Here is a 49,217-nt window from a genome sequence, read left to right as displayed (position 1 = left end):
AGCTGCGATTGTATCAACACCGGAAGCAGTGATTTCACCGGCACAATTATCAGTAGCTGTTAAAGAAACAGCTGCAGGAACTTCAGAAGCACAAGCAAGCGTTAGAGCAGCAGGAGCTTCAGGAGTAACAGGAGCAGTTATGTCTTGAACAGTGATGGTCTGACTTACCGGATTAGAAACATTGCCACAAGCATCAGTTGCAATCCAAGTTCTAGTTACTATTGAAGTACCTAAACAATCGCCAGCAGTAGTCGCATCAGTAAAACTAATTACCGGAGCAGAGTCACATGTGTCAGAAGCTGTAGGAGCTGTAAAAGCTGGAGTTAAAGGGCAACTAATAGTTGTATCGGTACCCTGATTTACTAAAACAGGAATAGTATTATCTTCAACATTTATTGTTTGAGTTGCTGTAGATGAATTTCCACAAGTGTCTGTAGCCGTCCAAGTTCTAGTGATAGAATATGAACCGGCACATGATCCTGAAGTAGTAATGTCATTAAAACTAAGCGAAAATTCTGAGCCACATTCGTCAGAAGCTGTTGCTTGTGCGAATTCAGGAACTGCAGGACATTGAATGGTTGATTCAGCAGGAAGAGCATTAATAATAGGAGCAACTATGTCTTCTACATTTATTGTTTGTGAAGCAGTAGAAGAATTTCCACAAGTATCCGTAGCTGTCCATGTTCTAGTTACAGAATATGAACCTGCACAATCACCATCTGTTCTTACATCATTAAAAGTTAAAGTAAACTCAGAATTACATTCGTCTGTAGCCGTTGCCTCAACAAAATTCAAACTAAATCTTGTTACAATAGATGGTAAACAACTGATTGTTGTTTCACCCGGTAAATCTGCAATAACTGGAGCCGTAATATCTTGTACGTTTATAGTTTGAGTTGCTGTAGATGAATTTCCACAAGTATCCGTAGCCGTCCAAGTTCTTGTAATAGAATATGAACCGGCACAAGCACCGTTAGTAGTAACATCTGTGAAACTTAATGTAAATTCAGATCCACATTCGTCTGTAGCAGTTGCCTGTGTAAATTGAGGAACCGCAGGACAATTTATGGTAGATTCAATTGGTAAATCTGCAATAACTGGACCTGAAACATCTTGAACATTTATAGTTTGAGATGCAGTTGAAGTATTTCCTGAAGCATCAGTGGCTGTCCATGTTCTGGTAATAGAATAAGAACCGGCACAATCACCATCTGTTCGAACATCTACAAAGGATAATGTTACTGTTCCACAACTATCATTTGCTATAGCTTGAGCAAAATCAGGCGTGGCAGGACAATTAATTGTAGATTCTGCAGGTAACGCTGCAATTGTTGGTTCAGTGGTGTCAACTATATTTATTGTTATCGTTGCTGAAATACAATTTGTTGGATTCATTATTTCACAAATAGTATATCCAAAAATGTATTGACCAGCTGCTATTCCAGCGGTAACTGAAATATTTCCTTGGGCATCAAATGTGATATTTGGATTGCTTCCAGAATCTACAGTAAATGTAACATTAGAAGCTGAAGCTTGAACACCGTTTACAGAATCATTTACTAAAGCATTACCTATCAATCCGTTTGTTATACATTCTACGGAGTTAATAGTATCGTTGATAGCAATAATTTCTCCACAAAACGACATGGTAAATTCAAAATGACATCCGTTACTATTAGGAATTACACCATAATAGGTAGTTGTAATACCAGGAGTTACAGGAAATGATGTGATTTCCGGTGTTGTAACAGGATATGTAGCATAGAATTTAGTTCCCGGAGGGAATTGTGCGGCTAATTGTGAAGCAGGAATAGGTTCTGTTACATTACAATAGGAAAAATTTCTAATTAACGGTATATCTTGACAATTTTGAGCAACAAAAGCACCAGCATTTATGCCTACTCCAAGAGGTTGAGGAATTGGTTGACCTTGACAACTTCCATTTGAATTATCATATCCTAAGATTAATCCTCTGTCTTTAAAAGGGGTTCCTGTAATGTTTCCAGTACCAGAAGTACTACCTAAAACAATAATACTGTTAACACAGTCAGGATTAGACAGTATGGCACAATTTTCAGTTGCTTTTAATTTAAAGCGTAAAGAAGCTAATAATGTTTGAGGATTAGCGGGTAATGGTAACGTTCCAAAATCCCATACTAATGAACCAGTAGCTCCAAGATTTGCATCATAATATAAATTATTAGGAATTGGATCTGGTGAGAAAAATATAGATGTGTTTAAACTTCCAGGAACATATGTTGAAGTAAATGGAATTGGAATAACTAATTTATAATTGTTTACCGCTTCAGTCCCAAGGTTTTTAATATCTATACCAAACTCAACTTCTTGACCCGGTTGTGCACTACTTAAGTCTCCGGGATTAAAGGGAACTCCGCCAATACTAATGATTGACAACATACCTTCTGTTTCAGGAACATAAGCATCAACAGACATTGTTAAGTTAAAAATAACATAGGTGTCTTGTGTTGTGCCATATCTAAAGCGGGTAGAAGATTGATTGTTAGTTATTACAGAGTTTCCTGTATTAGGTATATTGAACATACTAATATCTAAACCTGTATTATTTAAAATGTTAGGATTTCTAGTATTTCCTCCGGTAAAGATGGATGAATTAAAGAAGTTGTTTGTGCTATTTCCTCCATGGTTTAGCGTTACCCAACTTGTATCAAGATAATTTCTAATTTGAAAATAATCACCGGAAATTCCGCGATCACCTTCACCAGCCATCATTCCTAATTTCATGTTGATAGCTCCAGATTGAGCTGTGTTAAAACCAGATACTGGAATTTCAAAATCAGCAGTAACACTACCTGCAACATAAGAGTGACCGTCAAAAACAGTTACATCTCTCCATTTCATTTTATCATTTTCATAAACGACTATTAATCCCCATCCACCGTAGTATCCGGTTCCGCCACCATTACCTTCAATTAAAGCAACATCTGCTACTGTATAAGCACCAATTCCGTTTGTTCTAACATAATCGGTTACTTCTACATAGCCGGAATACATAAATCCATCACCATTGACAGGATAATATATATCGTCATCGTCAGCTGTTAAAAGGGTATAACTTGCTGAGTTAGGGCCTTTTATTGATACTTTTCTTTTGTCAAATGTTTTTGTAACTGTTGTGGTGCCAATAATAGTTCCGGCAACATTTACATTTGCAAATGAAGTTGTTTCTGTATTTGTTGTTGATAAATTGGTTGCTGTATCACGAACTAAACTATTAATTCTAAGATTAACGGTGCCATTTGCAATTACATAAGGTGTAGTTAGAGTTGCTGTTCCTGTTGATCCTGATGTTGTATAACTAACAGGAACATTTACAGCAGTTCCGCCATTTACAGATAGAGTAACACGGTTTGCACCCGTATTATTTGTAAATCTAAACACATAGGTAGTTGATCCACTTGTAAAAGTATAAATTGGACTACGATTTGTGTTTGTTGGATTATCTCTGGTTACTGTCATTGTATAGCTTGTATTTGCTATAGCTTGATTATGTCCAACCGTATAATTTTGATTAATGGTTTGTGTGCCACCCGGTATTTGTTTTTCAATAGTAAAAATGTTAGGACTACTTGAACCATCAGATGCTCTACCGGTCCAATACAAACCTGCATAAACAATATTCGAACAGGCAGGATCTGCACCATTTTCAGTTGAAAAAGTTAAATTAGAGGACGAAGAATTCCAAGTATTGGAATCACCATCAATATCAACATATTGCATGTTGTTATTGTTAGAGGTTTCGTCTCCATAATTGACTAGTGTAAGGTTGGTATTACCAATCATGGTAAAATCACCTTTTACATTGTAAATGGTTTTGCCAGGGGTATAAATTGACGTTCGCTGTGTAAAGGGAACCTTTATCTGAGCATTAACCACATACAAATTACCAATAAATACTAATAAAATTAGTAGTAGGTAATTAGAGTTTAGGTTTAGTTTTGAGTAAATATTCTTCATGATATAATCTTTATCGGATTAATTTCCTTTAAATGAATGTTAGGAAGGTTTTTCAACACTATATAAAATAGTGTAGTTTGATTTTACATATTTTATCATTGGATACAACATATCCGCAGTACAATCAAAATGTACATTCAAATGAATCACTTTGATTGATGGATAACTTAAAAATGTATCTAAATCAATTATGGCAGTTAAATCTTTTTGACTTTTTATATTGATTGTTACAATTTCTATTGAACTTAAGTCTGTTCTTAAGTCTTTTAGAAGTGAAATAGATTCTACATCTGTAAACAAACATTTTGGAGATTCGCCATAAGTATTCACTCTGCCTTTTTCCAAATAAACCGAAGTGTGTAAATCTTTAATCAAAGATTTGATTTGATTTATCTCGTTACTTCTCGACACATTTGATAATTGTGCTGATTTAAAAAAAACATCAGCATTTTCAATTTTAACATTTTGTGCGAAGCTAATAAGAGGTAGTACTAATAATATAAGTACTTTGACATTCATTGAGTTACGAAAACTCAAAAAGAATTGGGACAGATTTTCCCTCATCTTGCTTTTAGTTTCTTGTTGGGCAACAGAAACAATTAGGTTTCTTTTCATAATTAAATAATTAGGTTGAATTGGGTTTGTTAATTTTTTTCACCTTCTACAGGCTATTCAATTAACGGGAGCTAAGCTATATACTAATTTACGTTATTGCTCATTTTTCCCGTGACTAACCAAAATACTCGATAAATTACACAACAGATGCAGTTCATAGATTAATTTGGCATTAAATAACTACTGTTTTTTTAATTCTTAAATTGATTTTTGACGAATTTTAGAGTTAATTAATTCTTAAATTCTAGACGAATGTAAAATGAAAGTTTGAATAAAAAAAATATTTTATCGATAAAATGCATTTTTTTGACGATAAAGTGAGTTAAAATAATTATTCTGTAAGAAAAAACAGTTTTTAAATATGTTTTTTTGATTGTTGATAATATGTTTATAACTTATCTATGAAAGAAAACTAGATTAAAAAAATAGGAATATTGTTAAAATTCAACTTTTAATAGACAATATTTAATTTCAATTTGAAAATTGTTTCAATTATTGAAATAAATGCTTAAATTGTAAAATAATTTTATGTTTAAATTTAAATTTTTTCGGGATGAAAAACTTAATTTTAATTCGACATGCAAAATCCAGTTGGGAAGCACCGGTTCACGATAAAGAAAGATTTTTGGCTCCAAGAGGTATTCAGGATGCTCATTTGGTATCGCAAAATATAGGTGCATTTTTGCCTAAGGCAAATATTATCTGGAGTAGTACAGCAAAACGTGCAGCTGAAACAGCTGTTATTTTTGCTCAAAATTTGCAATGGCCTTTAGAAAGTATTGTTTTTAAAGATGAGCTTTACACCTTTGATGGTTCAAAACTTGAAAAAACAATAAAATCTTGTCAGGATAGTTATGAAAATGTTATTCTTTTCGGTCATAATGAGGCAATCACAGAATTTGTTAATAAATTTGGAGATATTTTTATTGACAATGTTCCTACTGCCGGATTTGTGTCGATTTCCTTCCCACAAGAAAGTTGGTCTCAAATCAAAGCAGGAAAAACAACAAAAATACTTTTTCCAAGAGATTTAAAATATGATTAAAGCAATTGAATACCGTTATATTGATAGAGAAAAAAGTTGGTTATGTTTTAACGCTAGAGTTCTTCAGGAAGCTGCAGATCCGACAGTTCCTTTATTAGACCGACTAAGATTTTTAGGAATTTTTTCCAATAATTTAGATGAATTTTTCAGGGTTCGTTTTGCTGCAATCCGACGTTTATCGTTAGCCGGTGAAACGGGTGAAAAAATTTTAGGCGGAATTACTGCTCAACAACTTTTAAAGGATATAACAGAAATTGTTATTAAACAACAATCTGAAAGTTTGCGTATTTTGAATATAATTGAAAAAGAACTTGAAAAAGAAGGTGTTTTTATTATTAATGAAAAAGAAATTACAAAAGACCAAGAGAATTATATTCACGATTTTTTTATTCAAAAAGTTAGTCCTGCATTAGTGACAATAATATTAAATGATTTAGCGGAATTTCCATTATTGAAGGATACATCGGGTTATTTGGCTGTCAAATTAGTGATGAAGCCTGATTCTGAAACGGAAACATCATCCTTTTTAAGGTTTAAAAAAACGATAAAAGATATTCGTTATGCCGTCATAGAAATTCCAAAAACAGTGAATCGATTCGTGGTTTTACCTTCTAATGGTGAAAAACAATATATCATTTTATTAGATGATGTGATTCGGTATAACCTAAGTAGTATTTTCAATATTTTTGATTATGAAAGTATTTCGGCTCATATGATAAAAATTACACGTGATGCTCAGTTGGAAATAGATAGCGACATTAGTAAATCTTTTGCCGAGAAAATATCTGAAAGTGTACGAGATCGAAGAATAGGAGAGCCGGTTAGGTTTATTTATGATCAATCGATTGACAAAGATACGCTGAAGTTTTTCTTGGAAAAAATGAATATTGATGCCACCGATAGTATTATTCCCGGGGGAAGATACCACAATCGTCGCGATTATATGGATTTTCCAAATTTAGGACGGTACGATTTATTATATCAACCAAAAACACCATTACCGGTAGATGGACTTGGGCTGGAAGGCAGCATTTTGCAAAAAATAAATGAAAAGGATTATTTAGTAAATGCACCTTATCAATCGTTTGCTTATTTAATTAAGTTTTTACGTGAAGCCGCTCTTGACCCTAAAGTAGTCAGTATAAAAATCACACTTTATCGGTTAGCAAAAAATTCTCAAATCATTAGTTCACTCATTAATGCTGCCAAGAACGGTAAAAAAGTGACCGTGCAAATTGAATTACAAGCCCGTTTTGATGAAGCTAGCAATATTTCCTATGCAGAACAAATGCAAACCGAAGGCATTAATTTGATTTTTGGTGTAAAAGGGTTAAAAGTCCACAGTAAAATATGTGTCATCGAACGAGTGGAAGACAAAAAAGTGAAGCGTTATGGTTTTATATCTACCGGAAATTTCAATGAATCAACGGCTAAAGTATACACAGATGTTACTTTATTTACCAGTCACCAACAAATTTTAAAAGATGCTGATAAAGTATTTGATTTTTTTGAAGTTAACTATAGAGTACATCGCTATAAACATTTGATTATTTCTCCGCATTATACCAGAAATAAGTTTTATAAATTAATTGATCGTGAAATAATGTATGCTCTTTCCGGAAAAGAAACATACATTAAACTAAAAATGAATAGTTTATCTGATTCAAGAATGATTGATAAATTATATGATGCTAGTAGAGCAGGTGTGAAAATTCAACTCATCATCAGAGGAATTTGTTGTTTAATTCCTGGTATAAAAGGAATGAGCGAAAACATTGAAGCTATTAGTATTGTTGATAATTTTTTAGAACATTCCCGCGTGTTTATTTTTGGTAATCATGGTAAGCCGGAAGTTTATATTTCCTCAGCCGATTTCATGACACGTAATATTGACGCCCGTGTTGAAGTTACTTGTCCTATATATGATGAAAATATTAAACTTGAACTGATTGAAAGTTTTGATGTGGGTTGGAAAGGGAATGTGAAAGCCCGATTTCATTCTGAAAAACTAGATAATAAATACCGAGTTCGAGATGAAAATGAACGGGTTTTCAGAGCTCAAATTGAAACTTATAATTATTATAGAAATCAATTAGAAGTAACAGCAGAACATTTATAACCCCAAATTAAGTACGTTTCATGATTACAATTAAAAGATATGCAGCAATCGATATTGGATCAAATGCCATGCGTTTGTTGATTTCTAATATCGTAGAACAAGATGGAAAAGAACCCCAATTTAACAAAAGCTCACTTGTTCGTGTGCCAATTCGTTTAGGGCAGGATGTGTTTACAATCGGTGAAATTTCAGATGAAAATATAAACCGAATGATTGATGCTATGAAAGCCTTTAAATTATTGATGAATATTCATAAAGTAGAAAGGTATAAAGCGTGTGCCACCTCTGCCATGCGTGAAGCTGACAATAATACTGAAATTGTTGAAATTATTCAACAACAAGCCGATGTGAAAATTGATATAATTGACGGAAAAAAGGAAGCTGCCATTATTGCTTCTTCTGATTTGAAGGAATATATTTCAACCGACAAAACATATTTATATGTCGATGTTGGTGGTGGTAGCACTGAGTTTTCAATATTTGATAATGGAAAAATAATTGCTTCAAAATCATTTAAAAACGGAACGGTTCGGATGTTGCACAATATGGTGAACGAAGTGGTTTGGACAGAAATTGAAAAATGGATTAAAATTCAAGTTGAACCTTTTGATAGTATTACCATGATTGGTTCCGGTGGAAACATTAATAAATTGTTTAAAATGACCGGTAAACAGCAGGATAAACCATTGTCTTATTTGAATTTGAATGCACTTTATACGATGTTGAATAATATGACCTATGAACAACGTATTTCAGAACTGGCCTTAAATCCTGACCGAGCCGACGTAATTATACCGGCCACAAAAATCTACTTAAATGCGATGAAGTGGAGTGGAGCCCGCCATTTATATGTTCCTAAAATTGGACTTTCGGATGGAATTGTAAAGGCGATGTATTATGGAAAGATTTAAATATCCAAATCAAACGTCTTTCTTAACAACTCTAAATTCGGATTAATTTCATTCAATCGATTGAATTTGTCTTGTGGTGTAAAAGCCCTGCGATTTTCCATTTTTTCGTTTACAACTAATTCAATATCAATATCGTGATTGTGTAACATGCCACGTAAGTAACCTAGCACTTCATTTTTGGTTCGCTCAAATTCAAGTTTTGTGCCTTCATTGGGTAGTTCGTGAATGATTTTTGTTCCTTCTAATTTTGGATCATTTATCAACATTAACGAATGCATAATCATTTGCCCTTTTTCCTCTAATTTTAAGGCAAATTTATTCCATTGCAACAACATATCTGTTTCGTTGAAGGCTTCTGTTGGGTACTGAACAGTTTCTTTGATAACCAATTTTTGGGCTTCCGCTAATTCTTTTTTCAGCTTGATACCAGCTAATGAAAATGCAGAAACTTTTGGTTCTGAAGATGAAATTACCGGGATATCAATTTTAGGTTTGATAATTTCTGAATCAATTGTTTCTTCTTTTGTTTCGGTATTTTGCGTGGAATTAACGTCTAGGACAGTTGGGACAATCTCTACTGAAGTAATAGGAACTTCTATTGCTCCTAATTTGCCTAAAAAATGAAAAGGAGGAATTATATAGTCATTAACTTTTTTTTTTCTCCATCAAAAGTGATAGAGCCCAATTGCATCAAACAAAGTTCAACTAATAAACGTTGGTTTTGACTGACCTTATATTTTAAATCAGTATCGTTTGCTAATTCAATAGCCTTTAACAAAAAATCCTGACTGCATTTCTGAGCCTGAATGCCATATAATTTTTGAGCTTGTTCACCGGCTTCTAACAAAACTAATGTAGACGGATTTTTACAAACTAATAAATCCCTGAAATGAGAAGCTAGTCCTTGAATAAAATGATGAGCATCAAAGCCACGTGCCAAAATATCATTGAAAGTAATCAACAGTTCCGGAATTTTATTCTCTAAAATAAAATCAGTTACATTAATATATGACTCATAATCAAGTACATTTAAATTTTCGGTAACAGCTTGACGGGTTAAGTTGTTCCCACAATAGGAAACTACCCTATCAAAAATTGATAAAGCATCCCGCATGGCACCATCTGCTTTTTGAGCAATAATATGTAAAGCATCATCTTCATAGGTCACCCCTTGATTTTCGGCTACATAAGCCAAATGTTCTTTAGCATCTTTTATGGTTATCCTTTTAAAATCAAAAATCTGACAACGGGATAAAATCGTAGGGATGATTTTGTGCTTTTCGGTTGTAGCCAAAATAAAAATAGCATGTCGTGGCGGTTCTTCCAATGTTTTCAAAAAAGCATTAAAAGCAGAAGAGGATAACATATGCACCTCGTCAATGATATACACTTTATATTGTCCTGTTTGAGGAGGTATGCGAACTTGGTCAATCAGGTTGCGGATATCATCTACGGAATTGTTAGAGGCAGCATCTAATTCAAATACATTGAAGGCAAAATCTTCATTTGGATCATCATAACCGGGTTGGTTAATTTTACGAGCCAAAATTCGGGCACACGTTGTTTTTCCCACACCCCGAGGACCGGTAAAAAGCAAAGCCTGTGCTAAGTGATTGCTTTCAATCGCATTAAGCAAAGTGTTAGTAATGGCTTGTTGTCCCACCACGTCAATAAACGTTTGAGGTCTGTATTTTCGTGCCGATACAACAAATTGTTCCATGAAAAAGGTTTGGATGACAAATATAAAATTTAATCTTCGATTGGCAAGGGGAGAGGGAAATTTAGTTTATAGTGACTGTTTTAGTTATTGATTAACAAAAAACTATTGCGGATCACTTTATTACCTTAACGTTAAATCTCCCAATGTTTTAACTAAAAATTTTTTATGTAGAAATAAAGTGTACCTTTGCACCCTGAAAAAAACACAGATGGAATCAATTAGAAACATTGCAATTATTGCCCACGTTGACCACGGTAAGACTACGTTGGTTGACAAAATCATGTATCACTGTCATTTGTTTCGTGAAAACGAAAACGCCGGTGATTTAATTTTAGACAACAACGATTTAGAGCGAGAACGTGGTATTACCATTACTTCTAAGAATGTTTCTGTAGTTTATAAAGGCACAAAAATTAATATTATTGACACTCCCGGTCACGCCGATTTTGGTGGTGAAGTAGAGCGTGTATTAAATATGGCTGATGGTGTTTGTTTGTTAGTTGATGCTTTTGAAGGGCCAATGCCACAAACACGATTTGTTTTACAAAAAGCAATTGATTTAGGATTAAAACCATGTGTGGTTATTAATAAAGTAGATAAAGAAAACTGTACACCCGAAGAAGTGCACGAAAAAGTATTCGACTTAATGTTTGAATTAGGTGCAACTGAAGAGCAGTTAGATTTCCCTACTGTTTATGGTTCTGCTAAAAACAATTGGATGTCTGATGATTTCAGAAATCAAACTGAAAATATAGAACCATTATTAGATATGGTTATCGCTAATGTTCCTGCTCCTAAAGTTTCTGAAGGAACACCACAAATGCTTATTACTTCACTTGACTTCTCTTCATTCACCGGTCGTATTGCAATTGGACGTTTAGAAAGAGGTGTTTTAAAAGAAGGAATGCCAATTTCTTTGGTAAAAAGAGATGGTAAAGTAATGAAATCAAGAATTAAAGAATTACACACTTTTGAAGGATTAGGTCGTAAAAAAGTAACAGAAGTTATCGCCGGAGATATTTGTGCGATTGTGGGTATTGAAGGATTTGAAATTGGAGACACTATTGCTGATTTCGAAAACCCTGAAGCGTTGCAAACTATCGCAATCGATGAGCCTACAATGAGTATGTTATTTACAATTAATGACTCTCCTTTCTTTGGTAAAGAAGGTAAATTTGTAACTTCTCGTCATATTAGAGATCGTTTAACAAAAGAATTAGAGAAAAACTTAGCGATGAAGTTAGGTGAAACTGATTCAGCTGATAAGTTTATGGTTTTTGGTCGAGGCGTACTTCACTTATCTGTTCTTATTGAAACAATGAGAAGAGAAGGGTATGAGTTGCAAATTGGTCAGCCACAAGTTATCATCAAAGAAATTGATGGTCAAAAATGTGAACCAATTGAGGAATTAACAATTGATTTACCGGAAACTCTTTCAGGTAGAGCGGTTGAGTTCGTTTCTATGCGTAAAGGTGAAATGCTGAGTATGGAGACTAAAGGTGAACGCATGATTGTAAAATTCAATATTCCATCACGTGGAATTATTGGATTGCGTAATCAATTGTTAACCGCTACAGCTGGAGAGGCAATTATGGCTCACCGTTTCATTGGCTACGAACCTTACAAAGGAGAAATTGCCGGACGTAACAAAGGGTCATTAATTTCCATGGAAAAAGGAAAAGCTATTCCTTACTCTATTGATAAATTGCAAGATCGTGGTAAGTTTTTTGTTGAACCAAATACCGAGATTTATGAAGGTCAGGTAATTGGAGAAAACTCTCGTGGTGATGATATGAGTGTAAACGTAACGAAAGAGAAAAAACAATCTAACGTTCGTTCATCAGGTAATGACGAAAAAGCAAGAATTATTCCACCGATTATCTTCTCATTAGAAGAAGCGTTAGAATACATTCAAAAAGATGAATATGTTGAGGTAACTCCAAAATCTATTCGTTTGAGAAAAATTTATTTGACAGAAAACGATAGAAAACGATTTAAAATCTAGATAAGTTAGATTTTAAAATAAACAAAAAACCATCAGCGAAAGTTGATGGTTTTTGTTTTTAGTTAAGGTTCTAAAATTGTCCCGGTTGATGTGTTGACCAACATAATCCACAAATCATCAAAATATTTTCCATCTGCATTTGAATAGTAGAATGATAAGGCATCTTCCCAATTATTGAATCTGGCTAAATATACACTTTGTAAATTAGTTGCTGGATTATATAAAATTTCCGGTTCTAATCCTTTATTTTTTAGCAACGAAACAAATCGGTTTGTATTAGAAGGTTTTGCAAAAACATTGGCAATAACATAATATCCTTTTTGCTGTCTTGGAATCAAAACATCAGCTCCTGGTAAAACAGTGATTCTCTTTTTGCCATTAGCAGTAACTGTTTCAGAATTCATTTTTTCACTTTCCCGAATCATATCCATAATGCTGTAATATGTTCTTACCGGTCTGTCTGTTGCTTTTGTTTCTTCTACAATTGGAGTAGCAATAGTTGTTGGTTCAGTTTTAGGATTAATTTCTGTATTATTCGTTAATTCAATCTGTTTTTTTTCTATTGAAACTAACTCGGCCGAATCAATTTTTTTAAGTGGATCACTAACTTCAACATTAAAAGCACTAAAAAACATGGAATAGCGGTCGCCGGATGATTTTAATTTTAACGATACTTTTGTACTGTTGTTTTGAATAATCGCGTTGTTTTGATTGTCAATTTGTAATAAACAAGTATCATAACCCAATGTATTCAAACTATTCGGGTTTCTTAATTCAAAATAATCCTCATTAATTACGATAGTGCTGTTAAAAAAATTATCGGCGGGTTTTAAAGGATGACTAAGCAAACTGAATTTTAAATTATCACCGGATTTTATTTCTAATTGGTCACCGGTTAAGTTACGGTCGCCTTCTAAAGCGGCACAGGCTAGTTTGGCATTTACTTTTCCTTCGGGCAAAGTGCTGAATCCGGTAAATGAAATTTCAATAGGTCGGGTTGTAATTCCAACAAATCCATCAAAAGAAGTGATGAATTTTTCAGTTTCACTGTCGTCTTTGAAAACAATAAATAATGACCAACCACCGGCAACACCACCGCTGATAATACCTTGAGTAGCTTTAATATTTGCAACGGTATAATCGCCATTAGGATTTTCTAATGTTTGAATATAACGTGTTACATCAGCATAAGCTGCATAAGGAGCACTTTCTTTGAAGTTTTTTACGTCTAATCCGTCAAATAAAACTTCCCCCACAATGTCAATGTAGTCTGATTTTCCGGGTAATTTAAATTTGATTTCATTAACAGATGTTCTTTTGTTATCAACAGCAATGTAGTTCCATTTTTTGTCTCTCATGCCGGATTCATATTTATATAATGCTGACCAATATAAACCGGCATAAATAACTTTTTTGGGAGTGGAAGTAGTTAGGTTTAATTGGGCTGAACTGGAACTAAAAGTAGTTTCATCGTTATCTATATCAATATAAGCCATTTCGAATTCATCATTCAATTTTGCTTTTTCTGAAATATCATTATAAGGTTCGGATGTAGCATTTTTTGAATCTGTTCTATTTACAATTGTATTTGCAATGATTGTCATGTCACCTTTTACATGAGATTGATACCTCACTTTAAAAGGAACCGCTAACTGAGCAAATCCTGATTCACTGATTAAAATGAGCAAAAGAGTAGAAAATAGAAATGAGAATTTAAAAGAAAAATATTTTTTCATGGATAAAAGGGTTGTTCATTTTTAGCTAGAACTAAAGTAAAGATTTTACATTTTACTTTTTAGAAACGAAACATTATTTTTCAACATAAATAATTAATAACTTTCTCCTTAAAATAATAAAAGGACGCTAAAAAGCGTCCTAAAATGGGTTTGTCTATTATAAAAAACTATTTTTTAAGTAAAAATTCAAAAGGAATGTGCAAACGTACTCTCCATGCATTTTCGGAATGTTCTGCTCCTTCAAATTTTTGTGTTATCCAGTTATTATTTGTATATCCTTTTTTTTGCATTACTTCATCTACCTTTGCTTGCAAGGGAGGATACATTGCATCAAGTGTGCCAGTGCCAAAATCAAAATAAAATTTATGTGATTTACTATCGGGTAAATTGGTTTTCAGGTAGTTGATAAAAGCATTTGGAATGGGATTATTACTTGTTTCAAAAGTTCCAGGCCAGTGGGTTGAAATACAGGCAGCTCCGCCAAAAACTTCTGGATATTCACACATTGCATACATTGATATGAGTCCGCCCATACTAGATCCGGCAATGAACGTGTTTTCTTTTTCTTTTCGGGTAGAATAGGTTTTATCAATAAAAGGTTTAAGTTCTTCGACTATGAATTTCAAGTAATTATCTGAAAATGGTTTAAAAGGCACACTAATTCCACTTTTTTGTAGTGAGTTTGAAACAGTTTCCTTTTCTTTTGCGGATAAACTTTCATATGGTTTTTGAGGAAAATATTCAGGATGCCTTGTGTTATCTGTATTCCAAATTCCTACTACAATGACATTTTTAATTTTTCCTTGCCGGAAAAGTTTAGTTATACATTCATCCACTCCCCATTCCTGTTTATTCCAAGTTTTAGTCGAATCAAAAAGCATTTGGCCATCATGCATATACAAAACAGCATATTTTTTTTTGGGGTAATAGTTTTCCGGGAGCCAAACACTAACGTTTCTGGGAGCTACAAAGGTTGAAGCAAAGTTTTGATATATTTCTATATTACCGGCACACACTTGCGTAACTTGAGCAAAACTTAGGGTTGAACTAAACAGTAATAAATACAGAACAATTGTTTTTTTCATAACTATCTTTTTAATGCAAAATGACCTTTGACCATTCTTCCATCTTCGAATTTTATAGAATACCAATAATCGTTAGAGGGTAAATTTTGACCATTAAAAGTGCCATCCCAACCTTCTCCTTTTGGGTCAACTTGTGTGATTAGTTTTCCAAATCGATCGAAAACATAAATAATGGTATTAGCATAATATTTTGCACTCACCCCTCTTACATTCCATGTATCATTATAACCATCGCCGTTAGGTGTGAAAAATTTCGGTGCTCCTAAAACCGGAATTTCTTGTGAAACTACTCCACATCCCAATAAATCTTTCACATAAACGTTGTAAATTCCGGCTATTACGTTTTCAAAAACGTTTGATGTTTGGAATAATCCATTTGCTGAGTCTAAACTGTAAACATAACTTCCGGAACCACTTACAAGAATTGTAACTGAATTACTTTCTACCAAATCGACCACAATAATATCATCTATAGTTGCCGGTTGTGAGTAAACTATTTCGATTGTTCTTGTTTGTTCGCAGCCAAATGCAGAAGTAACAATAACTTTATATATTCCATTTTGATCTACCGTAAGTTGATAGTTATTTTCGCCAACCATAAGAGCATCATCTTTGAACCATTGATAAGTGAAATCAGTACTGTCTCCAACTAATAAACCGGCATCAAACGTTATTGCATCTACCCCAAAACAGATAATTTCTTTGAATCCATCTGCTAATTGAGGGAGCGGATATACAATAAAATTAAAAGTTGTAGTGGCAGGACAACTTGTATTTATTGGATTTGTAACTACAGCAGTAATGGTTTGCGTTTTTGTCACAAAGGGATTTGGTAACGGACTGGATAATGGATTATTATTTTCATCAAAGTAAGTAACAATCATTCCGGTTTGACCATTTAATAGTGTACTTTCAATTATTGATGTGTCAAAACTAAACAAGCCGTCTTCTATACCATCAATATCACAAGTTGTAAAATCAGAAACCGGATTGGCAATAGGAAGAATATCAACTTTAAAAGTTAATGTAGTTTCATCATAACAAGGCCCATTTGGGTCAAATGTGGTGTTATTCGTTACTCTAATTCGGATTGTTTGAGAATTTGTTAAAAACGGATTAGGCAACGGACTTGGAAGTGGAATGTTATTTTCATCAAAATAAGTGATTGTTACATTACTAGGATTTTGCGTTCCTAATAAAGTTGTTTCAATCGAACTTATATCGAAAGGGAATTTACCATCTTGGTTATCATCACAAGAAATAAAATCAGGAATTGGATTAGCAACCGGCAGTTCTTCAACTGTTAATTCCACAAAAGGTCCCAAACCATAACAGGCATTGTCTAATGAGCTTTCTACTCGAACCCAAATTTGTTGAAATCCAGGAAATCCTATGTTTTGATAATTAGAAGGATTTATTTCCAGTGAATTACCATTAATATCTGTTTCAGCCAAAGCATCGGCTTCTGTTCTGTAATACTTAATTGTGAATGGAGTTGTTGTTGGTAATAGATTACTGATGTCAGCTGTCACGCTACTGAAATCAAACTGAGAGACACCATCTCTGTCATCATTAACGACATCAAAATACTCGTCACATTTTGAAAATTTCCTAATAAATGAATTTGGAATTTGGGTAGCTGAAACAAATACATCGATTTGTCCTACTTCAAAACAACCATCACTGTTTTCTACCCGAACCCAAACAGTTGTATTGCCTGTATTGTAGGTTAAAGGATTTGAAATTTGAAAGGCCGGATTATTGTTTTGAGCAGCAAGTTGTGTTGTAAAATAAGTGAAAATTTCATTAGCCGCATTAGAAGAAATTATATCATTTTTCTGAATTAAACTCACTTCAGAAATTCCATCATTTGTAGCATCATTATCACATTGCACAATAGAAACCGGCGATGTTAGAACGGGTAGTGGATATACTGTTAATGTTGCTCCATCAGATAATAATCCACAACTATTTCCAACTCTGTTTAACAAAACCCGATAGCGATAATTGTTCATTGAAGTAGTTGCTCCGGTTATTTGTAAGGTTGTAGTTGTAGCTCCTGAGTAAACCGCAGAATTAAATATAACAGACCATGTTGCACCGCCATTTGTACTCAATTGCCATTGATAGCTATCAGAAACAGTTCCGGTAAAAGTAAACGAAGAATTTTGTGTATTACAAGTGAATTGATTTTGCGGTTGTGCAGTAATTGCAATTGGTGCACCAATAATGTAATTCGAATTTGGAGGCGTATAACCGTTTGGAGCATTAGTGACAACGCCAAAACTATTCACCACAATAGTCCCGTTCCCTAATAGTCCGTCTGAATTTCCGTCTATAAAACCGGCTTCAATAACATCATTGCATAGATCTCCATCACTATCCAATGAAATATAATTTCCGATGCCATCTCCGTTTGTGTCGATTGCTGTTTCTACGGAGTCATATATTCCATCATTGTCACTGTCTAAATCTAAATAATTTAGCACTCCATCTGCATCTGTATCTATTGGAAAAAGACCATTTCCGTAAACATCACTAATTCCATTTCCGTCAGCATCTATGGGGTTGAAAGCAATGAAGTTCTGCCCTTGTGCTTCAATGTTGTCTGATATTCCATCCTCATCACTATCCAGATCAAATTGATCAGGAATACCATCACTATCAGAATCTCTGGGGACACAAGTGGCTAAAATTTTGAAAGTAGCTTTTGAAGAACCTTCAGAAATGTTGATATGCTTAATGGACAAAAAATCTGTTAAATAGGAATTGAGTTTAAAAGTTCCACTTCCGGCAGCTAAAGGAATCGTACTGTTTAAACGAAATCGAATTTGAAAAGACGAATATTCAGTCACACCACTTTCATAAATACCATCATAATTAGTATCAATTAAAAGTTGTCCGGTTGGGTTTAGAATGGTTATTGTTTTATTGATAGCACATTGTATAATAAACTCGCCAGTGGAGGATAATAGATCAGTTGAATTTGCGGTACTTACATATTCCATAGATAAACTTACCGGTTGAGTAAAATTCATTTCATAAGAAACAGAGTTTCCAATACCGATAGCGGGGTTAGTTATAAAGCTACCATCAACAGCTCCAATAAATGGTGTTGTTGTTGGTAAAGCTGTACCGGCTGTAGTAATTATTCCTGTAAAAGAATTTGAATAATTACCACTAGTAATAGTTCCGGTGGTTGTATTCAAAAGATTTAAATCTAAATTACCATACGATTCAGTACAATTAGCGATCCCATCATTGTCGTAATCTAAGTCAATATTATCATATGTTCCATCTCCATCAGTATCTTCAGGACAAGAACTAACCGGTATTTCATCTGATATCAACGTGATATTACAGGTAGTAACTGTTGCCGATAAATAGTATAATCCGGGAACGGTTGGCGTATAATTTGGATTAGTTGCACCTACTATTGGAACACCATTAAAATACCATTGATATGTATCGAAAGGAGAAAGAGAATTGATGGATAAATTTACATTTGGAATACAATTATCACTCGTTACATCCAATCGATTAAACGAAATTTCAGGTTTAAAGGTAAATCCGGAATAGTAACCACCATAAGTAGCAGCATCATTAGACCCAAAATAAGAAATATACAATTGTTTATCGGCAAAAACAGAGATGTTTCCTGTAAAACCAGTTAGTTTATAAGTAATATAATTTGTGTTTCCCTGAACATTAAATGGACCTTGTACATTAATGAAAGCCGGTAATGAAGCTAGTGAATAATTTGTGCCATTCAGGATGAAATCAATATTCGCCCCTGTTTCTGTAACAATATTTACCCCACTATTAGTCGTATAAGAGATATTTCCAATTAAGTTTATTAACGGAATATTATCAATAACTTTTGGGGTTTGACAACTTAAAGGAGGAACAAAATACATTTCTTGATTGGCCTGTGTACTACCTCCAACTCCTTGATAGGCAAAAATATTTTTAGAGGTATTTACATATAAATTTCCGTCTGAACTGTAGTTTGAACCATCTAAGGCAATATATTGTCCGGCATTAATTGTATAATCAGGCGTTCCAGTATTTCCATTTAAAAAGATTTCCGTATTATTTTCATGAGCAATAAGTAATGGTCTTTCCGTTATGTCAATACCAAAACCTCGTACAAAAATGTACTCATTTCCGGTTCTTTCGGCAGAAACAATTTGGTCAAAACCCAAATCTAAATTATTATCTACATTTCCATTTGTTCCTGCAAATGATCCACAATTCACAGTAATAGGTTTATCTGATGAAACTAATGCTCCAATCAGTCCGTCTGTATTAGGAATACTAGGTCCGGTGGTAGCCATTACAAAACTTTGCCCTCTATTTAAAGTTATTGCTGCAGGGTTATTTCCGGCTCCACCATTATTAATTAAAGTAACACCGGGTTTTATATCGCTAAAAGAAACTAATGTATTATTTTCTGTAGCAAGTATGGAAACAAACGTTAAGTGATTATTTGTAATTCCGGAAATTCCGGTATTCACGAATGCTCCAATTCTAAATTCTGTACCTAATGCGGCTAATCCTTTTGAAACTAATCCACCTGCCTGAAAATTTTGTGGTGAAGCAGTTAATCTTACGGCAACATAAACTTGATCTTCTGCTTCTACAATAAATCCTTTGTTATTCAAAACGGCACTCATCGAACTACTACTCACCATTAATTGTGAATCGGTGCCAAAACCGATGGTATATACATAGGGGCTATTTCGTGAAACTGTCCCGCTTACAGTTCCTCCTCCCAAGGAATTGATAGTGAAATTCACCGGAGTTAAACTTGGAGAAGAAATATACATATATTGGTTTTGTGCCGGTTGTCCGGTTGAACCTCCAATAGGTGGGATGTAATGTGTTTTACTAAACTGAGCAAAACAGTTTAGAGTAACTAATAGAAAAAACAGAGCGATTTTTTTCATTTTTCTTTTTCAAAGGGTAACAAAGATAGCAAATTATCTTTTTAATGCGAAGTGACCTTTTATGATTCTTCCATTCTCTAAAAAAAGAGAAAACCAATAATCTGAAGAAGGCAAGAGCGAACCGGAAAAAGTCCCATCCCAACCTTTTTGATTTGGTAGTATTTCTTTAATCAATTTTCCGTATCGATTGAAAATGTAAATTTTAGAATTAGGTTGATTAAAGTTTTTAATTTCCCAAAAGTCATTAAATCCATCCCCATTTGGAGTAAAAAAACGGGGGTAGTCTAGTACAAAAATTTGTTGGGTCACAATTCCGCAACCGTTTGTGTCTTTAACAATAACAAGGTATTCTCCGGGTTCCACATTAGTAAAAATCGGACTGTTTTGAAAATAATTTCCATCCAAAGAAAAGAGATAATCGCCTAAGCCGGTGTAGTTAATTTGAACAGTATTTTGGTTTCCCGAAAAATCTTGTACGTCAATAGAAGTTATTGTTGCCCCCCCGGAAGGTGAAATGATAAATATTTTAGTTGCTTCACATCCATCTGTATTCGTAACTGTAACAGTATAAGTATCAGGTACTGAAATATCAATTCGTGGAGTTATTTCTCCTGTATTCCAAAGATAACTTTCGTAAATATCCTCCACTTCTAAAAAATAAGTTTCATTTTCACAGAGAGAAAGTTCTTCTGTTTCAAAATTATTTGGAGTAAAAGTGTTGATTTTTAGGGTAATTGGTAAAATTCCAAAACAGTTTACTCCATCAGTTATCCTAGCAAAAATTAATTCTTCAAAAGGAATTATATTCGTATAATTGTTTGGTAATGCATTTGTTTGTGTTTGTGCATTTTCAGTTGAACTGTAATAAACCGCTTGTAATCCGGATGGGAAATAACCTAATACCGTTGGTGAAATATCCATGGATAAATCCATCACTGTTATTCCATCTTGATTAGTATCTCCATCACATATAGAAATTGGAGGAACAATAACTGAACTAATTGAAGTTGACAAAGTAATTTCAGAAATTCCAAAACAACCAAACGTATTTTCTAATCGGGCATAAATGATTTGATTGGGAGTTGTATTTTGAAATGAATCTATACTCGACAAAGTGTTTTGAACGGTAAAAGCGTCATTAAAACTCAAAAAATACTTCGGTGGGCCAACATTTATATTACTTCCAATAACGCTGTTATTTGCATCATTTAAATTAAAAATAGCTAAACCATCCGTGTCTGAATCACATTGTGTCAAGTTAACATCATTAGGAATTGGATTTGAACTATATTCAATTACTATTTCACCAAAAGAAGAGCAAGTAGTATTAAAAACAACTTCAACTTTATAAACACCAAAAGAATTTACAGTATAAGTTTGATTGGTTTCATTGTTTATAAGAACGTTATTTCGATACCATTTATAGCCAACAGCATTGGGCGTCGTAGCATCTAATGTAAGGGTTTCATTTTCACACAACGGGTTTCCGTTTGCAATCAATTGATCGTCTCCTAACTCGGTTTCCACCGTAAAACTTCCACCACCTAAAAAAATAGCGGAATCATATAAATTATTGCCTTGATCTGCAATAACTAATTTAATATGATATAAAACGCCAGGTGTTACAAGGCTTTCTGCTTTTAAGATTTTTGTTTGGCCATTATAATTTGTAGGGTGTTCAATGCCATTAAAAGCATCAAAATAAGCTTCGTTTGCAGGGGGGCAAATTGTACCTGCTCCTCTAACTGTTGGAACTTTAACAGGAATTGCCGTTCCGGGTACAACAGCTAAATTTGTATATTGGTCTTGGCTACCAACTTCTTTTAATAAAAAGGCAAATCCATCGGAATAAGAACATTGATTAGAATTCGGATTCGACAAATATTGTTCGGAAGAAAAGATATAGTCAAAACTTACTTTATTGGCAAAAGGCAAAAAGTCAAATTCTATAACAGTAGCATTGATAGTATTTGTTTCATTGATAGCTTCTTGTAAATCGATGTCACCAGGCCAGTTTGTGGGTCCTTCACTTAATAAGCTACTGTTTGGTCCAATAGCGGAAAGGGCTCTGCCGGTTGCAATTATAACGCCATCCTGAAAAGGAAAAGTGCTCGTGCCTCGATTGAAATAACCATAACTATTGCCATTAGTAAATGCCCATCCCGAAACGGTGATATTGGAAACATTCGCACACGAACTGTTTATCAGTACATTTTCAATTAATTCTTGAGCAGTTTGATTGTCATCAATTTGAATATATTGTGCTTTTCCGGATTGGAAAGCAATAATGAGCAGTATAAAAATTAAGATGTTTTTGGCAAACCTCATAGCGTTTGCAAAGATACTACAAATCTCTTTTCTTGAGAATTTTATAGGACATTAACACAAAAATAACAATCCAACAAAGTACAATTAAAAGTGAGTACCAATGTACACCATAATCTTTTATATTAGCAGTACCTCCAATGGTTTCTTCAATGTTTTTAATGACGGAAAGTCTGCTGAATGGTTCTTTGATTAGGTTTGACATTGATTCCAAAGGAAGGAATTGTGTAATTTTTTGGTAATCATCCGAATCTTTAAAAACTTTCCATCGTAAAACACCAATTATAATTCCTTCTATAATATTCCAAATGAATAAAAATCCTATGGCAAAAGCCGAACGTTTGACTAAGATTCCTAAAAATAAACAAAACGAGAAAAAAGCAGTAAGTTTTAAAAAATAGGCAAACAAATAATCTAAATCGGAGAAAATAATACCAATTTCATTGTAGGAAGAAAAACTAAGACCCAATAAAAGCGACATGATAAAAATGAAAAGGGTTGACCCTAATGCAAAAACGACAACCGTTAAAAACTTCGATTGTATAAATTCTTTTTTACTCAATCCATCGATGAGGTTTTGTTTTAATGTTCCATATGAATATTCATTTGCCATCATGGAAACAATGACTATAGCCAAAAAGAACTTTAAAATAGCAGCAATGTATGTGTTAAAATGCCAGATATATGGAAAATTAAATATTCCCTGATCAGCAATGTGCAATTCAAATGTGCCAATTTTAAATTTAATTGAAGCAATTAAAGCGATAAAGGAAAGAATAACGAAATAGGCAATCGTTAAAATCCGACTGGCTCTGTTTTTCCAAATTTTTTGAAATTCTATTTGAAGAAGTCTTGTCATAATGGTAATTAATGAAAGGTAATGGTAATTGGTTTAGTTCTTACTTGTTAATTCTAAAAACTGTTCTTCCAAACTATGTTTGCGTTTTACTAAATGAGTAAGGTAAATTCCTTTTTCAAAAAGATACTTGTTTAAATCTTTCGCTTCAAAAGCATGTTTGAGATAAACAACTAATTTACCTTCTTCTAAAACCATTTTTTCTATGGCGGAATGAGCAATTAAAGCAGCTTTTAATTCTTCCAAATTATCAGCTTGTAGTTCGAAAAATCCTTCATTAGCAATCATACCATCGACTTTTCCGGAATAAAGAATTTGTCCTTTTCTTAAAACCAATACATGACTACATACTTTTTCAACTTCGTCTAATAAGTGAGAAGCTAATAAAATTGTCGTTCCCTGAGAAGCAATATGTTTGATAATATCTCTGATTTGACGAATTCCTTGCGGATCTAAACCATTAGTTGGTTCGTCCAATATTAAAATTTCAGGGTCGTTAAGAAGGGCAGAAGCAATAGCTAAACGCTGTTTCATGCCTAATGAAAAAGTTCTGAATTTACTGTCTTTTCTATCGATAAGGCCAACAAGTTCTAATTTTTCTGTCACTTTAGAATACGGTGTTCCTTTGATTTTACAAACCAATTCTAAATTTTCCTGAGCTGTCATATAAGGATAAAAATTTGGTCTTTCAATGATGGCTCCCACCTTTTTTAAAGCTTCGTGGGTTTCCATTGCACCGCCAAACCATCGGTATTCTCCTGAAGTTTTGTTGACAACATTTAATACGATTCCTAACGTTGTCGATTTTCCGCTCCCGTTTGGACCTAAAATGCCGTAAACATTTCCTTTGTTTATTTCAAGAGAGACATTTTTAACAGCATGAACGGGTCCGAATCGTTTATTCAGTTTTTCAATAGTGAGAATAGTTTCCAAAATAGTAGCATTTAATCGTTAGGAGTATGACGACTAAGTTAGGAATTTGTTACTGATTATTTCAGGAAATTAAAGATCGATTAAAATTTAGTGTTGACAAAACAAATAAATCATTTTCAATTATACAATCGTTTTGTCAACACTAATTTTTATGCACTCTGAAGATGTTGACGTTTTTTATGAAATATCATTTTCAATGTTTCATTGATTTCATGTAATTCCGGAGTGAGCAATGTAAGTCGACCTCTGGAATCGTCTGTCATTTGCTTACCGCAACATTTACATTCGTATTCACTAAAATGATTAGTGATTTTTCTGGTAGTTTGGTATTTGTGGCCAATGAGGGTACAAATAAAAGCGATGCCCGAAGTCGCCGCAGGGGTGTTGTAGGTTTTCATAAATGTAGGTATTTTTGTGGTGAGTTAAACCTACACTATTATAGATAAACTGCCAAATAAAATCGATAAACTGTTGAAAATTAATATTTTATAAGGTTAATGACTACAAAAAATAAAAATCCTTAATCGTATAATTGATTAAGGATTCCTATTTAATAAAAAAACGATTTAATTCATTTTACAAAGATTATGATTTCTGTTCTTTGTTGAAATAAACTAAATAATAATACATTTGTTTTTCTTCATCCCAGCCTTTTTCTACATATTTTTCGGCACTTTCGGGGTTGATAAAATCGAGTTTAATTTGAATATTGGTATCCAAATTAATTACATTTTTAATTTTTTTACGAGCATCAGAAACAGCGGCATTGGCAATCGGGAAATTGGTTACATCTTCGATGCTGTATTTTTCACCTTTATCTACTTTATAACTTTTGAATTCCGGAATCAAATCAGGGTTTTCCATGACTTCATTCAAGAAATTGGTTTCTTCAAACTCATCGTTTTTAGCAAAATAATTCACCGAGCGGTTCATAAACATAACTTCTTGTTTTTTGTCCTCAGCAGGAAAAACAACATCTTTGGCAAAATCCTGACAGAATTTTAAATACTTTTTAGTGATGAAATTTTCATCTTGAAAAGCATCCACATTTAAGAAATGTTCCAACCAATAGCGAGCATCGTAACGGTTGCTGTCGACTGTTAAAATTTTATATCCTTCTTCTTTTTTGTAATTAAAAATCAAACAACCTTTATCCAATTTATTCAAATTGATGCCGTGTTGCAAATGCATTTCTAAGTTACTGGCTTTTTCTTCAAATTGTAAAAAGTCAGCTTGCACTTCACTTTTAAATACCCCAATCGCATCTACTTGGTTGTTGTCAATGGTTAAATGCGTAAAATGTGCTACATAAACCTCCCCATTTTTAATATGCGGATGATTGGATTGCTCAAACAAATGCTTGGTAATTTTTTTAGACACTTCGTGGATGGTTGAAGGATTATCAAAAACCTCCGTTGCGAATTTAAACATATCGTGGTATTCCAAATCTACTTCGTGAGCAAACTGATAATAGTTTTCCTCTTTTTCACGAAATGATTTTAAGAAAAATTCTTTCAAAAGTGGTACAATCTCATCATTGGTCTGATACGGTTGTTCCGACAAAAAAATGGCTTCGTTACGGCTTTTGTTTCCAACTCGGTGGATGGAAAGTGATTCGATATGGGCGTTGAATAAGTTAATCATATTTTTAAGTTGCTGAGTTGCTGAGACACTGAATTTTTAAATGATTCGTTTATTTTATATAAATGAAATTATCATATCCTTCAGTTCTCCACTGAACTCGTTTAATTTGTTAAATGGATTCTCGGTTAAAGAATTTGTATTTTTCTCTATTTTTATTTTCGGCTGTTTAATTCCAGTTTTCCTCAAAGCCGAAATCCTCAAAAGAATCGTCTCCTTCAAACATATCTAAATCATCCTCATCTAGCTCGTCTTCAAATTCAGTGAAAAGGGTATCATCGTCGGCTTCAAAAGTTGGGTCGTTTGCTACAAGTGGCATTAAACCTAATGAATATAATAATTCAGGATAGGTAGCTCCGGCTTGTTTTTCTTCAATAGCAGCTAATTCCACTAAGAATGTCCACATGTTTAAGAAATCATATACATAAATGATTTTGGTTTGCTTTTCATACAGCATATCTTCCAAAGTCAAATCACTCATGATTCGCATTTCACCGGGCACATCACCAGTGTCAAAAAGCGGGATTTCATCTTCCTGATTCCAATTGTCGTCACACGTATAAAAAGAGGCCATTTCGCTTCCGTCAAAGCCAAAAGCATTCACAATAGCATTGTGTAAATCTTCTAAAGTGTCAGTGTTTTCAATGGCTAAATCTCTAAAAATATCTTCTTCGGTGTCGAGTATCACTCGTAATTTATAAATCATAATCCTTGCATTTTACGGAAGGCAAAAGTAAACAATAATTACGATTTATGATTTGAGAATTGTTATTTGTTGAAAAGATTTTGGTTTTAAAGTAACTGAAGATTTTTCGCATGTAACAATAACATAATTGTCTTTGCATCTTTGATTTCTCCATTATAAACCATTGCCATTGCTTGATTGAAATCCAGTTCTAAGACTTCTATATATTCATGTTCAGAGGCTAATCCGCCACCATCACTGACTTTCATTTCGGGTTGGTATTCGGCAGTAAAAAAGTATAAAATTTCAGTTACAGCTCCAGGTGACATGTAGGCTTCAAAAACTTTTTTCACGTCTTGAATGCGGTAACCGGTTTCCTCTTCGGTTTCGCGTTTGATACAGTCTTCCGGATTTCTTTCGTCTAAAAGTCCGGCACAAACTTCTATCATCATACCGTTTTCGTTACCGTTTAAAAAGGTTGGTAATCGAAATTGTCTGGTTAAAATGACGGTCTGTTTTTCTTTATTGTATAATAAAATTGCAGCTCCGTTACCACGATCATATACTTCTCGTCGTTGTGTTTCAGGCTCACCATTTTCCGGTGTGAATTCATAAGTAACTTTATTCAGAAGGTACCAATTGTTGGAAAGTAATTCGGTTTTGGTAATTTGGATTTTTGGGTTCATTTAACTTTTTTCTTATTTACAAATATCATAAACTTCAACGTAGAAATGAAGATTTTATTCAATTTGATGAAACAAAAAATTATAACATTAAGCGATTAAGGTTCATTAAGTTGGAATTAAAATAAATGTTAGGATAGAATCCTTAATTTTCTTCAATTCTTAATGGTAAAAGAAAATGGAATTAACTGTATCTACAACTCATCCTTCAAAATTAACAACTCAGTAACTTTCAATTTCATAAGGTTAATGTTTGTGGCAACTTTGTCTCATCAAAAATCATAGAACATGAAAACGTATATTACTTTTCTCTTATTATTAGCAACTTTAGCTTCTTTCGGCCAAAGCATCATTTCAGGAAAAGTTGTCGATGAAAAGAGTGAACCCATACCAGGATCCAATGTTTATTTAGAAGGAACTTATGATGGAGGTTCAACTGATGAAAATGGAAACTTCACCTTTACAACCAAAGAAGTGGGTACAAAAGTCTTGATCATTAGTTTTCTGTCTTTTGAAACTTTTACAAAAGCAATAGATGTGAGTCAATTTCAAAATCAAACCATCAAACTAAAAGAGAGTGTCAATGTTTTAGATGCCGTCATTTTAACTGCCGGTACTTTTGAAGCCGGTGATAAAGCGAGAGTTTCTGTTTTAAAACCTTTGGATATTGTTACAACTGCCGGTGCTGTGGGAGATATTATTGGAGCGTTGGCAACATTACCCGGAGCTCAAACGGTTGGCGAAAGTAACCGACTTTTTGTTCGTGGTGGAGAAGCCGATGAAACCCAAACTTTTGTGGATGGTTTACGAGTGGCCCAACCCTACGGAGCAACAGCCAATGATTTGCCAACCCGAGGCCGATTTTCACCTTTTTTATTCAGTGGGATTTCATTTTCTACCGGAGGTTACAGTGCCGAATATGGTGAAGCACTTTCAAGCATTTTGTCACTAAACACGAACTACGATGTACTTCAGGAACAAACAGAAATTTCATTAATGACAGTAGGTTTAGGTTTAGGAAACACGCAACGTTGGGATAAAAGCTCGCTAACCTTCAATATGTCTTACATAAATTTGGCACCTTATCAATTGTTGGTTCCGCAGGAAGTTGATTGGAATAAACCGTATCAATCTTTAACAGGTGAGACAGTTTTTCGTCGCCAATTTAAAAATGGGTTATTGAAAATTTATGCTTCTTTAGATGTAGCCGATTTTGATTTGAATCAGGAAGATATCAACCAACCCGAAAAAGTGCGTTTCGATTTAAATAACAATAATTTTTATGGAAATGCTTCGTATAAAGGGACATTTGGCAACAATTGGTCGTTGCAAACAGGGATGAGTTATGGAATCAGTTTAAATGAAATTGGAATCAATACCGATAAAGTTCAAAATTCGGAATATGCGACACATTTGAAAGCCAAAGTTTCTAAAAAAATAACGGAACGAATTAAATTATCCGGAGGAGCCGATTATTTTGTGACCCAATTTGATGAAGATTTTATTCCTTTTGAGCAAACTACTTTTTCTTCAGGTTATGACAACACTATTGCAGCAGTTTATGCAGAATCGGATATTTTCTTCAGTAAAAAACTTGCTTTAAAAGTAGGTGTTAGAGCTTCTGATAATCAACTTTTGGATGAATTTCAGGTTTCACCAAGAGCTTCTTTTGCGTATAAAGTTTCAAAAAACGGTCAGTTTTCGTTTGCTTATGGCGATTTTGTTCAAACACCCCGACAGGAGTACCTCAAGTATGAAGCTGATTTCAAATCGGAAAAAGCATCCCACTTCATTTTGAATTATCAATACAATAAAGAGGGGCGAACTTTCCGTGCAGAGACTTATTATAAATCGTATGATGATTTAGTAACTTTTGATTCTCAACAACCACAATTTGATTCGGAATACCATTCAAATGGGAATGGATTTGCTCAAGGACTTGACATTTTTTGGAGAGATAATAAAACGGTTAAAAATACCGAATATTGGGTTTCTTATTCGTTTATTGATTCGGAGCGACTTTACAGAAATTATCTAACCGCAGTGCAACCCAGTTTTGTTGCCGACCATACGTTGTCAATTGTGACAAAACATTGGATAAATGATTGGAAATCGCAAATAGGATTTTCGTATACCGTCAATTCCGGTCGACCTTACAATAATCCGAACGAAGCTGATTTTATGAACGGACTGACAAAACCTTATCAAAATTTAAGTTTCAATTGGGCTTATTTAATTTCTCAACAAAAGATATTGTATTTCTCCGTATCGAATGTTTTGGGAACTGAAAATGTGTTTGGCTATCAATATGGGAATACTCCCGATTTGAATGGCGATTTTCAACGTCGTGCCATAGGTCAACCTGCCGATCGATTTTTCTTTATCGGTTTCTTTTGGACCATTAGCGAAGATAAGAAATCGAATCAGTTGGATAATTTATAGGTTCTAAGATACTTAGGCTCTGAGGCACTAAGGTCTTTTATGTTTTAAATTAGGACTTATTAACTAAGCACCTTAGAGCCTAAAAAAACAATTCATCCCTAAAATTCAACAACTCAGTCACACTCTTTTTCAAAAGCTCTTTTTTAAACTGAAATTTGTTTCATCAAAAGAATAATAAGAATTAAACCTTTTAACCCTTTAAACAATTTTAAACTTTTAAACTTTTTTATCATGACAAAAATTATCGTTACCATCGTTTTATTTGTGACAGCACAATTATTCTCTCAAGGTCAGTACGAACAAGGAATGGGGAAAGCATTTGCACTTTGGGGAGAAGGAAAAAACACGGAAGCTTCGGCCATGTTTGAACGAATTGCTTCGGCTGAAAAAGACAATTGGTTACCCAATTATTATGTAGCATTGGTTAACACAACAACAGCTTTTGCAACGAAAGACAAAGACCAAATCAATGCGTTGTTGACAAAAGCACAAACTGCTTTGGATGTAGAAATAACCAAACAACCCAACAATGCTGAATTAATTGTTATGCAAGCGATGATTCACACAGCATGGATTGCTTTTGACCCAATGACCAATGGTATGAAATTATCCGGAAAAGTTATGGAATTGTATGGAAAGGCCGAAGCAATTGCTCCAACTAATCCACGTGTTGTTTTTGGAAAAGCCGAATTTGAAATGGGTTCAGCGAAATTCTTTGGAACGGATACGCAACCAATCTGTGCACAAATTGCAAAATCAATCGAACTTTTTGCTACTTTTAAACCTGAGTCTGTTTTTCACCCAAATTGGGGATTAGAAAGAGCAAAAGAAGCATTAGTCGCTTGTAAATAATAAAAATAATGGATAAATTAATCAAAGAATTTCCTCGAGCTACTTATATCATTTTAGGAGTATTTATTGTACTGACACTTTTAAATGTGCTAACAGGAGGATCTCTTGCTTGGGATGTGAAACTTGCGATGAGTTTCGGGTTTACAATGCTGTACGGGTATTCTTTGTATTATGCAAACGCGATTCTTTTTATGCAATTGGACACTTTTTTCAAAGAGGAACGCTTTACAAGAAAACGCCTTTTTATTGGAGCTTTTGCCTCCTTTATCATATCCATTTTTGTGATTTTCTTGCTGCGAATTTTGGAAGATGTTTTGATAGAAGGAAAATCAATGCAAACGTTTTTAGCAACAGAAAAACCGGCAAATTATTTGGTTGCTATTGTTATAACGTTCTTTGTGACACTAGGAATTCACGCTTTTTATTTTTACAAAGCCTATCAGGAAAACAAAGTAAAAGAACAAAAAGTGATTGCCGGAACAGCATCGGCACAATTTGAAAGTTTAAAAAATCAAATTGATCCTCATTTTTTGTTCAACAGTTTAAACGTTCTGAGTTCTTTAATTGAAGAAAACCCTGAGAATGCTCAAAAGTTTACTACTTCCTTGTCTAAAATATACCGCTATGTTTTGGAACAAAAAGATAAGGAGTTGGTTCCCGTTGCTGAAGAATTAGCTTTTGCTAAAACGTATATGAATTTGTTGAAAATGCGTTTTGAAAACAGTATCACCTTCGAATTACCGGATGGATTTAACAATGAAGAAGCAAAAGTAGTTCCGTTATCCTTACAATTATTATTAGAAAATTGTATCAAGCACAATGTGGTAAGTGAGAGTAAACCCTTGCACATAAAAATTTACATAGAGAATAACCAGTTGGTTGTTGAAAATAATTTGCAAAAGAAAGAAGTGCTATCAGACAGAAAAGGCGTTGGTTTACAAAATATCGTTAACCGCTATGCTATTTTAACCCAACGAAAAGTGTTGGTAGAAGAAACAGAAAAATCATTTAAAATACTAGTACCTATTTTAACAAAACAAATTTCAATTATGGAAACACAAATGAAATACAATGAAAATACGGCTTATTTAAGAGCGAAAGATCGAGTAGAAAAACTGAAAGGTTTTTATGGGAATTTAATTTCCTACTGTGTCGTAATTCCGGTTTTAATTATTGTGAATCTGAATACGTCAAAGTTTCAATGGTTTTGGTTCCCAATGTTAGGTTGGGGTATGGGTTTAACCTTTCATGCTTTGGAGACTTTTGGTTATGGAAAATCTTGGGAAGAACGTAAAATTCAAGAAATTTTAGAAAAGGAAGACAAACAAAAAAATAAATGGAATTAAACCTTGTAATTATGGAAATGAAAGAAGAGTACGAAAGATATCAGAAAGCAAGTAAAAAAGTACAGGAAATGAAAGGCTTTTATAGTCACTTGATTGCCTACGTATTTGTGATTCCGGTTATTGCATTTATAAACATAAAATACACACCTGAGCATTATTGGTTTTTTTATCCAATGATAGGATGGGGAATAGGACTGTTGTTTCACGGAATAGGTGTTTTTGGCACCGATAATATGTTTGGCAGTGATTGGGAAAATCGGAAGATCAAACAATTTATGGAAGAAGAAAAAAACAAAGAAAAATATCAATAAAAACAGAATCAATTATGAATACTCACGACGAAATAAAATACCAAGAAGCTCTTAAACGAGTAAAAAAAATAAAAGGATTTTACACACATGCCCTAGTTTATATAATCATTAATTTGATGATAGTCATTGTGAATTATCAAGATTTAGAACCAGGAGAATCTTATTTTCAGTATAAAAATTTCACGACACTTTTCTTTTGGGGAATTGGATTAGCCGCTCATGGATTCTCCGTTTTTGTACCCCAATGGTTTTTAGGGAACAATTGGGAAGAACGTAAAATTAAAGAGTTAATGGATAAAGAGAAGAATAGCAAATGGGAATAGTGTTCAGCTTTTACCCATTACCAATAATCATTATAATAGTATGAGAATAATCATCATAGAAGACGAAAAACCGGCTGCACGTTTACTGCAACGTAAATTAGAAAAGTTGGGACTGCAAGTAGACACACTTTTACATTCTGTTGAAGAATCACTGCAATGGTTTCAAGATAATAGGCATCCGGATTTGATTTTTTTAGATATTCAATTGTCCGACGGGTTGTCTTTTGAAATTTTTGAACAAATCGATATTAAAAGTGCGGTGATATTTACCACTGCATTTGATGAATATGCTTTACGGGCATTCAAATTAAACAGTATTGATTATTTGTTAAAACCAATTGACGAAGATGATTTGGAAATAGCTGTAAACAAATACAAATCAAGAAATCAAGCTTTACCAAATTTATCTCTGGATTTTGATATGATTAAACGAATGTTAGTAAATCCGGTTGAAAAAACATATAAACAACGATTTACCATTAAAATTGGGGAACGTCTGAAAATGATTCCGATAGAAGAAGTGGAATGTATTTACAGTGAAAACAAAGGGACTTATTTACACACCCTCGACAATCGTGATTATTTAATCGACGGTACATTAGACCATGTCGAAACAGAACTGAATCCGAATCAATTTTTCAGAGTTAGCAGAAAATTTATTATTCCGCTGAAATCGATAAAAGATATTTTAGTTTACAGCAATTCACGTTTAAAAGTAATTTTACCAACTTATAAAGAAGATGAGGTAATTGTCAGTCGCGAACGCGTAAACGATTTTAAGGAATGGTTGGGGTAAAAAAAGACTGTCAAATTTTTTGACAGTCTTTTTTAAAACATTTGATGTTATAATTTAGAATTCCTCAAATTCTTGATTTTCGTTACGATTGGCTTTTCGAACATTAATAGCTTTGTTATCAGCACCTGTTACAAAAGCAACAAATTCAATGTTATTACTATTTGCTATATTCGAAGGAATTGCAATTGAAAACGACTTGGTGTAAGTGTTACCGACTTTAGTTTCTTCTGAAGCAATTGGCTCCCCAAAAATAGGAGTCAAACATGATTTTAATACATGCTCATGTTCAAAATCATGAATATAAGGTAAACCACCGTAAAAAGTTGTGTAATTTACTTGATCGTAAATTAACCCATTTTCTAAAACATAAACCACTAATTTCAGATTTTCAAAATCTTGACTAAACTTTATATTTACGTCAAGGGTAATATTTGTCGAAGTAACTTGGTTTGACATTGATAAACCTAATTTTGGATTATCACCTTGTGTTAAATTAATTACTTGAGTAATGTTGTTTTGTTCCAAAGGTTGCCAACGGGTCATTCTATTCAATAAAGCTTTTGGATATCCCGACATGTTTAAAACAGCTTCTAAGGCACTTGAATCAAAATTATAAGGATCATATGCCGCATCTGCAGGATTTGAACTGGAACGATGAATACCAACGGGTACAATAAATTCTGATTGAGCACGAGCTAGTTCAATTGCATGTGACACTCTCGGGCAATTTCCACACCATGTTCCGGTGTAATCTTCAATTAAAACTCTTTTTACAAAATTAATTTCAGAACCATCATGAAATCTTACTGAAATTGGCTCAGAAAGTACGCTGTAATATTTAGCTTGAACTGTATAGGTGCCAATTTCCGTAGTGGTAAATGTGTTTCCATCAATTGGAATATTATTCACAAGAATAGTAGCATCTTCAGTAATAATTTCCCCTGAATTGGTTGTAACAGTAAATGTAATAGTCTCTCCAATTACCTTAATTGAATTATCTGCAGTTAAACCAATAGATTCAACCGATTCCAGAATTTTGTAATCGGTACTACAAGAAAAAAAACTAAAAATTATAAGTAATATCCCTAAGACACCAAATTTATTCATGCTATTATTGTTTGAATATTTTTACATTTGAAGAAACTCCTTCTAAGTTTGTAAAACGTGCAATATAAATAGAAGTATTTAAATTGCTTAGATTGATATTTTGAGATCCTTCAGAAAAATTTAATTCTTTAATTAATTGACCGTTTAAATTGAATAATGTTACGTTTCCTTTATTTGCTGCTGTAAACGAAAATTCATCAAAAACAACCGTGTTTTTAACATTAATACCTAAACTTGATAAGTCTTCAAGGTTTATTAAGCTTAAGGCTGGATCATATCGGTAAGTAAAAGTAATTGCACTTGATTCAAAACCTAAGGCATATACTGAAAATACGAAGTCCATTATACCACCTGAACCTGGATTAAAATTCACAAAATGATCTCCTTGCGAAGGATTACTTTGACCGGGAGCCAAGATATTTTCGTAATCAGGATAAATACCGTTTAAAGTAACACTGTCAAAGCAAGATCCGCCATAGCATAATTCAAAATTTGACCCGGTTGTATTAACCAAACCAATACATTTAATTTTGATGTCTAGTGGAGTAGTTGAAACGTTTTTAACTCTGAAGTTAAGGTAAGCAGAAGTCCCGGTGGTTCCAAAAGGAATAACCATTCCGTCAGTGATAATGGTTCCATCAGATTTTTTAAACTCAACTTGGGCAAATGAAGTCAAGAAAAGAAAACTAAAGAATATTGAGTAGGTAATTTTTTTCATAACGTATTTATTATTGTTTATTTAAAATTTTAAAAGGGTGTTTAAAAGAATCTCGATTAAACACCCCAATTAAATTATTTTAAAATGATTTTGTCTGTTTTAGCAAAATTGTCACCTATAAAATTGATGAGGTATATACCTGAAGATAAATCGCTTAAATTTAAAGTAGAATCACCAGCTTCAAGTGTTGAAGTCGAAATTAATTTACCACTTAAATCAGTAATTGAAACTTTAGCCATTTCAGGTAAAGAAATAGTTATCATTCCATTAGTTGGATTTGGGTAAAATTTAATTGAATTTGCATCGAAAGCAGAAACACTCAAATTGGTATTAACACCATATTTTTTGCTTTCTCCGCTTCCAAAATTACCTCCAGTCATACCTGGGATTAATACACCATTTGCTAAAACCTGGTAACTTCCATTTCCATATGAACAACACATTCCATCTCCATAAGAGTCAATAATTGAAAAAGTATAACAGTCATTTGCTAAAGTTAAATTTACATCCGGTTTTGGAAAAACTCCGGCAGCTCCTGCATCAGTATAAGGACCACCTTGAGCTACAGTTGTTCCGGCAGAATTTTTTAAATTCCATGTTGTTTCGCTACCGTATTGATCAGTTGAAATTTTTACAGTGATATTTGTAAATTGTGTTTCAACTGCTTTGTTGAAATTAATTGCACCACTATTATTTGAAACATTGTCATCATTTGGAATTGTTATAGTTACTGTGTTAGTTGGCAAAAGAGTATAGCTAACGGCAGGTAATTGAACTATTGCACTAGTCAATGGAGCAAGGTTTCCAGTCCAAACATAGTTTTGAGTAGCCCCTGAATTAATTGCATAATCAATAGATAAACTGGTTAAAGGTGTTTGTCCATTATTTTGAATAGTCACTTTTGGACCAATAGAATTAGTACACTGTTCCCCAATGGTTTCAATACTTTTTACTTTTGCATCGTTATTAGCTAATCCGGTGTAGGTTGGTTTTGCACCATTTCCACTGATAATTTTTTGTTGCGTTTCTGTTACAAATGCAACTAATTCCATTTCACCGATTTCTGCAGGGATGTTGTTGTATGCTGCCGGAATAGTGTAATTGAATGTTTGTGTGTAAAAGGATCCGTTTGTAGTTGTAGTGATATCAGTTCCCCATTGACCGGTTAATAAATGAACTAAACGGTGTTGATGGTTATAATTATTTCCCATGTTACCACCTGTTTGTGGTCCTAATGTGTTATTTTGTAAAAGTGCAATATTTAGTTTGTTCGTACTTATAGGGCTGTTGCCTGTATAGTAAACTTCAACAGTTACAGTTAATTGTCTTGTTTGTGCATCAATAACACCCTGAACACCTACGTTAACATAGGAACTTTGAGCTAAAGTTTGGTTAGAAGCATTTGACCAATTTCCTCTATTCATAGCAGTGGTTCCTAATGCTCCTTGGTTTAATCCCGGAAAAGCAGTACGATTTACTGTTCCAGCTGGATAACCAACTAAGCCAGTTTGACCTGCAATGGCAGTTCCAAAAGAAGTTCTGAAATCCGGTTCTCCTGAAGTAGGTTCCGCATAACCTCCAACATGTACATTAATTAAAAATACATTGTTTGGATTGGCATTTTTAATTGAGTTGGCAATGGCATGCCCTTGAGGACAATAAACACAATGAATTCCGGTGAATTCTTCTAAAATGACTTTTTTGTTTTCAGGGTTGGTGTTTACAAAAGTTTGAGAGTTTGTATAACCAAAGGTCAGCAAAACAGCTGTGAGTAATGTTTTTTTCATTCTTTAGTGGTTTGTTAATTAATTGTTTAGCGGTAATTATAGTTTTGCCAAAAATATACTTTTTTTAAAATAAAAATAACTTCTTAGTAACTTTTTTTTTAAAATAATTTTCAGTATTACGTATTTGGAGGGTATTTTTTTTTATTATTGCCTAATTATTAAAAATCAGTATTCAAATTAAGAATAGCTGAAATTGTATAAAAGACTAAAATTCAAATTTAATTTCTTCATGAAAAAAATTATCTTGTTTACGTTTTTATTTTTTAATGTTATCAATGCATTTTCCCAAAAACAAATGCCTAACGTTACTTTAACATCGGATAACAACAAATCTTTTAATGTTAAAAATGATTTTAATGAAAAAGATAAATTATATGTATTCGCATTTTGGGCCACTTGGTGTGCACCCTGTTTGAATGAATTAGACGCAATCAATGAATATTATGCAACATGGACAACAGAATTAAACATGGAATTAATTGCCGTTTCCATTGATGATACGCGTACACAAAAAAGGGTAAAGCCATTATTAAATGGCAAGAATTGGACCTATACTATTCTTTTGGATACCAATCAGGATTTAAAAAGAGCTTTAGCTATAGCCAATGTTCCTTATACAATTGTGGTAAAAAACCAAAAAATTGTTTATGTACACAATGGTTACAGTCAAGGTGCAGAAATGGAATTGTATAATAAACTTAAGGAACTTAAATAATGCAGTTTAAAAAGATTATTGTAACAAGTTTTTTGTTGAGTTTTTCAATTTTGTTTTCTCAAGAAAAAGATAGTATTACTAAGAAAGATTACGGAAGAGTTTACGGCGGATTTGAATCGAATGCTCAATGGTATATGAACGATAAAGAAATGGGAACCATTCAACCCGAAGACCCGGTTCGATCCAATAGTTATCTTTTTGCCAATTATCAATATAAAAATTGGACTGCTGGTGTTCAAGTAGAAGGTTATTTAAAGGAAGCTCTACTAAATTATAATCCGGAATTCAGCGGAATAGGACTTGGAACTTATTTTATAAATTACAAAACTGAAAAAATTGATGTCACCGCAGGTTATTTCTACGAGCAGTTTGGTAGTGGAATGTTACTTCGTGCCTGGGAAGACAGAGCATTAGGTATCAATACGGCTTTACGAGGTGGAAGATTTATTTTTAGACCTTCTTCTAATGTAAAATTAACCGCTTTGTTTGGTCAGCAACGTTCCGGATTTGATGTGTCTGATGGTAAAATATATGGTTTTGATTCTGATTTTCAGTTGAGTGAAGCCTTAAAATTAGAAAAATCTGATCTTTCATTTGGTTTAAGTTATGTGGGTCGATATGAATCAATAGAAGATATACCTGAACCAAATTTTGAAGCTTTAACCAATGCTTTTTCGGGTAGAGTAAATTATTCTATTAATTCATTTTACTCGTCAGTTGAATACAACTACAAATCGGAAGATGCCGTTTTGAATCGCGTTAGTAATACAATAGATAACGATTTTATCAAACCCGGTAATGCAATTCTTCTTAATTTAGGCTATTCCAAACAGGGCTTAGGTATAGATGCAACTTTGAGAAGATCCGAAAACATGTTGTTTTTATCCGAAAGAGTTCCAACCGTTTCCGGAGAAAATACAAGTTTAAATTTTAACGATAAAGTTTTAAATTTTACACCGGCTTTAACCAAACAACAACATTCAAATTTGGCCAATATTTATGTTTATCAAGCTCAAGTTGGAGTTGATTTCAAGTCGCCAACCATTTTAAAAGCGGGTGAAACAGGCGGACAAATAGATATTTTTTATGAGTTTGCAAAAGATACTAAATTAGGCGGGAAATATGGAACTAAGATTGCTTTCAACATGTCGCAATGGTATAATTTACCCGGAGAATATCAATTAACGCCCAGCAATTATGAAACTAATTTTTTTGGAGTAGGGACCAAGTATTTTTCTGATTATAACTTAGAAGTTAAAAAGAAACTTTCCGAAAAATGGCACACAGGATTTAATTATGTAAACCAGTATTATAACAAACCTTGGATTGAAGATGCCAGTTCGGATGTAAATACAAATATTATTACCGGAGAAGCTATTTATAATTTTGCCGAAACTAAATCGATTCGTTTTGAGGCAGAACATATGTGGGCTGATGCTGATTTTAAAAATTGGGCTGGAGGTACATTAGAGTTAGACATCAATGATACGTATTCCTTCTATATTTGGGATATTATCAATTATGGAAATGATAATCCCGACAAACGTAATCATTATTTTAATTTGGGTGGTGCTTATCGAATTAATTCAACTCGAATAGGTTTGAATTATGGAAGACAACGTGGCGGATTGGTTTGTGTAGGCGGTGTTTGTCGTTTTGTTCCCGAAAGTACCGGTTTAACACTTACTTTGAGTACCGCTTTTTAAATTTTTAAACTATAGAAATTATCCCTGAATTCAAAGAGTTTAGGGATTTTTTTATGCAATATATTGTTTTCGGATACCAATTAATACAAAAGTAAAAACCGTGTAAATAACAAAAAAGGTACAATGTATTCTATCCAACCTAAGGGTAACATTATTGCAATGATTAATAATTGAAAACCTAATCCGTAAGCAGAAAGAAGTGTCATAAACCAGTTGGGAAAGGTTTTTACTTTGTAGGCTTCTTTGTCTAAAAAATGAATGATTTTATCAAATCCACATATACAATGCTATAAATTTTAAATAAAAAGTTGACTACTTCCTGCTTTTCACCAGGTAACGCTTTGGGGGATTTGTATTCAAAAATTTTACTAGTTGCATCGCCACCTATAGATTTTGTTCTTAAAATTACATAGTAATAATTATACAATGTACCTTGTAATTGAATAGACAAAAAAGCTAAAAAGGATAACCAAACGGTCGTATTTGAAACATAACAAATGGCAGTCAAAAAACCAAAATTCAAAAGAATATCAAAAATACTGTCCAAATATCTACCTGAATAGGAAGGTGTTTTTTTTAATCGGGCTAACTCTCCATCGGCAGCATCAATTCCTGATTTCAGTAGGATAAAAAATGCGGCCCAATAATAATAACCTTCTAAAATACTGTAAATAGCTACTATTCCGGTGAATCCGAATAGGAGTGTTACATGAATAGGCGTGAAGGAGGTATTTTTTAATTGTAAAGCAAAAAATTTTCCAAAAAATCTTCCATAATCTGATAAATCTAAAAATTTATCCTGAACGGCAAGTTTAGACATTTAAATAATTCTAACGAAACTGTGACAATATAGTCAATTATAAATTTTATTTACTGAAACGATGCAATGTAAATGTCATCGCACTCAATAAAAAGAAAGCCATTACTTGATGCACCAACCCTAACCATAAAGGAACATGAAGCAACAAGGTAAAAATACCCAATAGAAATTGGATAAAAACAAATACTACCAACGTATTTAATCCTTTGATTTGAGTGGTAGAAAGTGAATATTTTTTACTTCTGAAATACAATAAAACCATTAATCCAACAACAACATATGCTAAAGTTCTGTGAATAAATTGAACACCGCTTTTACCTTCAGTTAAGTTTTGAAAAAGTGTAGGTTGTTCAATCCATACGGTTTCGTGAATTAATTTGCCTTCACTCATCAGTGGCCAATGGTTGTGAATTAATCCGGCATTTAATCCGGCCACAAATCCACCATAAATGATTTGGATGATTAAAACAACCATCGCAATTCGGGCCAATTTTCTCAGAGGCAGAATTACTTTATTTTTGGCAGGATAAATTAAATCTAAGGCAACCCATAGCGTGTAGGCAAAAGTGATAAATGCAAAAGTCAGGTGTAAAGCTAATCGGAAATGACTCACATCCGGGTTGTCAATTAAACCACTTTTTACCATAAACCAACCCAAAAAACCTTGAAAAGCACCCATTCCCAAAAGGACTATACATTTTTTCAATGTTTCAGAATCTAATTTTTTCTTAATCAAAAAATACCCAAACGGAATGATAAAAACCAAACCAATTATTCGACCAATAAAACGGTGAAACCATTCCCAGAAGTAAATAAATTTATAATCTTCTAAAGTAAAATCATTGTGAATGTTGATTTTTTGATATTCTGGAAATTTCTTGTATTCTTCGAAGGCATTGCCCCATTTTTCTTCTGATAAAGGAGGAAAAGTATCGGTAACCAAATGCCAATCGGTCATTGATAATCCGGAATTAGTTAATCGGGTAATTCCTCCAACGACAACCATTATAAACAATAAAGCACATCCGGAAAGTAACCAAATAATAACAGGTTTGTTAGTTTTCATTGCATTTATAATTAGTGCAAAAATACGTTGCTTTTAAAAAATCATACGATTGAACAAAAGTTAATCTTATGCTTATTTTTCGATAGGTTGTAAGCCTAATTTCATAGCTCTTTTAATCATAAAATTAAAGGCAGCTTCATAATCATTCGAAATTTCGCCTTCCAAAATAGCCTCTTTAATAGCTTCTTTTAAAACACCAATTTCTCTGGATGGTTTTAAATTGAAAATTTTCATAATTTCTTCTCCGGATATTGGAGGTTGAAAATTCCGCACATGATCACGTTCTTCCACTTCCACTATTTTTTGACGAACGATTTTAAAATTGTTATGGTATTTTTTAAATTTAGTGGGGTTTTTAGTTGTAATATCAGCTTCACACAAGGTCATTAAATCTTCAATATCTTCACCGGCATCAAACAGTAATCGTCGTACCGCAGAATCGGTCACAATTTCTTGTGATAATACAATAGGTCTGGAACTCATCATCACCAATTTGGATACATATTTCAGTTTGTGATTTAAAGGCATATGCAAGCGTTCAAATAGTTGCTTGACCATTTTTCCACCCAAAAATTCATGTCCGTGAAACGTCCAACCTTGTTTTTTGTTAAACTTTTTGGTTGGAGCTTTTCCAATATCGTGTAGCAAAGCTGCCCAACGCAGCCAAACATCTTCGGTATTCGGACAAATATTATCTACTACTTCCAAGGTGTGATAAAAGTTGTTTTTATGGGTATGACCTTCCATTTCTTCTACTTGATTTAAAGCAGTCAATTCCGGTAAGATTAAATCGAGTAAACCGGTTTGATATAACAAAATAAATCCCACGGAAGGTTTTTCGGTCAATAATATTTTATTCAATTCATCCACAATCCGTTCACCGGAAATAATGGAAATCCTATCTTTATTTCGAGAAATTGCGTGAAATGATTTTTCTTCAATGGTAAAGTTCAACTGGGTGGCAAACCGAATGGCTCGCATCATTCGCAGTGGATCATCAGAATAGGTAATATCCGAATCTAAAGGAGTTCGAATAATTCTATTTTCTAAATCTACGATTCCATTAAAAGGGTCAACCAATTCACCATAATTTTCCTGATTTAAAGAAAAAGCTAAGGCATTGATGGTAAAATCACGTCGGTCTTGGTCATCTTTCAACGTGCCATTTTCAACGATTGGATTTCTGCTTTCGGTTTGATAACTTTCTTTTCGAGCACCCACAAATTCGATGTCAATTTCCTGAAAGCGAAGCATGGCTGTTCCATAGGTTTTAAAAACCTGTACTTTTGGATTGTTAGGAAGTAATTCTGAAACTTTTAGAGCCAATTCGATTCCGCTACCAACAGCTACAATATCAATGTCTTTTTTGAAATTTCGTTCTAACAAAAAATCACGAACAAATCCACCTATGACATAGCTTTCTACACCTAGTTCCTTTGCTGCTTGTGAGATAATTTTGAAGATGGGGTTATGTAGAGCTTTGGTGTTATTCATTAAAAAGATTTATAATTCAATGTTTAAAGTTTGGATACTAAAAACTATAGCGGGATATTATTTACGTATTACTTTTACCTGACTATCTAACGTCAATTTGATAATAGTAGAAGGCTTATCGCAAATTTTTTCGCGGTGCAAATTTACAACATAGTCTACTCCTTTAATAATTTCGGGACTAATTTCTTTAAATGATTTTGGAGTCGGTTGTCCGGAGATATTTGCTGAAGTAGAAACCAATGGTCTTTTCATTCGCTCCATTAATTTATAACAGAAGGGTTCTTTTACAATTCGAATGGCAAGTGTGTCATCTTCAGCAATAATATTTGGGGCTACATTTCGTGGTTTATCTAAAATTAATGTGGTGGGTTTCTCGGATAAATCCAAAATTTGCCAAGCAACTTCCGGTATATCTTTAAATACATTGTAAATCATTTTTTCGCCATTCATCAACACAATCATACTTTTGCTTTCACTGCGTTTTTTTAATTCGTAGATTTTTTGAACAGCCTCTGCATTTGTTGCATCACATCCAATTCCCCAAACGGTATCGGTCGGGTAGAGGATGATGCCTCCGTTTTGAATGACTTGGTAGGCTTTTTCAATTTCTTTGTTACTCTCCATTGCTAACGGTTTTATATACTTCTAAGGTTTTTTGTGCCATTTGTTGTGTTGTGAAATTTTCTATTAAATTTTGATAAGAAATAGTAGTTAGCTTTGGTATAAGTTCTTTATTATCAAATAAATAGATGATTTTTTCAGTAAGAGTTTTAAAGTCATGTCTAGGAGCCAAAAATCCGTTAATGCCATCTTGAATTATTTCAGGAATTCCACCAACACTCGTACTGATTACTGGCTTTTGATGATAAAAACTTTCAAAAATTACTTGTGGAATGCCTTCACTTTGTGAAGTGATTAAAAGAGCATCAAATTGAGGAATAAAGTTAGAGGCATTAGGCGTATATCCCAAAAAAATAATATCATTCTCCAATTTATATTCTTTCACTTTTTGTAGTAAATCGGGCGTTCTATCTGTATAGTTTCCAATTTGAACAAATTGAAAATCTGTTCTTTTTTGAATATTAATAAGCTCATTTACAATTTCTATGAGCGTTTCAAAATGTTTTGCTCGAATGTGATTTCCAATAACACCTATTATTTTTTTTGAATTAGGAATTGCAAATTTTTCCCTTAAGCCAAAAGGTGTTTCGCTACTTTTAGTTCCGATATTTGTACCATGATAAATGGTCATTAATTTGCTTTTGTCAACAATAGAGTCAGCTGTTACTCGCTTGGTTTCGTTTGACACACATAAATATTTTTTAATTTTCGGATAATTGTATTTATACAGTGTCAACTTTTTCTTTTTAATTGGGAAAGAGGTTTTTTTGCTAAAAATAAATGGTGGTAAACTATAAAATTTATCTGCAATAATTGTTAAAGCGATTGCAGAAGGGTCATGAATATGTATAACATCTACATGGTATTTTTTACAAAGTGCAATTATTTTAAAAGCAAATCGAACGTCTAAATTAAAGGCTAGGGGAGCAGTTTCAAATTTTAAATCCGTTTTTAATAATCGTTTGTGAAATAACCCATTCTGAACACAAAGTATTATGTTATTAACTTCCGAATTAGATTTTTTTAATTCAAAACACAAATTTTCTATATGGTTTTCACCACCACCCCAATTTTTTACAGCAGAAACATGAAGAATAGTCATATTTGAATTATTTTTTGGGTATGTTTAATAGATTTAACAACAGAAATTCCCTTTACAAGTAAAATTAAATAGGCCCTGTTTTTTTTACTGAAAGGTGACTTTAACAGAAAAACAATAAATTGAAAGAAATAAAATAATAAATAAGAAAATGAATTTAAGTTTTTCTGAATTACATAAAACTGAGCTATTTTCATCTCATTTCTAATAACCTGAGATGTTCGGGTACTTTTTCCTTTTAGATGAATATATTGAGAATAAGGTAAAGAATAAATATCTTTTTTTAAATTTTTAGCAATTCTAAAAGCTAAATCTTTTTCTTCATAATATAAAAATAGGTTTGTGTCAAAACCACCAACGGCATCAAAATCTTTTGCAACACAACAAAAAAGGGAACCGGGTACTGCTCCAACATTTGTAGGTTCCGAATTAGTTAACATTCTGGAAGGGTATTTTTTTGGATTTAAAAGATGCAAAAAAGAATGACCAAACAATTCCGTGGGCAAACTTAAACCATAATCAAAGCATTTGAATTTTTCCCCCCCTTCATCAATCGCCTGACATCCTACGATGGCTACATTTGGTTTCTTTTTCAAAAATTCAATCATCGTATTTACCGAATCTTCAATCAGAATAACATCACTATTCATGAATACATAGTAAGTACCAATTGCTTTTTGTACTCCCATCATATTTCCTGCTCCAAATCCAACATTTATTCTACTTCGAATTAATTGAGTTGAAATTTTAAATGTGTTTTTTAAACCAACTTCTAAAGCAGAAAAATCTTCTTTATTACTGGCATTGTCAACAATAATAACTTCATGTTTTTCAAAATCTACAACCTTTTCTTCAATAGACTGAATGGCTTGAAGGGTTAATTTTGATGTATTATAATTAATTATAATGATGGAACTAACAATCATATGAATAACATTTTTATCAGAAACCTATTTTGAAGGTTGAATACAAAAATAGTGCAAATAGTATTGAGTTTTCTAAACTAACTTTATATTTAATTTCCGGTTGGTATAAAAAAAATAAGAATAATTAATACATTTGAAAAAAATATAAAATGGACTATAAAAATAAACCAACAGGATATTATGATAATTTCAGAGATGAGATGCTTGTTTATTTGCCAAAAGAAGCTAAAAAAATTTTAGAAGTTGGATGTGGAAATGGCTGTTTCGCTGAGGTAATAAAAAAACAAAACAACGCAGAAGTTTGGGGAATTGAACTCATGGAAGAAGAAGCAGAAAAAGCAAAACTCGTTTTGGATAAAGCATTTGCCGGACCTTGTGAAAATTTCATTGACGATTTACCTGAAGATTATTTTGATGCGATTTATTTTAATGATGTTCTAGAGCATTTAGTAGATCCTTACACGGTTTTAAAAAAATTAAGAAGTAAATTATCTAAAAATGGTGTAGTCATTAGCTCTATTCCAAATGTTCGCTACCATAATACATTTATGAGAGTTTTAATAAAAAAAGACTGGAAATATGAAGATTATGGCGTGATGGATTTTACGCATTTACGATTTTTTACCGAAAAAAGCATAAACAGAATGTATAAAGAAGCCGGTTATACGGTTAAGGTTAGTGAAGGAATCAATAAAAGCAAATCGCTAAAACCTTACCTTTATAACATTCCGGTTTTATTTACACAATTAGATATTCGCTATCCTCAATTTGCTACAGTTGCCTCAAAGTAGTTTTGAATTGATTAAATGGTATAAAAAAATGATTAAATGGATTTCAAAATAAATTCAAAGCTTGATTTTCCTGAATCAATTTTATTGGGTTTCATAAAAAACTTCACGACTGAAGGGAAAATACTTTCAGACGGAACACGAAACTGTATAAAGATTTTTTCGTGGCAAAATAGAAGTGTTGCCATTAAATCATTTAAAATTCCAAATTTTTATAATGCTGTAATTTATCGTTACTTCAGAAAATCTAAAGCAAAACGTTCTTTTGAATATGCTATTTTTTTGAGTGAAAATAATATTGGTACTCCAGCACCTATTGCCTATTTTGAGAATTTCAGTTTTTTGGGTTTAAAAGACAGTTATTATGTAAGTGAAAATTTGGAATGTGATTTGACTTTTCGAGAGTTAGTAAAAATTCCTGATTTTCCGGAACATGAAGCAATTTTAAGACAATTCACCCAATTTTGTTTTCAGCTTCATGAAAAAGGGATTGAATTTAAAGATCATTCTCCTGGAAATACGCTTATCAAAAAAAATGAACAAGGTTTGTATGATTTTTTTCTTGTCGATTTAAATCGGATGAATTTTCATGAAAAAATGCCTTTTGAACTTCGAATGAAAAACTTGTGTCGGTTGACTCCAAAGCAGGAAATGATTTTGGTGATGAGTAATGAATATGCAAAAGTGTCCGGTGAGTCTGAAAAATTAATATTTGAAACTTTGTGGAAATATACATCGGAATTTCAATACCGTTTTTTTAGAAAAAAAAGATTAAAAAAGAAATTTCTTTTTTGGAAATAGATATTCTGAAAAAACCACTAAATTTCCATTCTTAAAGGAATTAATGAAATTATCCGTCATCATAACGACATACAATGCAGAAGAATGGTTGCGTAAAGTCCTACTTGGATATAGCGTTCAAACAGAAACTGACTTTGAAATTGTAATTGCCGATGATGGTTCTACTTCAAAAACGGCTGAACTTATAAAAGCACTTGAACTTAAATTTAAATACCCAATTATTCATGTTTGGCAGGAAGATGATGGATTTCAAAAACCAAAAATTTTAAACAAAGCTATTTTAGCTTCCAATGCAGACTATTTATTGTTTACGGATGGCGATTGTATTCCACGTAAAGATTTTATAGCTAGTCATTTACAATATAAAGAAGAAGGTTATTTTCTTTCCGGAGGATATTTTAAATTACCAATGACTATTTCTGAAACCATTGCAGAGGAACACATTTATTCTCAACAATGTTTTGATATTTCTTGGTTACGTACTCAAGGTTTAAAGTTAAATTTTAAATTGACAAAGCTAACGTACAACAAATGGATTGCGTTATTTATGAATTGGCTTACACCAACGAAACGTTCATGGAACGGACATAATTCTTCTGGTTTTAAATCCGATATTTTAGCGGTCAATGGGTTTAATGAAATAATGAAATACGGTGGTTTAGACAGAGAATTAGGAGAACGTATGTTCAATAACGGAATGTTGTCTAAACAAATTCGATATAGTGCTATTTGTTTGCATTTAGACCATGCAAGAGGTTATTTCAGCCAAGAAGAATGGGATAAAAATTTAGCCATCAGAGCTTATAATCGCAAGCATAAAATTACAAAAACACCAAACGGAATTACTTTAAATGATAACTAGCGAAAAGCTCTAACTTCGGAATAATCAACTCCGGTTTTAACTCTAAATACAAATTCTCCGCTTCATCTTTTAATTCTTTTTCTGTTTTTTCTTTAAAAAGATTAGGTTGGTAATCTTCTAAATGTACAGATGAATGGTTTATTCCATCTTCAAAAGTGGCCCACATTTTCTTTTCTATCCAAGGCGAAAAAATAATAAAAGAAGGTTTGTTTAAGGCTTTTGCCATATTAATTGCTCCGCCATCATTTCCTATTATGGCGTCACATTCATTCATGATTGCAATGAATGATCGCAAATCAGCACCTAAAAAATCAAAATAAATTTTAGTTTTAGTTTTTTCTGAGCATAAATTCAATATGGTTTTGGCATCCTTAATTTGCTTAGGAAAATAATTGAATAAAATAGTTACATCATAATTTTGACCAATGAAATCAATCATTTTTGCCATAAAAGGTAATGGATAAGTCTTTTTTTCCTCACTTCCCAAAAGACTAATCATGACCGTTTTTTTACTTTCATTTATTCCAAATTTTTTAAATAAATTTTTAGCTGTTTGCATTTCAGCATTTGTTAAAAATAACTTTGGAATGGGGTCAATATATTTTTCAATTGATAAAGGTTTTAATAAGGAAAGCCTTCTTTCAATTGCTAGTCCTAAACTTGTTTTTGGAGCATCTTCGTAGGGAACATTAATATCATATATGAAATTACGACCAATTTTTTTATACGATATTTTTTGTTTTGCACCACTCATCGCGGAAAGGAGCCAACTTTCCAACTTGGAATAGGCGTCAATCAGAATATCATATTTTTCGGCTCTTATTTTTTTACCAAGTTTTAAAAAAGCACGTCTGCTGGACTTATGTTTTTCAGTAAAACGAATGATGTTGTCAATATTCGGATTGTTTTCTAAAACCGGAACGGTGTTTTCATGTACTAAATAGTCAATTTGGGCAGTAGGATATGCCTTTCGAAGTGAATTACATAAGATTGAACTTAGTAAAACATCGCCAATCATTTTTTGTTGTATAACTAATATTTTTTTCATTCGAAAATGCTAGTGAACATGTAATTTATTATTTATTACCCTTTCGTTAAACGATTGAACATAAGCTTTGATGAATTGTTCCATTTGATCTGCAATAACAGAATTGCTCTTTAAAAGATTGTTTTTCAGTAATTCATCGGTTTTAAAATTATATAATCCAATAGCTTTTTTTCCATCGAAAGCCATGTAATAATCATCGTTTATATAATGGTAAATATTATCTAAAAAATAAACAACAAAATTCTTTTCAGACTTAAAAGATTTGCCATAAGTCACCATTTTTGT

Annotated in this window: 39 protein-coding genes and 2 pseudogenes; 16 read left to right on the top strand and 25 right to left on the bottom strand. The window is 33.0% G+C overall.

The genetic code is table 11. The annotated features are described in order from the left end of the window. Positions 1-3,996 (bottom strand): annotated as a pseudogene (locus tag C0512_RS06610) (hypothetical protein); the annotation flags it as partial. 39 nt (positions 3,997-4,035) lie between these two features. Next, positions 4,036-4,611 carry a hypothetical protein gene (locus C0512_RS06605; protein WP_290859903.1) on the bottom strand — a complete coding sequence of 192 codons (576 nt, stop codon included), beginning with the start codon at positions 4,609-4,611 and terminating at the stop codon, positions 4,036-4,038. Positions 4,612-5,164: 553 nt separating this feature from the next. Between C0512_RS06605 and C0512_RS06600 the strand changes: the two genes are divergently transcribed. The 3 genes from C0512_RS06600 to C0512_RS06590 are packed head-to-tail and all read left to right on the top strand — an operon-like array spanning position 5,165 to position 8,686. Further along, complete coding sequence (locus tag C0512_RS06600) at positions 5,165-5,656, top strand: histidine phosphatase family protein (protein ID WP_290859902.1); 492 nt, start codon at positions 5,165-5,167, stop codon at positions 5,654-5,656. Further along, on the top strand, positions 5,649-7,775 hold the full coding sequence (ppk1, locus tag C0512_RS06595) for a polyphosphate kinase 1 (protein ID WP_290859901.1): 2,127 nt from the start codon (positions 5,649-5,651) through the stop codon (positions 7,773-7,775). Before C0512_RS06600 ends, ppk1 begins: the two co-directional genes overlap by 8 nt. A 20-nt stretch (positions 7,776-7,795) precedes the next feature. Beyond that, positions 7,796-8,686, top strand: coding sequence for an exopolyphosphatase (locus C0512_RS06590; RefSeq protein WP_290859900.1), 891 nt, complete (start codon positions 7,796-7,798; stop codon positions 8,684-8,686). Here the strand turns inward: C0512_RS06590 and C0512_RS06585 are convergent. Continuing rightward, entirely contained in the window at positions 8,683-9,075 is a 393-nt protein-coding gene (locus C0512_RS06585; RefSeq protein ID WP_290859898.1) for a DNA polymerase III subunit gamma/tau, read from the bottom strand. The genes C0512_RS06590 and C0512_RS06585 overlap by 4 nt on opposite strands. Here C0512_RS06585 and C0512_RS06580 point away from each other — a divergent pair. Beyond that, complete coding sequence (locus tag C0512_RS06580) at positions 9,065-9,310, top strand: hypothetical protein (RefSeq protein ID WP_290859896.1); 246 nt, start codon at positions 9,065-9,067, stop codon at positions 9,308-9,310. The two genes, C0512_RS06585 and C0512_RS06580, sit on opposite strands and share 11 nt — an antisense overlap. A 10-nt stretch (positions 9,311-9,320) precedes the next feature. Here the strand turns inward: C0512_RS06580 and dnaX are convergent, their stop codons facing one another. After that, complete coding sequence (dnaX, locus tag C0512_RS06575) at positions 9,321-10,406, bottom strand: DNA polymerase III subunit gamma/tau (protein ID WP_290859894.1); 1,086 nt, start codon at positions 10,404-10,406, stop codon at positions 9,321-9,323. A 208-nt stretch (positions 10,407-10,614) separates the two neighbouring features. Here dnaX and typA point away from each other — a divergent pair, with 208 nt between their 5' ends. Beyond that, positions 10,615-12,411 carry a translational GTPase TypA gene (gene typA, locus C0512_RS06570; RefSeq protein WP_290859892.1) on the top strand — a complete coding sequence of 599 codons (1,797 nt, stop codon included), beginning with the start codon at positions 10,615-10,617 and terminating at the stop codon, positions 12,409-12,411. A gap of 62 nt (positions 12,412-12,473) precedes the next feature. Here typA and C0512_RS06565 read toward each other — a convergent pair whose 3' ends face one another. The 10 genes from C0512_RS06565 to nudK all read right to left on the bottom strand — a co-directional run bounded on the left by C0512_RS06565 (position 12,474) and on the right by nudK (position 27,307). After that, entirely contained in the window at positions 12,474-14,147 is a 1,674-nt protein-coding gene (locus C0512_RS06565) for a hypothetical protein (protein WP_290859890.1), read from the bottom strand. Positions 14,148-14,314: 167 nt separating this feature from the next. Then, on the bottom strand, positions 14,315-15,232 hold the full coding sequence (locus C0512_RS06560; RefSeq protein WP_290859888.1) for an alpha/beta hydrolase-fold protein: 918 nt from the start codon (positions 15,230-15,232) through the stop codon (positions 14,315-14,317). A gap of 2 nt (positions 15,233-15,234) precedes the next feature. Continuing rightward, on the bottom strand, positions 15,235-20,181 hold the full coding sequence (locus C0512_RS06555) for a T9SS type B sorting domain-containing protein (protein ID WP_290859886.1): 4,947 nt from the start codon (positions 20,179-20,181) through the stop codon (positions 15,235-15,237). A 33-nt stretch (positions 20,182-20,214) separates the two neighbouring features. After that, a complete protein-coding gene (locus tag C0512_RS06550) occupies positions 20,215-22,509 on the bottom strand; it encodes a T9SS type B sorting domain-containing protein (protein WP_290859884.1) in 2,295 nt (764 codons plus the stop codon). A gap of 16 nt (positions 22,510-22,525) precedes the next feature. Continuing rightward, positions 22,526-23,365 (bottom strand): ABC transporter permease, encoded by an 840-nt coding sequence (locus C0512_RS06545; protein ID WP_290859882.1) that lies wholly within the window; start codon positions 23,363-23,365, stop codon positions 22,526-22,528. 33 nt (positions 23,366-23,398) lie between these two features. Next, on the bottom strand, positions 23,399-24,295 hold the full coding sequence (locus tag C0512_RS06540; RefSeq protein ID WP_290859881.1) for an ABC transporter ATP-binding protein: 897 nt from the start codon (positions 24,293-24,295) through the stop codon (positions 23,399-23,401). A 149-nt stretch (positions 24,296-24,444) separates the two neighbouring features. After that, positions 24,445-24,693: a hypothetical protein gene (locus tag C0512_RS06535; protein ID WP_290859880.1), complete on the bottom strand. Its 249-nt coding sequence runs from the start codon at positions 24,691-24,693 to the stop codon at positions 24,445-24,447. A 187-nt stretch (positions 24,694-24,880) separates the two neighbouring features. Then, positions 24,881-25,939, bottom strand: coding sequence for a nucleoid-associated protein (locus C0512_RS06530; protein ID WP_290859879.1), 1,059 nt, complete (start codon positions 25,937-25,939; stop codon positions 24,881-24,883). A gap of 166 nt (positions 25,940-26,105) precedes the next feature. Next, complete coding sequence (locus C0512_RS06525) at positions 26,106-26,642, bottom strand: hypothetical protein (protein WP_290859878.1); 537 nt, start codon at positions 26,640-26,642, stop codon at positions 26,106-26,108. A gap of 86 nt (positions 26,643-26,728) precedes the next feature. Continuing rightward, positions 26,729-27,307, bottom strand: a complete 579-nt coding sequence (nudK, locus tag C0512_RS06520) for a GDP-mannose pyrophosphatase NudK (protein WP_290859876.1) — start codon at positions 27,305-27,307, stop codon at positions 26,729-26,731. Positions 27,308-27,592: 285 nt separating this feature from the next. Between nudK and C0512_RS06515 the strand changes: the two genes are divergently transcribed. From C0512_RS06515 to C0512_RS06490, 6 genes are all read left to right on the top strand, one after another. Continuing rightward, the gene (locus tag C0512_RS06515; RefSeq protein ID WP_290859875.1) at positions 27,593-29,746 is read left to right on the top strand and encodes a TonB-dependent receptor; all 2,154 of its coding nucleotides are present in this window, start codon (positions 27,593-27,595) and stop codon (positions 29,744-29,746) included. Positions 29,747-29,977: 231 nt separating this feature from the next. Beyond that, positions 29,978-30,598: a hypothetical protein gene (locus tag C0512_RS06510; RefSeq protein ID WP_290859874.1), complete on the top strand. Its 621-nt coding sequence runs from the start codon at positions 29,978-29,980 to the stop codon at positions 30,596-30,598. 8 nt (positions 30,599-30,606) lie between these two features. Next, the gene (locus C0512_RS06505) at positions 30,607-31,944 is read left to right on the top strand and encodes a 2TM domain-containing protein (protein WP_290859873.1); all 1,338 of its coding nucleotides are present in this window, start codon (positions 30,607-30,609) and stop codon (positions 31,942-31,944) included. Further along, a complete protein-coding gene (locus tag C0512_RS06500) occupies positions 31,935-32,255 on the top strand; it encodes a 2TM domain-containing protein (RefSeq protein WP_290859872.1) in 321 nt (106 codons plus the stop codon). The genes C0512_RS06505 and C0512_RS06500 overlap by 10 nt, the downstream gene beginning before the upstream one ends. Before the next feature lie 14 nt (positions 32,256-32,269). Further along, complete coding sequence (locus C0512_RS06495) at positions 32,270-32,578, top strand: 2TM domain-containing protein (RefSeq protein WP_290859871.1); 309 nt, start codon at positions 32,270-32,272, stop codon at positions 32,576-32,578. Positions 32,579-32,618: 40 nt separating this feature from the next. Beyond that, positions 32,619-33,374 (top strand): LytTR family DNA-binding domain-containing protein, encoded by a 756-nt coding sequence (locus C0512_RS06490; protein WP_290859869.1) that lies wholly within the window; start codon positions 32,619-32,621, stop codon positions 33,372-33,374. Positions 33,375-33,428: 54 nt separating this feature from the next. On the opposite strand, the gene C0512_RS06485 is transcribed toward C0512_RS06490, so the two are convergent. The 3 genes from C0512_RS06485 to C0512_RS06475 all read right to left on the bottom strand — a co-directional run bounded on the left by C0512_RS06485 (position 33,429) and on the right by C0512_RS06475 (position 36,986). Then, positions 33,429-34,481, bottom strand: coding sequence for an Omp28-related outer membrane protein (locus tag C0512_RS06485; RefSeq protein WP_290859867.1), 1,053 nt, complete (start codon positions 34,479-34,481; stop codon positions 33,429-33,431). 4 nt (positions 34,482-34,485) lie between these two features. After that, positions 34,486-35,199, bottom strand: a complete 714-nt coding sequence (locus tag C0512_RS06480) for a T9SS type A sorting domain-containing protein (RefSeq protein WP_290859865.1) — start codon at positions 35,197-35,199, stop codon at positions 34,486-34,488. 74 nt (positions 35,200-35,273) lie between these two features. After that, the gene (locus C0512_RS06475) at positions 35,274-36,986 is read right to left on the bottom strand and encodes an Omp28-related outer membrane protein (RefSeq protein ID WP_290859863.1); all 1,713 of its coding nucleotides are present in this window, start codon (positions 36,984-36,986) and stop codon (positions 35,274-35,276) included. Between the two features lie 229 nt (positions 36,987-37,215). Here C0512_RS06475 and C0512_RS06470 point away from each other — a divergent pair, with 229 nt between their 5' ends. Next, positions 37,216-37,701, top strand: a complete 486-nt coding sequence (locus tag C0512_RS06470; RefSeq protein ID WP_290859861.1) for a TlpA disulfide reductase family protein — start codon at positions 37,216-37,218, stop codon at positions 37,699-37,701. Next, a complete protein-coding gene (locus C0512_RS06465) occupies positions 37,701-39,407 on the top strand; it encodes a DUF6029 family protein (RefSeq protein ID WP_290859860.1) in 1,707 nt (568 codons plus the stop codon). The genes C0512_RS06470 and C0512_RS06465 overlap by 1 nt, the downstream gene beginning before the upstream one ends. 247 nt (positions 39,408-39,654) lie before the next feature. On the opposite strand, the gene C0512_RS06460 is transcribed toward C0512_RS06465, so the two are convergent. The 6 genes from C0512_RS06460 to C0512_RS06435 form a co-directional block, all read right to left on the bottom strand. Beyond that, positions 39,655-40,227: a CDP-alcohol phosphatidyltransferase family protein gene (locus C0512_RS06460; protein WP_367160620.1), complete on the bottom strand. Its 573-nt coding sequence runs from the start codon at positions 40,225-40,227 to the stop codon at positions 39,655-39,657. 46 nt (positions 40,228-40,273) lie between these two features. Continuing rightward, positions 40,274-41,293, bottom strand: a complete 1,020-nt coding sequence (locus C0512_RS06455; RefSeq protein ID WP_290859859.1) for a COX15/CtaA family protein — start codon at positions 41,291-41,293, stop codon at positions 40,274-40,276. Between the two features lie 72 nt (positions 41,294-41,365). Next, positions 41,366-42,787: an HD domain-containing protein gene (locus tag C0512_RS06450; RefSeq protein ID WP_290859857.1), complete on the bottom strand. Its 1,422-nt coding sequence runs from the start codon at positions 42,785-42,787 to the stop codon at positions 41,366-41,368. Between the two features lie 57 nt (positions 42,788-42,844). Further along, positions 42,845-43,411, bottom strand: a complete 567-nt coding sequence (locus tag C0512_RS06445) for an L-threonylcarbamoyladenylate synthase (protein WP_290859856.1) — start codon at positions 43,409-43,411, stop codon at positions 42,845-42,847. Next, positions 43,401-44,510 (bottom strand): glycosyltransferase family 4 protein, encoded by a 1,110-nt coding sequence (locus C0512_RS06440; RefSeq protein ID WP_290859855.1) that lies wholly within the window; start codon positions 44,508-44,510, stop codon positions 43,401-43,403. The genes C0512_RS06445 and C0512_RS06440 overlap by 11 nt, the downstream gene beginning before the upstream one ends. Then, positions 44,507-45,433 carry a glycosyltransferase family 2 protein gene (locus C0512_RS06435; RefSeq protein ID WP_290859854.1) on the bottom strand — a complete coding sequence of 309 codons (927 nt, stop codon included), beginning with the start codon at positions 45,431-45,433 and terminating at the stop codon, positions 44,507-44,509. Before C0512_RS06435 ends, C0512_RS06440 begins: the two co-directional genes overlap by 4 nt. A 149-nt stretch (positions 45,434-45,582) precedes the next feature. On the opposite strand from C0512_RS06435, the gene C0512_RS06430 reads away from it, so the two are divergent. From C0512_RS06430 to C0512_RS06420, 3 genes are read left to right on the top strand one after another with little or no spacing between them, the layout of a single operon-like run. Continuing rightward, positions 45,583-46,224, top strand: coding sequence for a class I SAM-dependent methyltransferase (locus C0512_RS06430; RefSeq protein WP_290859853.1), 642 nt, complete (start codon positions 45,583-45,585; stop codon positions 46,222-46,224). 36 nt (positions 46,225-46,260) lie between these two features. Then, the gene (locus C0512_RS06425) at positions 46,261-47,022 is read left to right on the top strand and encodes a Kdo domain containing protein (RefSeq protein WP_290859852.1); all 762 of its coding nucleotides are present in this window, start codon (positions 46,261-46,263) and stop codon (positions 47,020-47,022) included. Positions 47,023-47,065: 43 nt separating this feature from the next. Beyond that, a complete protein-coding gene (locus C0512_RS06420; RefSeq protein WP_290859850.1) occupies positions 47,066-47,884 on the top strand; it encodes a glycosyltransferase family 2 protein in 819 nt (272 codons plus the stop codon). On the opposite strand, the gene C0512_RS06415 is transcribed toward C0512_RS06420, so the two are convergent. Both C0512_RS06415 and C0512_RS06410 read right to left on the bottom strand, forming a co-directional pair. Further along, positions 47,865-48,932: a glycosyltransferase family 9 protein gene (locus C0512_RS06415; protein ID WP_290859849.1), complete on the bottom strand. Its 1,068-nt coding sequence runs from the start codon at positions 48,930-48,932 to the stop codon at positions 47,865-47,867. The genes C0512_RS06420 and C0512_RS06415 overlap by 20 nt on opposite strands. 9 nt (positions 48,933-48,941) lie before the next feature. Beyond that, positions 48,942-49,217 (bottom strand): annotated as a pseudogene (locus C0512_RS06410) (sulfatase); the annotation flags it as partial.

This window comes from Flavobacterium sp. (genome assembly GCF_013822155.1).
Lineage (GTDB): Bacteria > Bacteroidota > Bacteroidia > Flavobacteriales > Flavobacteriaceae > Flavobacterium.
This window is presented reverse-complemented; position numbering and strand designations above follow the sequence as displayed.

Bases quoted from the DNA above. Each gene is read 5' to 3' on its own strand.
- C0512_RS06605 (WP_290859903.1), bottom strand. From the start codon at position 4,611: ATGAAAAGAAACCTAATTGTTTCTGTTGCCCAACAAGAAACTAAAAGC.
- C0512_RS06600 (WP_290859902.1), top strand. From the start codon at position 5,165: ATGAAAAACTTAATTTTAATTCGACATGCAAAATCCAGTTGGGAAGCA.
- ppk1 (WP_290859901.1), top strand. From the start codon at position 5,649: ATGATTAAAGCAATTGAATACCGTTATATTGATAGAGAAAAAAGTTGG.
- C0512_RS06590 (WP_290859900.1), top strand. From the start codon at position 7,796: ATGATTACAATTAAAAGATATGCAGCAATCGATATTGGATCAAATGCC.
- dnaX (WP_290859894.1), bottom strand. From the start codon at position 10,406: ATGGAACAATTTGTTGTATCGGCACGAAAATACAGACCTCAAACGTTT.
- typA (WP_290859892.1), top strand. From the start codon at position 10,615: ATGGAATCAATTAGAAACATTGCAATTATTGCCCACGTTGACCACGGT.
- C0512_RS06565 (WP_290859890.1), bottom strand. From the start codon at position 14,147: ATGAAAAAATATTTTTCTTTTAAATTCTCATTTCTATTTTCTACTCTT.
- C0512_RS06560 (WP_290859888.1), bottom strand. From the start codon at position 15,232: ATGAAAAAAACAATTGTTCTGTATTTATTACTGTTTAGTTCAACCCTA.
- C0512_RS06555 (WP_290859886.1), bottom strand. From the start codon at position 20,181: ATGAAAAAAATCGCTCTGTTTTTTCTATTAGTTACTCTAAACTGTTTT.
- C0512_RS06550 (WP_290859884.1), bottom strand. From the start codon at position 22,509: ATGAGGTTTGCCAAAAACATCTTAATTTTTATACTGCTCATTATTGCT.
- C0512_RS06545 (WP_290859882.1), bottom strand. From the start codon at position 23,365: ATGACAAGACTTCTTCAAATAGAATTTCAAAAAATTTGGAAAAACAGA.
- C0512_RS06535 (WP_290859880.1), bottom strand. From the start codon at position 24,693: ATGAAAACCTACAACACCCCTGCGGCGACTTCGGGCATCGCTTTTATT.
- C0512_RS06530 (WP_290859879.1), bottom strand. From the start codon at position 25,939: ATGATTAACTTATTCAACGCCCATATCGAATCACTTTCCATCCACCGA.
- C0512_RS06525 (WP_290859878.1), bottom strand. From the start codon at position 26,642: ATGATTTATAAATTACGAGTGATACTCGACACCGAAGAAGATATTTTT.
- nudK (WP_290859876.1), bottom strand. From the start codon at position 27,307: ATGAACCCAAAAATCCAAATTACCAAAACCGAATTACTTTCCAACAAT.
- C0512_RS06515 (WP_290859875.1), top strand. From the start codon at position 27,593: ATGAAAACGTATATTACTTTTCTCTTATTATTAGCAACTTTAGCTTCT.
- C0512_RS06510 (WP_290859874.1), top strand. From the start codon at position 29,978: ATGACAAAAATTATCGTTACCATCGTTTTATTTGTGACAGCACAATTA.
- C0512_RS06505 (WP_290859873.1), top strand. From the start codon at position 30,607: ATGGATAAATTAATCAAAGAATTTCCTCGAGCTACTTATATCATTTTA.
- C0512_RS06500 (WP_290859872.1), top strand. From the start codon at position 31,935: ATGGAATTAAACCTTGTAATTATGGAAATGAAAGAAGAGTACGAAAGA.
- C0512_RS06495 (WP_290859871.1), top strand. From the start codon at position 32,270: ATGAATACTCACGACGAAATAAAATACCAAGAAGCTCTTAAACGAGTA.
- C0512_RS06490 (WP_290859869.1), top strand. From the start codon at position 32,619: ATGAGAATAATCATCATAGAAGACGAAAAACCGGCTGCACGTTTACTG.
- C0512_RS06485 (WP_290859867.1), bottom strand. From the start codon at position 34,481: ATGAATAAATTTGGTGTCTTAGGGATATTACTTATAATTTTTAGTTTT.
- C0512_RS06480 (WP_290859865.1), bottom strand. From the start codon at position 35,199: ATGAAAAAAATTACCTACTCAATATTCTTTAGTTTTCTTTTCTTGACT.
- C0512_RS06475 (WP_290859863.1), bottom strand. From the start codon at position 36,986: ATGAAAAAAACATTACTCACAGCTGTTTTGCTGACCTTTGGTTATACA.
- C0512_RS06470 (WP_290859861.1), top strand. From the start codon at position 37,216: ATGAAAAAAATTATCTTGTTTACGTTTTTATTTTTTAATGTTATCAAT.
- C0512_RS06465 (WP_290859860.1), top strand. From the start codon at position 37,701: ATGCAGTTTAAAAAGATTATTGTAACAAGTTTTTTGTTGAGTTTTTCA.
- C0512_RS06460 (WP_367160620.1), bottom strand. From the start codon at position 40,227: ATGTCTAAACTTGCCGTTCAGGATAAATTTTTAGATTTATCAGATTAT.
- C0512_RS06455 (WP_290859859.1), bottom strand. From the start codon at position 41,293: ATGAAAACTAACAAACCTGTTATTATTTGGTTACTTTCCGGATGTGCT.
- C0512_RS06450 (WP_290859857.1), bottom strand. From the start codon at position 42,787: ATGAATAACACCAAAGCTCTACATAACCCCATCTTCAAAATTATCTCA.
- C0512_RS06445 (WP_290859856.1), bottom strand. From the start codon at position 43,411: ATGGAGAGTAACAAAGAAATTGAAAAAGCCTACCAAGTCATTCAAAAC.
- C0512_RS06440 (WP_290859855.1), bottom strand. From the start codon at position 44,510: ATGACTATTCTTCATGTTTCTGCTGTAAAAAATTGGGGTGGTGGTGAA.
- C0512_RS06435 (WP_290859854.1), bottom strand. From the start codon at position 45,433: ATGATTGTTAGTTCCATCATTATAATTAATTATAATACATCAAAATTA.
- C0512_RS06430 (WP_290859853.1), top strand. From the start codon at position 45,583: ATGGACTATAAAAATAAACCAACAGGATATTATGATAATTTCAGAGAT.
- C0512_RS06425 (WP_290859852.1), top strand. From the start codon at position 46,261: ATGGATTTCAAAATAAATTCAAAGCTTGATTTTCCTGAATCAATTTTA.
- C0512_RS06420 (WP_290859850.1), top strand. From the start codon at position 47,066: ATGAAATTATCCGTCATCATAACGACATACAATGCAGAAGAATGGTTG.
- C0512_RS06415 (WP_290859849.1), bottom strand. From the start codon at position 48,932: ATGAAAAAAATATTAGTTATACAACAAAAAATGATTGGCGATGTTTTA.